55 protein-coding genes and 2 pseudogenes (1 of these 57 running past the window's edge) are annotated in these 56,534 nt (G+C 70.1%); 18 read left to right on the top strand and 39 right to left on the bottom strand.

Features of this window, described 5'->3' with window-relative positions:
• On the bottom strand, positions 1-408 hold the beginning of the coding sequence (locus FG385_RS25100) for a 2-hydroxy-3-oxopropionate reductase (protein WP_139099253.1). 456 nt of this gene lie to the left of the window's left edge; only the first 408 of its 864 coding nucleotides appear in the window; its start codon is at positions 406-408; the stop codon falls past the left edge of the window.
• Entirely contained in the window at positions 405-1,190 is a 786-nt protein-coding gene (locus FG385_RS25095) for a hydroxypyruvate isomerase family protein (RefSeq protein WP_139099252.1), read from the bottom strand. Before FG385_RS25095 ends, FG385_RS25100 begins: the two co-directional genes overlap by 4 nt.
• 89 nt (positions 1,191-1,279) lie before the next feature.
• Here FG385_RS25095 and FG385_RS25090 point away from each other — a divergent pair, with 89 nt between their 5' ends.
• The 4 genes from FG385_RS25090 to pucL are packed head-to-tail and all read left to right on the top strand — an operon-like array spanning position 1,280 to position 3,441.
• Complete coding sequence (locus tag FG385_RS25090; protein WP_139099251.1) at positions 1,280-1,747, top strand: helix-turn-helix domain-containing protein; 468 nt, start codon at positions 1,280-1,282, stop codon at positions 1,745-1,747.
• 31 nt (positions 1,748-1,778) lie between these two features.
• Positions 1,779-2,246, top strand: coding sequence for a 2-oxo-4-hydroxy-4-carboxy-5-ureidoimidazoline decarboxylase (locus FG385_RS25085; protein WP_235022782.1), 468 nt, complete (start codon positions 1,779-1,781; stop codon positions 2,244-2,246).
• A complete protein-coding gene (uraH, locus tag FG385_RS25080) occupies positions 2,243-2,557 on the top strand; it encodes a hydroxyisourate hydrolase (protein WP_139099249.1) in 315 nt (104 codons plus the stop codon). The genes FG385_RS25085 and uraH overlap by 4 nt, the downstream gene beginning before the upstream one ends.
• Before the next feature lie 5 nt (positions 2,558-2,562).
• On the top strand, positions 2,563-3,441 hold the full coding sequence (gene pucL, locus FG385_RS25075; RefSeq protein WP_139099248.1) for a factor-independent urate hydroxylase: 879 nt from the start codon (positions 2,563-2,565) through the stop codon (positions 3,439-3,441).
• 141 nt (positions 3,442-3,582) lie between these two features.
• Here the strand turns inward: pucL and FG385_RS25070 are convergent, their stop codons facing one another.
• A complete protein-coding gene (locus tag FG385_RS25070; RefSeq protein WP_139099247.1) occupies positions 3,583-4,413 on the bottom strand; it encodes an alpha/beta fold hydrolase in 831 nt (276 codons plus the stop codon).
• Between the two features lie 58 nt (positions 4,414-4,471).
• Between FG385_RS25070 and FG385_RS25065 the strand changes: the two genes are divergently transcribed.
• A complete protein-coding gene (locus tag FG385_RS25065) occupies positions 4,472-5,056 on the top strand; it encodes a TetR/AcrR family transcriptional regulator (RefSeq protein WP_456061882.1) in 585 nt (194 codons plus the stop codon).
• On the opposite strand, the gene FG385_RS25060 is transcribed toward FG385_RS25065, so the two are convergent.
• From FG385_RS25060 to FG385_RS25035, 6 genes are all read right to left on the bottom strand, one after another.
• The gene (locus FG385_RS25060) at positions 5,026-6,441 is read right to left on the bottom strand and encodes an NCS2 family permease (protein ID WP_139099246.1); all 1,416 of its coding nucleotides are present in this window, start codon (positions 6,439-6,441) and stop codon (positions 5,026-5,028) included. The two genes, FG385_RS25065 and FG385_RS25060, sit on opposite strands and share 31 nt — an antisense overlap.
• A gap of 139 nt (positions 6,442-6,580) precedes the next feature.
• Positions 6,581-8,779 (bottom strand): molybdopterin cofactor-binding domain-containing protein, encoded by a 2,199-nt coding sequence (locus FG385_RS25055; RefSeq protein WP_139099245.1) that lies wholly within the window; start codon positions 8,777-8,779, stop codon positions 6,581-6,583.
• Positions 8,776-10,107, bottom strand: coding sequence for an 8-oxoguanine deaminase (locus tag FG385_RS25050; protein WP_139099244.1), 1,332 nt, complete (start codon positions 10,105-10,107; stop codon positions 8,776-8,778). The genes FG385_RS25055 and FG385_RS25050 overlap by 4 nt, the downstream gene beginning before the upstream one ends.
• Complete coding sequence (locus tag FG385_RS25045) at positions 10,104-10,562, bottom strand: (2Fe-2S)-binding protein (protein WP_139099243.1); 459 nt, start codon at positions 10,560-10,562, stop codon at positions 10,104-10,106. Before FG385_RS25045 ends, FG385_RS25050 begins: the two co-directional genes overlap by 4 nt.
• A complete protein-coding gene (locus tag FG385_RS25040) occupies positions 10,553-11,410 on the bottom strand; it encodes an FAD binding domain-containing protein (protein WP_139099242.1) in 858 nt (285 codons plus the stop codon). Before FG385_RS25040 ends, FG385_RS25045 begins: the two co-directional genes overlap by 10 nt.
• 126 nt (positions 11,411-11,536) lie before the next feature.
• Positions 11,537-11,902, bottom strand: coding sequence for an ArsR/SmtB family transcription factor (locus FG385_RS25035; protein WP_139099241.1), 366 nt, complete (start codon positions 11,900-11,902; stop codon positions 11,537-11,539).
• A 68-nt stretch (positions 11,903-11,970) separates the two neighbouring features.
• Between FG385_RS25035 and FG385_RS25030 the strand changes: the two genes are divergently transcribed.
• Positions 11,971-13,410 (top strand): PucR family transcriptional regulator, encoded by a 1,440-nt coding sequence (locus FG385_RS25030; RefSeq protein ID WP_139099240.1) that lies wholly within the window; start codon positions 11,971-11,973, stop codon positions 13,408-13,410.
• 3 nt (positions 13,411-13,413) lie between these two features.
• Here the strand turns inward: FG385_RS25030 and FG385_RS25025 are convergent, their stop codons facing one another.
• On the bottom strand, positions 13,414-13,794 hold the full coding sequence (locus FG385_RS25025) for a hypothetical protein (protein ID WP_139099239.1): 381 nt from the start codon (positions 13,792-13,794) through the stop codon (positions 13,414-13,416).
• Positions 13,795-13,918: 124 nt separating this feature from the next.
• Between FG385_RS25025 and FG385_RS25020 the strand changes: the two genes are divergently transcribed.
• The 4 genes from FG385_RS25020 to FG385_RS25005 are packed head-to-tail and all read left to right on the top strand — an operon-like array spanning position 13,919 to position 16,849.
• Entirely contained in the window at positions 13,919-14,836 is a 918-nt protein-coding gene (locus tag FG385_RS25020) for an FAD:protein FMN transferase (RefSeq protein WP_235022781.1), read from the top strand.
• A complete protein-coding gene (locus tag FG385_RS25015) occupies positions 14,833-15,396 on the top strand; it encodes a ferric reductase-like transmembrane domain-containing protein (protein ID WP_139099238.1) in 564 nt (187 codons plus the stop codon). The genes FG385_RS25020 and FG385_RS25015 overlap by 4 nt, the downstream gene beginning before the upstream one ends.
• Positions 15,393-16,634, top strand: a complete 1,242-nt coding sequence (locus tag FG385_RS25010) for an NADH-ubiquinone oxidoreductase-F iron-sulfur binding region domain-containing protein (protein ID WP_139099237.1) — start codon at positions 15,393-15,395, stop codon at positions 16,632-16,634. Before FG385_RS25015 ends, FG385_RS25010 begins: the two co-directional genes overlap by 4 nt.
• A complete protein-coding gene (locus tag FG385_RS25005; protein WP_139099236.1) occupies positions 16,631-16,849 on the top strand; it encodes a ferredoxin in 219 nt (72 codons plus the stop codon). The genes FG385_RS25010 and FG385_RS25005 overlap by 4 nt, the downstream gene beginning before the upstream one ends.
• Here the strand turns inward: FG385_RS25005 and FG385_RS25000 are convergent.
• Both FG385_RS25000 and aceB read right to left on the bottom strand, forming a co-directional pair.
• On the bottom strand, positions 16,831-18,021 hold the full coding sequence (locus tag FG385_RS25000) for a DUF6986 family protein (RefSeq protein WP_235022783.1): 1,191 nt from the start codon (positions 18,019-18,021) through the stop codon (positions 16,831-16,833). The two genes, FG385_RS25005 and FG385_RS25000, sit on opposite strands and share 19 nt — an antisense overlap.
• A 79-nt stretch (positions 18,022-18,100) precedes the next feature.
• Positions 18,101-19,675: a malate synthase A gene (aceB, locus tag FG385_RS24995; RefSeq protein WP_139099234.1), complete on the bottom strand. Its 1,575-nt coding sequence runs from the start codon at positions 19,673-19,675 to the stop codon at positions 18,101-18,103.
• Between the two features lie 88 nt (positions 19,676-19,763).
• On the opposite strand from aceB, the gene FG385_RS24990 reads away from it, so the two are divergent.
• Entirely contained in the window at positions 19,764-20,540 is a 777-nt protein-coding gene (locus FG385_RS24990; RefSeq protein ID WP_139099233.1) for an IclR family transcriptional regulator, read from the top strand.
• Positions 20,541-20,599: 59 nt separating this feature from the next.
• On the opposite strand, the pseudogene FG385_RS35700 reads toward FG385_RS24990, so the two are convergent.
• The 8 genes and pseudogenes from FG385_RS35700 to ftsY all read right to left on the bottom strand — a co-directional run.
• Positions 20,600-20,854 (bottom strand): annotated as a pseudogene (locus FG385_RS35700) (DUF4333 domain-containing protein); the annotation flags it as partial.
• Positions 20,851-21,582, bottom strand: a complete 732-nt coding sequence (locus FG385_RS24980; RefSeq protein ID WP_139099231.1) for a hypothetical protein — start codon at positions 21,580-21,582, stop codon at positions 20,851-20,853. The gene FG385_RS24980 and the pseudogene FG385_RS35700, both read right to left, overlap by 4 nt.
• On the bottom strand, positions 21,579-22,058 hold the full coding sequence (locus tag FG385_RS24975) for a YbaB/EbfC family nucleoid-associated protein (RefSeq protein WP_139099230.1): 480 nt from the start codon (positions 22,056-22,058) through the stop codon (positions 21,579-21,581). Before FG385_RS24975 ends, FG385_RS24980 begins: the two co-directional genes overlap by 4 nt.
• Positions 22,055-22,546 (bottom strand): DcrB/PsbP domain-containing protein, encoded by a 492-nt coding sequence (locus FG385_RS24970; RefSeq protein WP_139099229.1) that lies wholly within the window; start codon positions 22,544-22,546, stop codon positions 22,055-22,057. Before FG385_RS24970 ends, FG385_RS24975 begins: the two co-directional genes overlap by 4 nt.
• Positions 22,547-22,564: 18 nt before the next feature.
• On the bottom strand, positions 22,565-23,905 hold the full coding sequence (locus FG385_RS24965; RefSeq protein ID WP_139099228.1) for a putative T7SS-secreted protein: 1,341 nt from the start codon (positions 23,903-23,905) through the stop codon (positions 22,565-22,567).
• The gene (locus FG385_RS24960) at positions 23,905-24,375 is read right to left on the bottom strand and encodes a hypothetical protein (protein WP_139099227.1); all 471 of its coding nucleotides are present in this window, start codon (positions 24,373-24,375) and stop codon (positions 23,905-23,907) included. The genes FG385_RS24965 and FG385_RS24960 overlap by 1 nt, the downstream gene beginning before the upstream one ends.
• A gap of 127 nt (positions 24,376-24,502) precedes the next feature.
• Positions 24,503-25,645: a Fic family protein gene (locus FG385_RS24955; protein ID WP_139099226.1), complete on the bottom strand. Its 1,143-nt coding sequence runs from the start codon at positions 25,643-25,645 to the stop codon at positions 24,503-24,505.
• A 50-nt stretch (positions 25,646-25,695) separates the two neighbouring features.
• Entirely contained in the window at positions 25,696-27,006 is a 1,311-nt protein-coding gene (ftsY, locus tag FG385_RS24950) for a signal recognition particle-docking protein FtsY (protein WP_139099225.1), read from the bottom strand.
• Between the two features lie 118 nt (positions 27,007-27,124).
• On the opposite strand from ftsY, the gene FG385_RS24945 reads away from it, so the two are divergent.
• Both FG385_RS24945 and FG385_RS24940 read left to right on the top strand, forming a co-directional pair.
• Positions 27,125-28,291, top strand: a complete 1,167-nt coding sequence (locus FG385_RS24945; RefSeq protein WP_139099224.1) for an anhydro-N-acetylmuramic acid kinase — start codon at positions 27,125-27,127, stop codon at positions 28,289-28,291.
• Between the two features lie 9 nt (positions 28,292-28,300).
• On the top strand, positions 28,301-29,845 hold the full coding sequence (locus tag FG385_RS24940) for a sodium:solute symporter (RefSeq protein ID WP_139099223.1): 1,545 nt from the start codon (positions 28,301-28,303) through the stop codon (positions 29,843-29,845).
• Between the two features lies 1 nt (position 29,846).
• Here FG385_RS24940 and FG385_RS24935 read toward each other — a convergent pair whose 3' ends face one another.
• On the bottom strand, positions 29,847-30,869 hold the full coding sequence (locus FG385_RS24935) for a fatty acid desaturase family protein (protein WP_139099222.1): 1,023 nt from the start codon (positions 30,867-30,869) through the stop codon (positions 29,847-29,849).
• Positions 30,870-31,016: 147 nt separating this feature from the next.
• Between FG385_RS24935 and FG385_RS24930 the strand changes: the two genes are divergently transcribed.
• Positions 31,017-31,619, top strand: a complete 603-nt coding sequence (locus FG385_RS24930) for a maleylpyruvate isomerase N-terminal domain-containing protein (RefSeq protein ID WP_139099221.1) — start codon at positions 31,017-31,019, stop codon at positions 31,617-31,619.
• A gap of 149 nt (positions 31,620-31,768) precedes the next feature.
• Here FG385_RS24930 and smc read toward each other — a convergent pair whose 3' ends face one another.
• The 9 genes from smc to kdpF all read right to left on the bottom strand — a co-directional run bounded on the left by smc (position 31,769) and on the right by kdpF (position 44,274).
• Positions 31,769-35,383, bottom strand: coding sequence for a chromosome segregation protein SMC (smc, locus tag FG385_RS24925; RefSeq protein WP_139099220.1), 3,615 nt, complete (start codon positions 35,381-35,383; stop codon positions 31,769-31,771).
• Between the two features lie 134 nt (positions 35,384-35,517).
• On the bottom strand, positions 35,518-35,814 hold the full coding sequence (locus FG385_RS24920; RefSeq protein WP_139099219.1) for an acylphosphatase: 297 nt from the start codon (positions 35,812-35,814) through the stop codon (positions 35,518-35,520).
• A gap of 236 nt (positions 35,815-36,050) precedes the next feature.
• Entirely contained in the window at positions 36,051-36,611 is a 561-nt protein-coding gene (locus FG385_RS24915; protein ID WP_139099218.1) for a hypothetical protein, read from the bottom strand.
• Positions 36,612-36,640: 29 nt separating this feature from the next.
• Positions 36,641-37,330: a response regulator gene (locus FG385_RS24910; RefSeq protein WP_139099217.1), complete on the bottom strand. Its 690-nt coding sequence runs from the start codon at positions 37,328-37,330 to the stop codon at positions 36,641-36,643.
• Positions 37,327-39,882 carry a sensor histidine kinase gene (locus FG385_RS24905; protein ID WP_139099216.1) on the bottom strand — a complete coding sequence of 852 codons (2,556 nt, stop codon included), beginning with the start codon at positions 39,880-39,882 and terminating at the stop codon, positions 37,327-37,329. The genes FG385_RS24910 and FG385_RS24905 overlap by 4 nt, the downstream gene beginning before the upstream one ends.
• Positions 39,883-39,886: 4 nt before the next feature.
• Positions 39,887-40,462 (bottom strand): potassium-transporting ATPase subunit C, encoded by a 576-nt coding sequence (locus FG385_RS24900; protein WP_139099215.1) that lies wholly within the window; start codon positions 40,460-40,462, stop codon positions 39,887-39,889.
• Between the two features lie 6 nt (positions 40,463-40,468).
• Positions 40,469-42,514 (bottom strand): potassium-transporting ATPase subunit KdpB, encoded by a 2,046-nt coding sequence (kdpB, locus tag FG385_RS24895; RefSeq protein WP_139099214.1) that lies wholly within the window; start codon positions 42,512-42,514, stop codon positions 40,469-40,471.
• The gene (gene kdpA, locus FG385_RS24890) at positions 42,511-44,172 is read right to left on the bottom strand and encodes a potassium-transporting ATPase subunit KdpA (protein ID WP_139099213.1); all 1,662 of its coding nucleotides are present in this window, start codon (positions 44,170-44,172) and stop codon (positions 42,511-42,513) included. The genes kdpB and kdpA overlap by 4 nt, the downstream gene beginning before the upstream one ends.
• Positions 44,173-44,274, bottom strand: coding sequence for a K(+)-transporting ATPase subunit F (kdpF, locus tag FG385_RS24885; RefSeq protein WP_139099212.1), 102 nt, complete (start codon positions 44,272-44,274; stop codon positions 44,173-44,175).
• 347 nt (positions 44,275-44,621) lie between these two features.
• Here kdpF and asnB point away from each other — a divergent pair, with 347 nt between their 5' ends.
• Positions 44,622-46,460 (top strand): asparagine synthase (glutamine-hydrolyzing), encoded by a 1,839-nt coding sequence (gene asnB, locus FG385_RS24880; RefSeq protein ID WP_139099211.1) that lies wholly within the window; start codon positions 44,622-44,624, stop codon positions 46,458-46,460.
• 93 nt (positions 46,461-46,553) lie between these two features.
• Positions 46,554-47,078 (top strand): general stress protein, encoded by a 525-nt coding sequence (locus tag FG385_RS24875; RefSeq protein WP_139099210.1) that lies wholly within the window; start codon positions 46,554-46,556, stop codon positions 47,076-47,078.
• 101 nt (positions 47,079-47,179) lie between these two features.
• Here the strand turns inward: FG385_RS24875 and FG385_RS24870 are convergent, their stop codons facing one another.
• The 9 genes and pseudogenes from FG385_RS24870 to rsmD form a co-directional block, all read right to left on the bottom strand.
• Positions 47,180-48,163, bottom strand: a complete 984-nt coding sequence (locus tag FG385_RS24870) for an alpha/beta fold hydrolase (protein WP_235022780.1) — start codon at positions 48,161-48,163, stop codon at positions 47,180-47,182.
• Between the two features lie 51 nt (positions 48,164-48,214).
• Positions 48,215-49,066, bottom strand: coding sequence for a bifunctional DNA-formamidopyrimidine glycosylase/DNA-(apurinic or apyrimidinic site) lyase (gene mutM / locus FG385_RS24865; RefSeq protein ID WP_139099208.1), 852 nt, complete (start codon positions 49,064-49,066; stop codon positions 48,215-48,217).
• A 121-nt stretch (positions 49,067-49,187) separates the two neighbouring features.
• Positions 49,188-49,928 carry a ribonuclease III gene (gene rnc / locus FG385_RS24860; RefSeq protein ID WP_139099207.1) on the bottom strand — a complete coding sequence of 247 codons (741 nt, stop codon included), beginning with the start codon at positions 49,926-49,928 and terminating at the stop codon, positions 49,188-49,190.
• A gap of 11 nt (positions 49,929-49,939) precedes the next feature.
• On the bottom strand, positions 49,940-50,122 hold the full coding sequence (gene rpmF / locus FG385_RS24855; protein ID WP_139099206.1) for a 50S ribosomal protein L32: 183 nt from the start codon (positions 50,120-50,122) through the stop codon (positions 49,940-49,942).
• Positions 50,123-50,192: 70 nt separating this feature from the next.
• On the bottom strand, positions 50,193-50,780 hold the full coding sequence (locus FG385_RS24850) for a YceD family protein (RefSeq protein ID WP_139099205.1): 588 nt from the start codon (positions 50,778-50,780) through the stop codon (positions 50,193-50,195).
• A gap of 56 nt (positions 50,781-50,836) precedes the next feature.
• A complete protein-coding gene (locus FG385_RS24845; protein WP_139099204.1) occupies positions 50,837-51,556 on the bottom strand; it encodes an SPFH domain-containing protein in 720 nt (239 codons plus the stop codon).
• A 98-nt stretch (positions 51,557-51,654) separates the two neighbouring features.
• Positions 51,655-52,074, bottom strand: a pseudogene (locus FG385_RS24840) (ribonuclease domain-containing protein); the annotation flags it as partial.
• 55 nt (positions 52,075-52,129) lie between these two features.
• Positions 52,130-52,621, bottom strand: a complete 492-nt coding sequence (gene coaD / locus FG385_RS24835) for a pantetheine-phosphate adenylyltransferase (protein ID WP_139099202.1) — start codon at positions 52,619-52,621, stop codon at positions 52,130-52,132.
• A gap of 21 nt (positions 52,622-52,642) precedes the next feature.
• Positions 52,643-53,215 (bottom strand): 16S rRNA (guanine(966)-N(2))-methyltransferase RsmD, encoded by a 573-nt coding sequence (gene rsmD, locus FG385_RS24830; RefSeq protein ID WP_139099201.1) that lies wholly within the window; start codon positions 53,213-53,215, stop codon positions 52,643-52,645.
• 108 nt (positions 53,216-53,323) lie between these two features.
• Between rsmD and FG385_RS24825 the strand changes: the two genes are divergently transcribed.
• On the top strand, positions 53,324-55,432 hold the full coding sequence (locus FG385_RS24825) for a HelD family protein (protein WP_139099200.1): 2,109 nt from the start codon (positions 53,324-53,326) through the stop codon (positions 55,430-55,432).
• The gene (locus FG385_RS24820; RefSeq protein WP_139099199.1) at positions 55,423-56,454 is read left to right on the top strand and encodes an LLM class flavin-dependent oxidoreductase; all 1,032 of its coding nucleotides are present in this window, start codon (positions 55,423-55,425) and stop codon (positions 56,452-56,454) included. Before FG385_RS24825 ends, FG385_RS24820 begins: the two co-directional genes overlap by 10 nt.
• The last annotated feature ends 80 nt before the right edge of the window (positions 56,455-56,534 follow it).

Raw genomic sequence — 56,534 nt, 5'->3', positions numbered from 1 at the left:
GGCCTCGCCGCCGACCATGATCGACAGGCTGCCGTCGATCGCGCCCTGCTCCCCACCGGAAACCGGGGCGTCGAGCGCCCGGATGCGCCCGGAGATCTCGCGGGAAACGTCCGGGCGGATGGTGCTGCAGTCGATCAGCAGCGCGCCTTCCCTGGCGTGCGCCAGGACGCCGTCTTCGCCAAGGACGACAGCCTCGACGTCGGGCGAATCCGGCAGCATGGTGATCACGATGTCTGCTTCGCGCACCGCTTCGGCGATACTCACCGCACCTCGGCCACCCGCCTCGACCAGCTTGTCCACTTTGGACCTGCCGCGGTTGTACCCGGTGACCTCGAACCCGGCCTTGACCAGGTTCGCCGCCATCGGACCGCCCATGATGCCCAGCCCGATGAACCCGATCTTCGTCATCGCCTTCCCTCCAGCCAGTCGAAGGACTCTTCCGTGCGCCCGCTCGGTTTGTATTCGAGGCCGACGTACCCGTCGTAGCCCGCCGCCGCGAGTTTCGCCAGATAGCCGGTGATGTCCAGGTTCCCGGTGCCGGGCTCGTGCCGGCCGGGGACGTCGGCGACCTGCACATGCCCGATTCGCGCGATGTGCTTTTCGATGACCGCGTCGAGATCGTCCCCGTTGGCGCCGAGGTGGTACAGGTCGAACAACAGCAGCACGTTGTCCCGGCCCACCTTGTCGAGCACGGCGAACGCGTCGGCCGCGGTCTTGAGCGGGTAACGGTCCGCGCCGGACAGCGGTTCGAGCACCAGGCGCGCCCCGATCCGGCCCGCCGCGACGGCGGCGGTATCCAACGTGGACAGTGCGTGCTCGTCCTGCGCGGCGGGGTCCTGACCCTCGACCCGGTTGCCGTACAGGGCGTTGAAGGTGCGGCAGCCAAGCCGGCCGGCGATGCCGATGGCGATGTCGACGCTGTCGGTCAGTTCCTTCTCCCGGCCTAGCCAGGACACGATGCCACGGTCGCCGGCCGCCATGTCCCCGGCGAAGAAGTTCAACCCGGCCAGGCTGACCCCGGCGTCCTCGACCGAGCGGACGAACTCGTCGACCTCGCGGTCGCCGGGACTGGCCGTGTCGAACGGCCACCAGTACTCGACAGCGGTGAACCCGGCGGCGCGGGCGGCCTCAGCACGCCGCAACAGGGGAAGCTCGGTGAACAGGATCGACAGGTTGATGTCGTAACGCATGACCTCTTCTTCCGTATTGCGGAAGTTTATTTCCGTAAAACGAGAATAGCTTCGTAGCACCGCGAACGTCAACGGGATACGGTGCGGTCGTGGAGCTACGAGCCGAGTTCACCACCGAACCGTTCCGCGGCGAAGGCGAGCCGCCCGAGCACGCCGTCCGCGCCCGCGAAGCGGCGGCGAAAGCCGGGCTGGCCGTGGACTTCGGCCCACTCGGCACGACCGCGCAAGGCGATGCCGACGCGCTCGTCGACGCGCTGCCCGCGATCGCCCGCGCCGCCCTCGACGGCGGCGCGACCCGGTTCACCCTGCAGCTTTCCGTGGGCGATACCACGACGCCACCCGAGACTCCCCCGCACACCCTGGAACGGCTCATCGGCGAAGTCGAGGCTCAACTCGGCACACGCCTCGTCGACCTCGACCGCACCGGCAAGCAGCAAGCCGTACGGCTCCTGGAGGAGCGCGGGGCCTTCGCGATGCGCAAGGCCGTCGTCACGATCGCCGCCGCGCTCGGCGTCACCCGGTTCACCGTCTACAACTACCTGAACCGGGACCATTGACTTCAACAAAATGTTGAAGCAAGATCGGGGCGTGGCTTTCCACCTGACCGGGTTCAACACCGCGCCGCCCGCCCAGCTCCAGGCGGACCTCGCGGCATGTCTCGACGTGCCGCGCTGGGTCGAGATCGTGCTGGCCGGGCGGCCCTATCCCGACCTCGCCGCGCTGAAGTCCCGCGCGGAGTTCACGCTGGAACCTGGCGAGATCCGCCGCGCGATGGCCGCGCATCCCCGGATCGGCGAGCAGGCCACGGGTGCGTCGAAGGCCGAGCAGTCGGGTGTGGACAGTTCGGCCGCGCAAAAGTTCCGCGCCGCCAACGTCGAGTACGAGGAGCGGTTCGGGCACGTGTTCCTGGTGTGCGCGAGCGGCCGTGGCGGCGGGGAACTCCTGGCCGATCTCCGCGAGCGCATGGGCAACGACCCGGAGACCGAACTGGCCGTCGCCGGGCGGGAACTGGTGAAGATCGCCTTGCTACGCCTGGGAAAGCTGGTGACCACGTGAGCCTCGTGACGACGCACGTCCTCGACGCCGCGGCCGGGCGGCCCGCTGCCGGAATCCCGGTGCGCCTGGAAAGCGACGGAAGGCTCGTCGCCGAAGGGCGCACCGACTCCGATGGCCGCATCCGCGATCTCGGCCCGGAAAGGCTCGAACCCGGGGTGTACCGCCTGGTCTTCGACACGGCCGCGTACCTGGGTCCGGACGGGTTCTTCCCCGAGATCACGGTGTCCTTCCGCATCACCGACGGCGCGGCGCACCACCACGTGCCGATCCTGCTCAGCCCGTTCGCCTACTCCACCTATCGAGGGAGCTGATCGTCGTGGCCATCACCCTGGGCCCGAACCAGTACGGCAAGGCCGAAGTCCGGCTCGTGACGGTGAATCGCACCGGGCCGGTGCATTCGATCAAGGACCTGACGGTGTCGACCTCGCTGCGCGGCGACCTCACCGCGACGCATCTGACCGGCGACAACGCGGGCGTGGTGGCGACCGACACGCAGAAGAACACCGTCTACGCCTTCGCGAAACAGAGCCCGGTCGGCGAGATCGAGGACTTCGCGCTCCGGCTGGGCAGGCATTTCGTGCGTGACAACATCAAGGGCGCGCGCATCCTCATCGACGAGCACGGCTGGGATCGCATCGCGGTCGACGGCAAACCGCACGAGCATTCGTTCTCCCGCGCCGGCGACGAGAAGCGCACCACCGCGGTGACGATCGACGGCGATCGCGCGTGGGTCGTGTCGGGGCTACGCGATCTCGTGGTGCTCAAGTCGACCGGCTCGGAGTTCCACGGCTTCCCGCGTGACAGGTACACGACGCTGGCCGAGACCGGCGACCGCATCCTCGCCACAGCCGTGACCACCCGGTGGCGCTACCAGGGCTCGGAGATCGACTGGGCCAAGAGCTTCACCGAGATCCGGCGCCTCATGCTGCAGAAATTCGCCACCCTGCACAGCTATTCGCTGCAGCAGACCCTGTACGCGATGGGCGAGGCGGTGCTGGAGGCACGGCCGGAAGTCGCGGAGGTCCGGTTGTCGCTGCCCAACAAGCACCATTTCCTGGTCGACCTGACCCCGTTCGGACTCGAGAACGACAACGAGGTCTTCTACGCGGCCGACCGCCCCTACGGCCTCATCGAAGGCACCGTCCTCCGTGACGACGCCGAGGAGCCCGGACTCGCCTGGCCCACGTTCACCTGACCCCGCGTGTTCACCAGCCGCGTCACCGAGTTGGCCCTCCGCGACCGTGAGTTGGCCCGCTGCGGCGCCCAGCCGATGTGGGCGGCAAACTCGGCGACACGCGCGGCCAACTCACTGCTGGAGGCGGCAAACACGCCCGGGTCAGGCGGGCACGAACTCGCGTAGTTCCTTGATTAGGACGTCCGGGCGGTCCTCGGGGACGAGGGTGTAGCTGTCCTCGACCTCGACCAGCTTCGCGTCGGGGAACAGCGCGGCCAGGCGCGGGCCGTGCTCGCGGGGCATCAGCTTGTCCTCCTTCGCCCAGACGACGAGCACCGGCCGGTCGAAGGCCTTGAGCCGCTCCGACCACTCGAGCAGGGTTTCCCGCGGCGGTACGGAGAGCCCGTACTTCTTGATGTCGCGGCGGATCTCCGGCGAGGCGGCCGCCGGGCCGAACCAGCCGTCCATCACCTCACGCGGCACCGGCTGCTTGCTCATCCAGCCCCAGCCGCCAGGGGCACGCCGGACAGCCTGGAACCGCAACAGTTTCATGGTCGCCGCGAGCCCGCCCGGGGCGCGGGTGGCCGCCACGATGAGCTTGCCGGGCAGGCCGGGCGGGTAGTTGTCGAACGCCTCGCACGCGACGAGGACCAGCCGCGCGACGCGGTCCGCCTTGCCCTCGGAGATGAGGAACTGCGCGCCACCCCAATCGTTGAGCACCAGCGTCACGTCCCGCAGGTCCAGCTTCTCCAGGAACTCCCCCACCAGCAGCGCCATCCCGAGCATCGACAGGTCGGCGTCGGGGCGCATCGGCTTGCGGTGGGAGCCGAGCGGCAGCGTGGGCCTGACGCACCGGTATTCCCCCAGATCCGGCACGACCTTGCGCCACACCGAGCCGTCGATGGTCAGACCGTGCAGCAGGACGAGCACCGGGCCGTCGCCGCCGGTGTCGGAGTACTCGACCGGCCCCGCGGAAAGCTCTATCTCGGGCATGATGCCCTCCCCAAATTTGATAGATCGCTCTAGCGAGAGGCTAGCGTAGACTCGGCGGGTGAGCAATACGAAAGAGCGCATCATGCTCGCCAGCGCCGAACTGTTCCGCCGCAACGGCTATACCGGGACCGGGCTCAAACAGATCGTCACCGCGGCGGGCGCCCCGTTCGGCTCGCTCTACCACTTCTTTCCCGGCGGCAAGGAACAACTGGGCGCGGAGGTCATCCGCGAATCGGGGCTGCTCTACGGGGAACTGTTCGACATCTTCATCACGCCGGCGGCCGATCCGGTGAGCGGGATCGAAGACGCCTTCGCCGGCGCGGCGGTCACGCTGAAGGAGACCGACTACGCCGACGCCTGCCCGATCGCGACCGTCGCGCTGGAGGTCGCCAGCACGAGCGAGCCGCTGAGGAAGGCCACGGCCGAGGTGTTCAACGCCTGGATCGACAGAGGCACCAAGGCTTTCCAGCGCTTCGGTCTGTCCGAAAAGGATGCACGGAAGCTCACCATCGCGGTCGTCACGAGCCTGGAAGGCGCGTTCGTGCTGAGCCGTTCGCTGCGCGACGTGGAACCGGTGGCCGTCGCCGGCGAGGCTGCCGTCGCGACAGCGCGTCAGCTCATGAACGCGCCCGAGGCGAAGTAGGCCGCGAAGATCGCTGCCAGTACACCGAGCAGCCAGCCGACCTCGCGGATCCTGCCCTTCGCCAGCTTGATCAGCACGTACGCGATCAGGCCGGCGCCGATGCCGTTCGTGATCGAGTAGGTGAACGGGATGACGGCGGCGATCAGGAACACCGGGATCGCGATATCGATGTCCTGCCAGGGAATCCGGCGCGCCTGGGCCATCATCATCCCCCCGATGACGACGAGTGCGGGCGCGGCGGCCTGCGCGGGCACGATCGCGGCGATCGGCGTCAGGAACAGCGTCACGGTGAACAGCGCCCCGGTCACGATGCTCGCCAGCCCGGTTCGCGCGCCCTCCCCCACGCCCGCCGCGGACTCCAGGAACACCGTGTTCGGCGCCGAACCGCTCAGCCCGCCGGCCAGCGCGCCGAACCCGTCGACGAGCAGGATGCGGCCCATGCCCTCGACGCGGCCGTCCCGCACGAGCCCGGCCTCCTCGGAGACGCTCGTGATGGTGCCCATCGCGTCGAAGAATCCGGACAGCACGAGCGTGAACAGGAAGACGCACGCGGCGACCGGTCCCGCCGAGGCGAAGCCGCCGAACAGGTCGATATGCCCGAGGAGGCTGAAGTCGGGGGTCGCGACGACGTGCGTCGGCACGGCCGGTTTGACCAGACCCCAGCCGGAGGGGTGGAAGGCGGCGTTGACGGCGATCGCGAGCACCGTGGCGACGGCGATGCTGATCAGCACCGCGCCGGGCGTGCGCCGGGACATCAGCACGATCATCAGCAGCAGGCCGATGCAGAAGATCAGGATGGGCCAGCCGGTGAGATGCCCGCCGATGCCCATCCGGACGGGCACCGTCGAGTCCGCCGAGTCCGGGGTCCGGGTCACGAACCCGGCGCTGACCAGGCCGACGAGCGCGATGTAGAGCCCGATGCCGACGGTGATCGCGGTCTTGAGCGCCATCGGGATCGCGTTGATGATCCGCTCGCGGACACCCGAAACCGCCATCAGCACGATGCACACGCCTTCGAGCACGACGAGCCCGAATGCCTGCGACCAGGTCATCTCGGGGGCCATCTGGAACGCGACGACGCCGTTGATGCCCAGACCCGCGGCGAGCGCGAGCGGGGCGCGGCCGAACAGGCCCATCAGGATCGTGGTCACGCCCGCGGCGAGGGCGGTGGCCGTCGTGACCTGCTCGGTGGACAGGCGCGCGCCGGTGATGTCGGCGGAAGCCCCGAGGATCAGCGGGTTCAGCAGCACGATGTAGCACATCGCGACGAACGTGGTGATCCCGCCGCGGATCTCCCGGCCGACGCTGCTGCCGCGGCGGGAGATATGGAAGTAGGAGTCCACAACGGACTTACGGATGACGGGCCGGGTGCGCAGCTGGATCATTGCTCGCCTCCTTGCGTGGCGTGTTTGCCGACCCCGCGCGCGTGTTCGCCCCTCACGTCGCTGGGTTGGCCGCCCACGACGCAAACTCGCCGACCGGACAGGCAAACACGCCGACCGGAGGGGCAAACACGCGCGACACTCAGGGTGCGGTGATGTGGTCCGGGCGCACGGGGACGCGGGTGAGCGCCCGGCCGGTGGCCGCCCGGATGGCCGCGACGATCGCCGGGGTGGACGAGATCGTCGGCGGTTCGCCGACACCGCGCAGCCCGTACGGAGCGTGCGGATCGGCCAGTTCGAGCACGTCGATGGACATCGGCGGCATGTCGAGCACGGTCGGGATCAGGTAGTCGGTGAACGACGGGTTGCGGATCTTCCCGTCCTGCGTCTGGATCTCCTCCATCACGGCGAGGCCGAGCCCCTGCGCCGATCCGCCCTGGATCTGGCCCAGCACGGCCTGCGGGTTGAGCGCCTTGCCCACGTCCTGGGCGCAGTCGAGCGCGACCACCTTGACCAGGCCGAGTTCGACATCGACGTCGACGACCGCGCGGTGCGCGGCGAACCCGTACTGCACGTGGGCGTTCCCGGCACCGGTTTCCGGGTCGAGCGTCTCGGTGGGCCGGTGCCGCCACTCGACGGTCTCGTCGATCACCTTGTCGCCGAGGTCGTACGGCGAGAGCGGGCCGAGCGCCTCCCGCACCGCGAGGCACGCCGCTCGCACGGCTCCGCCGGTGACATACGTCTGCCGCGAGGCCGAGGTCGAACCGGCATTGCCGATCGTGGTGTCCATCGGCAGGATCGTCACCCGCTCGACGCCGAGTTCGGTGCGCACGATCTGCTGCAGCACCGTGACCAGCCCCTGGCCGACCTCGCACGCCGCCGTCTGCACGGTCGCGGCCGCCTCGCCGCCGACGACCTCGAGCCGCACTCGCGCGGTCGAGTAGTCGTCGAACCCTTCGGAGAAGCAGATGTTCTTGATCCCGACCGCGTAACCGACGCCACGCACCACGCCTTCGCCGTGCGTCGTGTTGGACACCCCGCCGGGCAGCGTGCGCAGGTCCCGTTCGACCAGCGGCGCGGGCGGCAACGGCTTGCTTTCCAGGCGCCGCAACAACTCCACGACCGGTGCGGCCGAGTCGACCACCTGACCGGTCGGCATGACCGAGCCCTCGCTCATCGCGTTGCGCACGCGGACCTCGACCGCGTCGAGCCCGCACGCCTCGGCGAGCCTGTCCATTTGCGACTCGTACGCGAAACCCGCTTGCACGGCACCGAAACCACGCATCGCCCCGCACGGCGGGTTGTTCGTGTACGCACCCCAGCAGTCGATCGAGACGTTCGGCACGTCGTACGGCCCGACGCCCAGCGTGGCCGCATTCGCCACCACCGCCGGCGTCGAGGACGCGTACGCGCCGCCGTCGAGGTACATTCGCGCCTTGACGTAGACCAGCTTGCCGTCGCGGTCGGCCCCGTGCTCGTAGTGCAGCGTCGCGGGATGCCGGTGCACGTGGCCGTAGAAGGATTCCTCGCGGTTGTAGACCATCTTCACCGGCTTGCCGGTGTGCAGCGCGAGCAAGCAGGCGTGGACCTGGATCGACAGGTCCTCGCGGCCGCCGAACGCGCCGCCGACCCCGCCGAGGGTCAGCCGCACCTTCTCCTCGGCCAACCCGAGCGCGGCGACGATCTGCCGCCGGTCCACGTGCAGCCACTGGGTCGCGACGAACAGGTCGACCCCGCCGTCCTCGCCCGGCACCGCGAGCCCCGACTCGGGCCCGAGGAACGCCTGGTCCTGCATGCCGACCTCGTACGAGCCTGTGACCACGACCTCGGCCTTCGCCCCCGGGTCCCCGCGCCGGATCGGCACATGCCGCACGATGTTCCCCTCAGGATGCAGCCGCGGCCCCTCCCCCGCGACCGCCTGCTCGGCGTTCGTGACGGGCTCGACGACCTCGTAGGCGACCTTGATCCGCTCCATCGCCCGGCGCGCGGTTTCCGGATGATCCGCCGCGACCAGCGCGACCGGCTCGCCCTGGTACCGCACGACGTTCTCGGCGAGCACCGGCTGATCGGGATGTTCGAGGCCGTAGCGGTTCACTCCCGGCAAATCCTCATGCGTCAGCACCGCGTACACCCCTTGCACTCGGGCCGCTTCGGTGATGTCGATGCTCTTGATCAGCGCATACGGGTGGGGGCTGCGCAGGGTCGCGCCCCACAGCATGTCCTCGTGCCACAGGTCGGAGGAGTAGGCGAATTCGCCGCGCACCTTGCCCGTACCGTCGGGGCGGCGCGGGCTCGTGCCGACGCCGTTCGCGGTGCCCGTCGCCTGCTCGGTTGTCGTCATCGCAGCCTCCTGCTCGCCGCCGTCAGTTCCTCGGCCAGCGCGGTCTCGTCGGCGGTGCGCAGTTCGCCGTCCGCCACCACGGTTTCGCCGCCCACCATGAGCAGTTTCAGCGGCGGGGTCGCGCCGAGGACCAGCGCCGCCACCGGGTCTTCGATGCCCGCGTAGAGCAGCCCGTTCAGGTTCCAGACCGCGAGGTCCGCGAGCTTGCCCGGCTCCAGCGAACCCAGTTCCCGTTCGCGGCCGAGGCAGCGGGCGCCACCCATCGTGCCCATCCGCAACGCGTCCCGGACCGTCAACGCCGTCGGCCCGCCGCGCTGCCGTGCCTGCAGCAAAGCCTGGTGCAGTTCCTCACCGAGACCACCCGACTCGTTCGACGCCGCCCCGTCCACCCCGAGGCCGACGGGCGCGCCCACGTCGAGCAGGTCCCGCACGGGCGCGATGCCGGCCCCGAGCCGCCCGTTCGACGTCGGGCAATGCGCCGCGCCGGTGCCCGTCGCGCCGTAGCGGCGAACCGCGTCGGGTGAGAGATGCACCGAATGCGCCATCCAGACGTCCGCGCCGAGCCAGCCGAGCTTGTCCGCATACTCGGCCGGTGTCGAGCCGAACTCGGCGAGGCACTGTTCTTCCTCGTCGAGCGTTTCGGCGAGATGCGTGTGGAGCCGGACTCCCTTGCGCCGGGCCAGTTCCGCGGCGCCGGTCATCAGTTTCTCGGTGACGGTGAACGGCGAGCACGGACCTACGGCGACGCGGATACGCGCGTACGGCGCGGGATCGTGGTACGCGTCGATGGCCTGCTCGGTGCCGAGCAACGCCGCTTCGGTGTCCTCGACGAGGTTGTCCGGCGGCAGTCCCCCGTCCGACTCACCGCGGTCCATGGAACCCCGCACGATATGGCTTCGCACACCGATCCGGTCGGTCGCGGACACGAGCGCATGCACCTGATCCCCGCCTTCGCGGGGGAAGACGTAGTGGTGGTCGGCGACCGTCGTGCAGCCGGTCAGGGCGAGCCGGGCCAGGCCGGCGCTCGCCGCGGCATACGTGATCTGCGCGTCGAGCCTGCCCCAGACCGGGTACAGCTCGACGAGCCACTGGAACAGCGTCGAGTCGGCCGCGAGACCACGGGTCGCCCACTGGTACAGATGGTGGTGCGTGTTCACCAGACCCGGTGTGATCAGGCATCCGGTCGCATCGATCCGCCGATCGCCTCGACCCGGCCCGGCGCCGACCGCGACGATCCGGCCGTCCTCCACGACCACATGCCCGCTCGGATACTCGGTGCCCTCGGCGTCGACGGTCGCGATCGCCGCGTTGTCCAGAACCGTCCTCATCGCGTGGCCGCCATCCGGACGGCGTCGAGGATCTTCTCGTATCCCGTGCAACGGCACAGGTTCCCGGCCAGCGCCTCGCGGATCTCCTCGTCGCTCGGATCCGGCACGCGATTCAGCAGATCGTGTGCCGCGACCACGAGCCCGGGCGTGCAGAACCCGCACTGCACCGCGGCCGCGTCCACAAAGGACCGCTGCACCCGGTCGAGCTGCTCGCCGTCGGCGAGGCCCTCGACCGTGCGTACCTCGCGGCCCTCGGCCTGCCCGGCCGCGACCAGGCAGGAGCACACCGGCACACCGTCGAGATACACCGTGCAGGACCCGCATTCCCCCTGCTCGCAAGCATTCTTCGAGCCGGGGAGGCCGAGCCGCTCGCGCAGCACGTACAGCAGGCTCTCGCCTTCCCAGACGTCGTCGGCCTGCTTGGCCTCGCCGTTCACGGTCACGTTCAGGCGCATGCGGAGTCCTTCCCGAGAATCTCCTGCCAGGCCCAGCCGAGCGTGCGCCGGGCGAGGACGGACAGGGCGTGCTTGCGGTAGGCGGCGCTGCCGCGGACGTCGTCGATCGGTTGCGCGGCCGCGGCGACGAGCTCACCGAACCGGCGCTTGAGGGAGTCCGGCAGCGGCGAACCCCAGGGCAGTTCGGCGGTCAGGAACTCCTCGGCTTCGGGCACCCGGCGCGGGGTCGGGGCCGCCGAGCCGATCGCCGCCCGCACCTGCCAGTTCTCGATCGCGAGCGCGAACGAGCACACCGCGATGACCATGGCGTTACGCGTGCCGACCTTCGAAAACTGCTGCGCTCCGGTGCTCACCGGCAGGTGCACGGCGGTGATCAGCTCGTCTTCGGCGAGCGCGTTCCGTTTGACACCGACGTAGAACTCCTCGGCGGGGATGAGCCGCGTGCCCCGCGTCGAGGCCGCCTCGATCCGGGCGCCGGTCACGAGCAGCACCGGATGCGTATCCCCCGCGGGCGAGGCCGCGCCGAGATTGCCCCCGACCGTGCCGCGGTTGCGGATCTGCGGCGAGCCGACGGTCCGCGACGCCAGCGCGAGGCCGGGCAGCCGGTCGCCCAGCTCGGCGATGACCCGGGTGTAGGGCACGCTCGCCCCGAGCCGCACGCCTGAGTCCGAAGTGGACCATTCGGCGAGCTCGCCGACGCGGTTGAGATCGAGCAGCGCGGCCGGGCGGCGGTGGTCGAAGTTCAGCTCGACCATCACGTCCGTCCCGCCGGCGATGGGCACCGCGTCCGGGTGCTCGGCCTTGAGGGCCAGCGCCTCGGCGAGGTTCTGGGGTCGCAGGAAGTCCACCCGGAAAGTAGACCGCCGTGGCGTGGGTCACGGCAACGGCACCGAAGTATGAACCGGCGCCCAGGTCAGGGCCCGCGTTCGTACTTTCCCACAAACCGGATGACGGTCAGGCTAACTACGCCGGGACTAAGACGGGGACCTGCGCCGCGTACGCACGCCGATGTCCGTCATTTCCTTCTGACGTTCTCGTTTACCGCGCGCCCGTTCGGAGCCGGGCCGCTGGTTCCAGAAGCCCCGGAACCGCTCCAGCCACGCGTCGGCCTCCTCCAGCGGCCCGCTGTCCAGGGCGTAAAGCCGGCGTGCGCCCTCGGCACGCACGGTGGCGAACCCGTTCTCCCGGAGTACCCGCAGGTGCTGGGACACCGCGGGCTGCGAGATACCGAACTCGTCCCGGATGGCCGCGCTGATCGCCCCCGAGGTCTGCTCACCCGGCGCCAGCAACTCGAGGATGCGGCGGCGGACGGGATCGCCGAGGACGTCGAACGCGTGCACGACCACATCTTCTCAGTGGCCGCTTATATAAGTCCATACTTAAATTAGTGCAGTACGATCGGCAGACCATGACGTCCGTGAAGACCCTGCTGGAGATCCCGGAGCTGCGGATGCGGCTGCGCACGGGTTCGGCGCTGCTCGGCCGCGAGATCAGCCGGATCTATGTGACCGAACTGCCCGATCCCAGCCGGTATGTCTCCACGGGCGAACTCGTGCTGAGCGGCCTGCTGTGGTGGCGCGAGCCCGGGGACGCCGAGGACTGGGTGTCCTCGCTCGCCCGCGCGGGGGTCGCGGCGCTCGCGGCCTCGGGCGCGGACACCGATGGCATCCCCGACGACGTCGTGCGGGCTTGCGCCCAGCACCGGATCCCGCTGCTCGAGGTGCCGGCGGACCTGTCGTTCGCGGTGATCACCGAACGCGTCGTGCTCGCGCTCGCGGCGGACCGGGGGCGCGAGCCCAGCGGCGCGCGCAAACGCTTGCTGTCCACAGCGGACGCTCCGCTGCCGGTGTTGTTGCGGCAGGGCGCGGAGGAACTCCGGGCGGCCTGCTGGGTGCTGTCCGGCACCGGGCGCGTCGTCGGCGGGACCACCCCGGAAGCGCCGCCGGTCGAGTGGTTCATGCCGGACCGCGAGCGCACGATCCGCGACGAGTACACGCTGCTCCCGGTCGGCGGGCGGTTCGCGATCCCGTGGATCCTCGCGGTCCGGACCCCGGAGACCGACGATCTGGCCGACGAACTGGCCGGGCTGGTCAGCCTCGCCCGTGCCCGCGCGGAGCAGGTCCGGCAGATGGCCGACCGCGCGGCCGCACCGCTGTTCGCGGCGCTGGCCGGTGGCGGGGGTGATCTCGCGGCGGCGCTCGCCTCGTCGGGCCGGACGGATCCGGTGCGCGTGGTGGTGGCCCGCACGCAGGACGGCGAACTCGCGCCGGAACTGCTGGCCGAACTTCTCGCGGAGACTTCGGCGTCGTTCGGAGCCGTCGGCGAGGACGCGTACGGGATCGTGGAGGTGGACGAGCACTGGCCGGCCCACTGGGCTTCGATCGCCCGCGAGCGCTTGTCCACTGTGGAGCGATTTGTCGACCTTTCCGGCGTGTCCGTGGGACTCAGCGGGCCCGTGATGGTCGACGGGCTACGCGGTGCGGCGCAGGAAGCGCTGTACGCCGTGGAAGTCGCGGCCCGGCGTGGCGAGCGCTCGGCCGTCGTCGCCGGTGAGGACGTCGCCGTGCACCGGCTGCTGATCGCCGGCGCGCCCGACGAGTTACGGCGTTCGATGCGGGAGCGCGTCCTCGGCGGGCTGCTCGCCTATGACGCCGCGCAGGGCACCGACCTCGTGCGGACCGTGCGCGTGTTCCTGGAGTGTTCGAGCTCTCCCACCGCCGCCGCGAAAGCGCTGCACGTCCACGTGAACACGTTGCGGTACCGGATCACACGCGCCTCGGAACTGCTGGGGCTGGATCTCAACGACTTCGCGACCCAGGTGGACGTATACCTCGCGTTGCGGTCGTGAATGTCAGGAAGCGCCGGAAGAGGCGTGACCGCCGCCGAGACCGAAGCTCGGCGAGTACTGCGGGGCTTGTTGCTGGGTGTACTGCGGGGCCTGCTGCTGCGAATACTGTGGCGCCTGCTGCTGGGAGTACTGCGGCGCCTGCTGTGGAGCCTGCTGTGGAGCCTGCAGGCCGCCCGAACCGTCGTCACTGGACGACGGCGTCCCGCTGTCGTGCTCGCTCACCGAACCGATCGCGTCCGCCAGCGCACCGGAGCCGAGCACGACTCCGAACACCCCGGCGAGCGCGACCCCGGCCGCGACCGACCAGCGGGTCGCCGCCGCGACCCGGCGCTTACCTTCTTCGCGGGCCGCGATCCGGGCCCGCCGCCACTGGCGCGCGTTCATCGTCACCACCTCTGGGCGCCGAGTCTCCGCGCGCATTCTGGGAGAAGTCTTGGAACCTCCCAGAATTCCCCAAGAGAGGCGGCTGAGACTGGTCAGAACGGCTCTTCGGAGTGAAGGAGCGTCCGTGAGCACCAGCCATGCCGTCCCGGTGGCCCGGTTTCCCGCTTTGGGCACCACCGCCGAAATCCTGGTCACCGAGCCTTCGCTGCTCGTGGTGGCCGAGCGTGCGGTCCACGCCGAGATCGCCGCGATCGACGAGGCCGCCAGCCGGTTCCGGGCCGACTCCGAGATCTCGCGGTTGCGGCCGGGTGCCGCATGCCCGGTGAGCCCGCTGCTCGCCGAGGCGCTGGCGGCGGCGCTGCGCGCGGCGCGGCTGACCGACGGGCTCGTCGACCCCACGGTGGGCCAGGCCGTGCGGGCCCTGGGCTACGACGACGACTTCGCCGCGGTGGCACCGGACGCACCGGACGCCGCACGCCCGGCCGGACCTGCGCCGGGCTGGTGGTGCGTACGACTGGACCTCGAGCGCGGGCAGGTCGTGGTGCCACGCGGGGTCCGGCTCGACCTCGGCGCGACGGCGAAGGCGCTCGCCGCGGACCGGGCGGCGCGGCGGGCCGCGGCGGCCACCGCCTGCGGGGTGCTCGTGGGGCTGGGCGGCGACATCGCGACCTCGGGCTCCGCGCCCGCGGGCGGCTGGCCCGTCGTCGTCGGTGACGACCACGCCCGCACCGATCCGGGGCGCGATCCGGTGGTGACCGTGGTCTCCGGCGGCCTGGCGACCTCCAGCGTCACGCGGCGGACGTGGCGGCGGGCGGGCAGGACCCTGCACCACATCGTCGACCCGCGTACGGGCGACGTGCCTCCGCCGGTCTGGCGGACGGTGAGCGTCGCCGCGGCGACCTGCGTGGACGCGAACACCGCGAGCACCGCCGCCATCGTGCTGGGCGAGCAGGCGCCGGACTGGCTCACCACGCGCGGTCTCCCCGCCCGCCTCGTCGCGATGGACGGCGAGGTCACCACAGTCGCGGGCTGGCCGGCATGACCGCGCTCTGGTACGTCAGCCGCGCCACCGGGCTGGCTTCCCTGGTGCTGTTCACCGCCGTCGTGGTGCTCGGCGCGCTGAACGCGGGACGGTTCTCCTCACGCGGCTGGCCCCGGTTCGTCGTCGCGGCGATCCATCGGAACCTTTCCCTTGTCACACTGGCGTTCCTCGGTGTGCACATCGCGACCGCGATCATCGACACGTACGCCGGGATCCAGTGGCTGGACGCGGTCGTGCCGTTCGTCTCGAGCTACCAGCCCGCGTGGCTGGGCTTCGGCGCCGTCGCGTTCGACCTGTTCCTCGCGCTGCTGGTGTCGAGCCTGCTCCGCCCGCACCTGAACGCGCGGACCTGGCGGGCGCTGCACTGGGCTGCCTACCTGTGCTGGCCGGCGGCGGTCGTGCACGGGTTCACCATCGGCGGCGCCGACTCGCGCCTGCTGTGGGTGCGCGGCCTCACCGTGCTGTGCGTCGTCGTGGTCGCGGGCGTGGTGCTGTGGCGGCTGGCGGCGACCCATCCCGACACCGAGGCCCGGCGCCACTTCTCGGGCGGTGGCCGGTGACCGGCACCTCCGCTCCCCTGCTGCCCTCGCCGACCGAACCTCGCCGCCTCCTCGGCGCGTGGGCACGGCGGCCCCCGCGGAGTCACCGTCACACCGGCGAAGCGCTCATCGGTGCGGTCGAGGCCGCCGGACTTCGCGGCCGCGGTGGCGCCGGGTTCCCGACCGCGCGCAAGCTGCGCACCGTCGCGGCCGGGCGCGACCCGGTCGTCGTCGCGAACGGCTGCGAAGGCGAGCGGCTCAGCGGCAAGGACCGGGTGCTGCTGTGCGCCGCGCCCCAGCTCGTGATCGAGGGCATCGAACTGGCGGCCGGGGCGGTCGGCGCGCGCGAGGCCGCCATCTGCGTCCACCCCGGCGGTCCGCAGGCGTCGAGCCTCGGCGCGGCACTGGCCGCGCGGCCGGCCGGCGGTGTCCGGATCGACCTCGTCGAGGTGCCCGCGCGGTATGTCGCGAGCGAGGAATCCGCGCTGGTGAACCTCATCAACACCGGCAAGGCCCTGCCCACGGCGAAACCGCCTCGCCCGTTCGAACGCGGGGTGCGAGGCCGGCCCACCCTGGTCGACAACGTCGAGACGCTCGCGCACATCGCGCTGATCGCGCGGTACGGCGCGGGCTGGTATCGCGGCTGCGGCACCGCCGAGTCTCCCGGCACCGCACTGGTGACACTCGGCGGCGCGCTCGCCCGGCCCGGGGTGTATGAGGTTCCGTTCGGCCTGACGCTGGGGCAGGTTTTCGATGCCGCCGGCGGGCCACGCGAACCCGTGCAGGCGATCTTGACCGGCGGTTACGCCGGCACCTGGCTGCCCGCGGCGACGGCGTTCGGCCTGCGTCTGGGATATCCCGAGTTCGCCGCCGCGAACGCCGCGCTCGGCGTCGGCACGCTGACCCCGCTGCCCGCACGCGGATGCGGGCTCACCGAAACGGCGCAGATCCTGCACTACCTGGCGACCGAGTCGGCCGGGCAGTGCGGGCCGTGCATGTTCGGCCTTCCCGCGATCGCGGAGGACTTCGGGGAACTGGTGGCAGGCGGCCCGCCCGCCCGCGCCGCCGCCAAGCGGCTGCGGAACCGGCTGCCGGTGATCAGCCGCCGTGGCGCCTGCGGGCATCCCGACGGTGCGGTGCGGCTCGCGAACAGCGCGCTGCGGGTGTTCGAAGCCGATCTGGCCGCGCATGTGGCCGGGCGGCCGTGCCGCGGCGCCGGGCGGCTGCTGCTCCCGGCCAGGGCGGAGGGAGTGCGATGAGCGAGGATCGCGTGTTCCGGCTCGATCCGATCGCCTGCCGGGCGCATGGGCTGTGCGCCGCGCTGTTGCCGGAGATGATCGACCTGGACGAGTGGGGCTATCCGATCATCAGCGGCGCGCCGGTGCCGTCGCGGCTGCTGGGCGAGGCACGCGAAGCCGTTTCCGCGTGCCCGACGCTCGCCCTGCGGTTGCGCGATCAGGCTCGGCGGGCGTAGGCGTCCAGGCGCGCGCGGGACATCGGCATCTCGGCTTCGTCCAGGGCGCCGCAGTCGAGGCCCCGGCAAAGGAAGGCGGCGAGGGCCTGCGCGGTGGCGGGCTCGTCGAGGACGCCGCTGTCCGCCTCATTCGCGTAGTCCCGCAACCGCGCGGCGGCCGACGGCAGCCCTTCGCGGAAGAAGGCGTAGGTCGCGGCGAACCGGGTCGGCAACTGGTGCGGGTGCAGGTCCCAGCCTTGGTAGAAGCCCCGTTCCAGCGAACGCCGCACGAGCCGCAGATGCTCGCGCCAGCCCTCCAGAACCGCGTCGCCGACCGGGAGCCGGTTCGTCGAACCGTCCGAGAGCCGCACTCCCGTCCCCGCGGCGCTGACCTGCATCAACTCCTTGGCGAAGTCTGCCGCCGGATGGTCCATGCGCTGGTACGCCGCCGCGATGCCGAGGCCCGCGCTGTAGTCGTACGTGCCGTAGTGCAGCCCGCTGCACCGCCCCTGCGCGGCCTGGATGATCCGCGCCACCGCGACCATACCGTCGGCGTCCACAATGGACTGCGAGGTCTCGATCTGGACCTCGAACCGCAGGGCCCGCTCGGCGAGCCCGTACGCCTTCTCCAGCGTGGCCAGGATTTCCGCGGCGACAGCGACCTGCTCGACGGCGGTGACCTTCGGCAGCGTCACCACGAATCCGGGCGGCAGGTCCCCGTTCTCCAGCAGCCCGCTCAGGAACGCATCCAGGGTGCGGATGCCGCGCCGCCTCGTCGCCGGTTCGAAGCTCTTGAACCGGATACCCGCGAACGGGGGCTTCCCGGCGCCCGCGAAGGTGCGGCCGCACTCGAACGCCATCGCGTCCTCCGCCTCGTCCCCGGGATGGCCGTAGCCGTCCTCGAAGTCGATCCGCAGGTCTTCGATCGGCTCAACCGCGAGCTTCCGCCGCACCCGTGAGGCGATCGCTTCGTCGAGCCCCAGCTCAGGCCCGCGCTCGGCGAAGATCGCGCCGGCCTGTGCACCCCAGTCCTCGAGCAGGCCGGGGCCGTACCGGTGCGCCGGCACGTACACCGTGTGCACCGGCTGGCGTCCGGCCGGCTCGCCGGGATACCTCGACGCGACCCGTGCGTCCGCTTCGGACAGCCGAGCGTCCGCCGCGGCGTAGGTGTCCTCGGTGAGCCGGCCCGCCACTCTATCTCGCGGGACACCCGCACCCGGTCGGCCCGCATGAACGGGGGCTTCGCCATTGTCGATCATGCGGGCCTCCAGGTCAGGAAATCCGCTCGTAGGCGGCCAGGGTCAGGAAGTCGACGTACTGCTCGGCGAGCGCGACCTCCTCGAACAGCTCGACGGCCGGGGCCAGCAGCTCGCCGGGGACCTGGCCGTCCAGCTCCTTGCGCACGTCGTCGAGCACCGACTTGACCAGGTCACGGGTGACCGTCTCGCCGTTGTCGAGCGTGACGGCGTTCTGCACCCACTGCCAGACCTGCGACCGGGAGATCTCCGCGGTCGCGGCGTCCTCCATCAGGTTGTGGATGCCGGCCGCGCCGTTGCCGCCCAGCCACGACGCGATGTACTGGACACCGACGTCGACCGCGCCGCGCAGACCGGCCGCGGTGGCCGAGCCTTCGGTGACGGCGATGTCGAGCAGCTGGTCGGCGGTCACCGACACCTCTTCGCGCTTGCGGTCGAGCTGGTTCGGCTTGTCCCCGAGGACCTTGTCGAACTCCTCACGGCAGATGCCGACCATGCCCGGGTGCGCGACCCACGAACCGTCGTACCCGGCGCCGGCCTCGCGCGCCTTGTCGTCGTGGACCTTGGCGAACGCCGTCTCGTTGACCGCCGGGTCCTTGCTCGGGATGAACGCGGCCATCCCGCCGATCGCGAACGCGCCGCGCTTGTGGCAGGTGCGCACGAGCAGTTCGGTGTAGGCGCGCATGAACGGCGCGGTCATCGTGACGCTGTTGCGGTCGGGCAGCACGAACTTCTCGCCCGCGTCACGGAAGTACTTGATGATGCTGAACAGGTAGTCCCACCGGCCCGCGTTGAGCCCGGAAGCGTGCTCACGCAGCTCGTAGAGGATCTCTTCCATCTCGAACGCGGCGGGGATGGTCTCGATGAGCACCGTGGCGCGGATGGTGCCGTGGGAGATGCCCAGCTCCTTCTCCGCGTAGGTGAACACGTCGTTCCACAGCCGCGCTTCGAGGTGGCTTTCCATCTTCGGCAGGTAGAAGTACGGGCCGGCGCCGTTCGACAGCAGCGCGCGCACGTTGTGGAAGAAGTACAGCCCGAAGTCGACCAGCGCGCCGACGCCCTTGCGGTCGCCGAAGCTCAGGTTGTGCTCGTCGAGGTGCCAGCCACGCGGGCGGACCACGATGGTGGCCAGCGGCGCGTCCTTCCGCAGCTCGTAGTGCTTGCCGTTACTGTCGAGCGTGATGTCGTCCCGGATCGCGTCGCGCAGGTTGACCTGGCCACCGACGACATTGCGCCAGTGCGGCGTGTTCGCGTCCTCGAAGTCGGCCAGCCACACCTTCGCGCCCGAGTTCAGCGCGTTGATCGTCATCTTGCGGTCCGTGGGGCCGGTGATCTCGACCCGGCGATCGCGCAGCGCGGCCGGCGCCTCGGCGACCTGCCAGTCCCCCTCGCGGATCTCCTTGGTCTCGGGCAGGAAGTCCAGCCGCCCGGTCCGCTTCGCCTCCTCGCGGCGCTTGCCCCGGGCTTCGAGCAGCTCGTCACGGCGGGCTGCGAAGTTGTCGTGCAAGCCGGCCAGGAACTCCAGCGCCTCGCGCGTCAGGATCTCGTCGCCTCGCTCGACCGACCCGCCGAGCACCTGAGCTTCAGACATGCGCCAACACTCCAAAAAAACAGACGTACGGTTTTTACATCTCGGACTATAGTTTCTGCATAGCGGAAGCTCAATGTGAGGAGAGCCCGTGGCCGAGGAGAAGACGAGCCGGGACGGCAGCGTCCAGTCGTTGCGCCGCGCCTTCGAGCTGCTGGAGCACCTGGCCGACACCGGGGGCGAAGCCAGCCTTTCGGAACTCGCGGCGACTTCGGGCCTGCCGATGCCCACCATCCACCGGCTGATCCGCACCCTCGTGGCACTCGGGTACGTCCGGCAGAACACCAACCGGCGCTACGCGCTCGGCGCGCGGCTGATCCGGCTGGGCGAGAACGCGAGCATGCAGTTCGGCACGTGGGCCCGGCCGCTGCTGGCCGAACTGGTCGACGAGGTCGGCGAGACGGCGAACCTGGCGGTGCTGGAGCGCGACGAGGTCGTGTACGTGGCGCAGGTGCCCTCGAAGCACTCGATGCGCATGTTCACCGAGGTCGGACGGCGCGTGCTGCCCCATGGCACGGGGGTCGGCAAGGCGATCCTGTCGCGGCTTCCCGCCGACGAGGTGCGCGCCCTGCTCGACCGCACCGGGATGCCCTCGTACACCGAACACACGGTGACCTCCCCGGACGAGCTGCTCCGGCATCTGGTGACAATCGCCACGCAGGGCTACGCGGTGGACGAAAGCGAGCAGGAGTTGGGCGTCCGGTGCGTGGCGGCGCCGCTGACCGGCACGCCCGCGCCAGCCGCCGTGTCGGTGTCCGGCCCGGAAGGACGCTTGACGAAGGAAGCGGTCTCGCGGATCGCGCCCGCGGTCCAGCGCGTGGCGGCGACGCTGTCGGCGCACCTGGCGAGTGATGATCTCAGCGCCTGACCGAGCGGCTTGTCGTCGACCTTGACGTGGTAGTTGGCCTTGCCGTTGTCGAGGCTGGTGATGACGGCCGTGAGCCCAGCGCGCGTGCCGCGGTCGGACAGCGTGCAGCGCACGGTCTCCCCCACCTTGGCGGGCACCGGCCCGGGGCAGGCGACCGTATCCGGCCGGCGGCCCACCGTCTGCTGCAGCGCGTCGGCGATCCCCCGCTCGAACTCGGCCTGGCTGATGGTCGGTTCCTTCTGTTCCACCTTCACGGTGCACCCGGTCAGCAGCAGCCCGGCGGCGCACAGCACGAGGAGAACCTTGCGGATCATCGGATCGCGTCCTGGCCCCACGCGGTCTCGGGGATCCGGTCGAGAATGTCGCAGCGCAGGTCCAGCGCGGCGACGAGCTCAGCGGGGTCACGGTGATCGCTGACCGAATCGAACACGTCGATATGGTCGGCGAAGAGGAGGAAGCCACTGAACTTCCGGGGGTCGCGCAGGAGGAGTTCGGCCAGCGCGGGGCTCAGCACGGCGGTGGCGAACCGCGGGTCTTCGGAGAGCACGTCGAACTTGTCGTCGAAGTCCGGATGACCGATGCGGACCTCGCCCCAGAGCGCGTTGTTGACCTTGCTCGCCAGCGGCACGGCCCGCCGCACGCTCAACGACGGGCGTGCCGCGGGGGTGCGGACCCCGATCCATTGCACCGAGGCACGTTCGCCGTTGTGGTAGGCATCGAGTCCGGCCGCGACGAACGGCCGTCCACGATGGACACCGGTGATCACGTTGCGCGCGGCCCTGGCCTTCGGCGGCCCGACGAAAGGCTGAACCGGGTTGCGGCCGCCATACTCCTTCTGCTGCCAGGTGTACAACTCCGCGACGGAGTCATCTCGTTCGGCGAACGTCCAGCCCCGCCGGGCGCTCTCCTCCCGCAGCCGCGGCAGCACGCCCTGCTCTTGCCGCTGGTAGGACCGGTTGAGCCAGATGCCCATCGAGGTGAACCCCGCGGCGAGGAGCACGGTGCCGCCGACGGCGATCGCGATGACGGCCCCGGTGCTCACCGCGCGGTCCCGCCGTCGAACACGTTGAAATCGTGGAAGAAGTCGTCCTCGTGGACCGGTTGCGGCCGCCGGGGCGGTGCGGCCGGGCCGGGGTCCACCGGGCGCTGGTCCCCGAACAGCCGCTGGTCCGAGTCGAGCACGCGGTCGAGCAGATCGGTGTCGCCGAGACCGCGCCGGACCACCTCCGCCTGCCGCCGGGTCGCGTTCGCCCGCGCCGCCGCGATCGTGTGCAGCACCGCTGTCGCCAGCGCGGCCGGTGCGACCGTGCGGGTCTGCTCGGTGAACGTGATGTCCTTGACCTCGCCACCAGGTCCGGCGACGACCGTCACCGCCCCGTCCGCGGAGCTCGCCCGGCCGGTCACGCCCTTCAGCTCACCGGCCATGTGCTGGTACGCCTCGGTGCGCCGCCTCGTGTCGGCCGCGGCCGTGTCGATCGCGTCGATACGCCGCAGCAGCCGGCTCGCGTACTCGCTCATCGTGCCTCTTCTGGTCGGATGGTCGACAGGAACTGCTGGAACTCGCCGACGACGCCGGGAAACTGCTCGGCCAGCGCGCTCAGCACGATCTCCACGACCGCGTACCGGCTGGGATCGCGGGTGTCCCGCATGCCCAGGAACACCTGCAGCTGCAGCAACTGCTCCGGCACGCCGTTCAGCCGGAGCGTCATCCGCACGGCCTGGGTGAGCCCCGGACCGCGTTCCGAACCCGACTCCTTGCGCTTGCCGAGCTCTGCGTCCGGCGCGCCACGCCTGAGGCGCTCCACTGCCTCGTCAGCGAGTTGCGTAAGCGGAATACCGGCGTCCTGCAGGTCGCCGCTGATCGTGATGTTGGGCGTGAACCCCTTCGACGCGGGGGGACGCAGCGCGACGAAAGCGGCGTCCGGGGCGTCAACCTGGTCCGGCGAAACCGATCGCCAGCCTTCGGGCAGTGAGAACTGGATCGGCACCGGGATGGTGGCTACCACGTTGTCTCCAATTCCTGGTCAGAAGCCGAGGAAATCGGCCACGGCGCCAGCCGCGTTCGCGACCCCGTGGCCCACGTCGGAAGCGAACTCACCGACGTCATCCGCGACGTCATCGACTGTATCGACGACCTCGGCGGGATCGATCGCGACGTCGAAGCCGACCGAACCACCGACGCCGAGCGTGACCCCGAGCGAAGCACTGAGATGGAACTTGCCGTCGTCCCCCATGCCGACCTGGCCGCCGGCCTCGGCGCCGATGCCGTAGCTGACTTCACCGTGCACACCGGCGCTCACGCCGGCGGCCTCGGCACTTGCCTGGCCCTCGAGCTTTCCTCCCGCGAAGGCCTCGGCGCTGCCCTGCGCCCCGGTCAACCCGATGTTGCCCCGGGCCGCGGCCTCCGCGCCGATCATGCTCTCGGCCGAGCCCGACACGCCCGCGTGCTCACCGAGTTTCACCTCGCCTTCGGCGCTGCCCTCGGCCAGGTAGGCCTCAGCACTCGCCCCGGCGCTCACGCCCAGCGCGCTGACCGTCGCGCCGGCACCCGCGTCGGCCCCGACTACCGAACCCTCGAGCTTGCCGGACCCCGACCATGGACCCGACTGGAACTGTCCTTCGAGACTGCCGTCGAGCAGGTCGACGCCGGCGGAGGCGGCGTAGGTGCGTTCGCCGATGTCGAAGCCGAGCGCCTTGAGGGTGTCGCCGACCAGGTCGTGGAACATCCCGTCGGACTGCTCGCCGCCCCAGTTGCCACCGTAGCTCTTGCCGCCACGACCCGTCTGCCAACCGTTTCGGTCGACCCATTGCTGCTTCCCGGGATCCCACTTCTTCTCTGGCGCCCGTTTGCCGACCCCGAACGCCTGGGCCACCGCCCCGCCGACAGCCGTGACCCGGTCACGAGCATTGGCCAGGACGTCCTGTGCCGCCTGCGCCGGCCCGGCACCCGGATCCTGGAAGGGCGCGAGCGTCTGGCCGGCGGCCGAAGCCTGGGTGGCCCGCACGTTGTACTGGTCGGCCGCGGCGCGGGACGCGGCGACGGCCTGCGTGTACATCTCGATGGCGCGCTGCGCCTCGGACTGACCCCAGGTGAGTACGTCGCCGAAGTCGGCGAGTGCCTGACCGCCCCGGCTCACCAGGTCCACGGCACTGAACCACTTCGGCGGCTCCTGACCGAACACGTCGCGGAAGACGTCGGCGCCCTGGCCGGTCCACTGCCCGGGGTCGACGCCCCGCAGACCGTCGCCGACGGTGCCGATCTTGGCGATGTTCGCGACCAGGTCACGCAGGTCGTTCGCGATCTGCTCGGGCTGGCCCGGGATGAGCTCGCGGGGATCGGTGGTCTGCCCCAGCTCCGCCGGCATCAGTAGTCCCGCCCGTCGTCATCGCCGAGCACGCCGGGATCGAGGCGGCTGCCGATGTCGTACCGCGGGAACAGCTCGCGGGAACGTTCGGGACTCATCACACCGGCGGGGCCACTGCCGACGTCCCCCGGTTTCGGCTCCCGCGGCTTCATGAACCCGGCTTCGCCGCCAGTCTCGGCTATCGCGTTGCCGATGGCGGCCAGTGAATGGCCCACGCCGCTGTCGGCCTCGACGTACTCGATCGCGGCCTTCTCCAGGCTCACACCATGCTCGCCGGCCGCCGACTGGAGCTTGGCGACCTGGTCTCGCATGTCGTCGATGAACCGCGCCCAGCCGCTCTGCACACCGGCATGCCCGTAGTCGCCGGATGGGCCACGCCACGCCAACCCGGCGACGCCACCCACCACCTCGCCGATCGCGCTCGCCGCCTTGCGCAGATCGTCGGGTACCGCACCGAACGCCTCGGTCACGTCGGAACCCCCCCAGGATGTCTGATTCCGCGGCGTAATCCCCGCGGCACGGAACCAGACTGCCCAACCTCGTTGTCCGTCGTGGCGATTCGCGAACTTACTACCCGAACGAGCTACCGGTGGACTTCTAGTTCGCGAAGGGATCGGGGTCGTCCTCCGGAACGCGGCTCCTGACCACGTTCTCGTAGATCTCCCTGAGCTCAGGACGGGCGACGTAATGCCGTCCCCGCTTCTCGCCCGTGGGTTCGAGGAGATCCGCCGCGACCAGCGTCCGGAGATCCCGGCTCGCCGTCGCGTCCGTGATTTCCTCGGACGTGTCCTGGAAGTAGGCGCGGTAGGTGGCATTACGAACACGAAGCCCGACCATCGCGTCGAACAGCGCCATGATGCTTCGCTCCGGCAGCCGGCGTCTCTCGACCAGCAACTCCAATTCGGACCACATCCGGCTGCTCTCCCTGATCCGCCGGAGCATCGTTCTCGCCTGGCGCAGGTGCGCGGTCATGGTGAACCGGATCCAGGGCCTGGCATCACGTTCCGGCCGCCACGATCCTCCGCCGACCGTCGCGAGCACGTCGTAATAGGCCTGAGTATTACGACCCAGATACTCCTCGATGCTCATGAAAACCGGACTCAACACGCCGCTCCGTGCGAGCACCAGACTTTGCAGGCAGCGCGCCATCCGGCCGTTACCGTCCCGGAACGGATGCACCATCACCAGGTTCAGATGGGCCATCGCGCCGCGAACGACGTCGGGGCAAGCCCGCTCCTCGTTCAGCGCCGTCGCGAGTTCCCGCATCAGCGCAGGCACCTGGTCGATGTCGGCGCCCTCGTGGACGATGTCACCGGTCGCGTCGTTCCGCACGAAGATCGGCCCGGCCCGCCACCTGCCCGGCCTGTTCTTCAGCGTGTAGCTGGTCATCATGTAGTGCAGGCTCTTGAACAGCTGGTCGCTGAAGCTGAAGTCGTCGTCCTCGGCCACCTGCAGCACATACGTCATCGCCTCGCGATAGCCGCGCAACGCGAGGCGGGTCTCCTCGCCGGCGTCCAGAGGCTCTTCGCCGGCCGCGATGTCCATCGCGTCGTCGAGACCCGCGTCGTAGCCCTCGATGCTGTTCGACCCCTGGATCGCGCGCGCCAGCGAGACGCGACGCAACGACCCCAGCCACCGGCGCGGTTCGGCCAGCTGATGACGCAGGCTCGTCTTCAGCTCCTCGACCTGGTCGAGAACGTCCAGTTCCCGTAGGTCGAGATCAGGAGGTTCGAACAGCATGTCGGATATATTACCAACATCATGACTGTTTGTATTCCAATTACAGGCAGTCAGCCCAGCAGCGCGTCCACGAAGGCTCCAGCTTCGAAGGGGGCCAGGTCGTCCGGGCCTTCGCCGAGGCCGACGAGCTTCACCGGGACCCCGAGCTCCCGCTGCACCTGGAACACGATCCCGCCCTTGGCGGTGCCGTCGAGTTTGGTCAGCACGATCCCGGTCACGTCGACGACCTCGCGGAACACCCGCGCCTGCGCGAGGCCGTTCTGCCCGGTCGTGGCGTCCAGCACGAGCAGGACCTCGTCCACCTTCGCCTGCTTCTCCACGACTCGCTTGACCTTGCCCAACTCGTCCATCAGGCCGGTCTTGGTGTGCAGCCGCCCCGCCGTGTCGATCAGCACCGCGTCGACGCCCGCCTCGACCCCGCGCTTCACCGCGTCGAAGGCGACCGCCGCCGGGTCCGCGCCTTCCTTGCCCCGCACGACCTCCGCGCCCACGCGTTCGGCCCAGGTCTGCAACTGGTCGGCGGCCGCGGCGCGGAAGGTGTCCGCCGCGCCCAGTACCACCCGGCTGTCCTGCGCCACGAGCACCCGCGCGAGCTTGCCCGTCGTAGTCGTCTTGCCGGTGCCGTTGACCCCGGCGACCAGCACCACCGCCGGTTGCTTGTGCCCGTCGACGGTGTGCGGCAACGCCCGCACCGCCCGCGGCGCCTCCGTGTGCAGGGCGCCGGTGAGCACGTCGCGCAGCACCTGCCGGGCCTCTTCGGGCGACCGGACCGCCCGGCTGGTGATCTCCGACCGCAGCCGCTCGACGATCTCGGTCGTGGTGGCCGCGCCGAGGTCCGCGACGAGCAGCGTGTCTTCGATGTCCTGCCACGAGTCCTCGTCCAGATCCCCCGCGCCGAGCAGGCCCAGCAGGCTTTGCCCGAACATCGACCGCGACTTGGACAGCCGGCCGCGCAACCGTTCCAGCCGACCGGTGGCGGGTTCGATCTCCTCGGCCGGCGCGGCCTCGGGCTCCGGTTCGGGCGCGACCTCGGGCTCGGCTTCCACCGGCAGCTTCACGTCGACGATCCCGCGCCGCGGCGCGTCGCGCGGCACCGACGCGTCGTCGCCCACTCCGGGCTGGCCGTCGACCTCAGTGCGCTCACCCGCCGGATGCGGAGGCGCCTGCTCGCCACCAGGCGCGAGCGCTATCCCGCCGCCGGCCTGGTAGCCACCGCCTCTCGGGTTGGTCTCCCCCTCGGGCCGCTCGGACTCGCGCAGGCTGATCCGGCGCCGCCGCGCCACGGTGAAGCCGCTGACCAGCGTGATCGCCAGCAGTATGACGACGACCAGGATGACCCAGAACCAGAGGTTGCTCGACACGTCTCAATCCTCGCATCCACCGGGTGACCGGCGGGAACACCCCGGCCGAAGCTCGGTTCGGTCAAGAACTCACGGAATACCTTGCATCCTCGTCAGCAAAGGACTAGACCACTCCTTCATGGGCGAACGCGTCGCCGGCCTGATCTCCGGCACCTCGGTCGACGGGATCGACGTGGCCCTCGCCGGGCTTCGGATGGACGGCGAGGAGATCGTGCTGACCCCGCTCGGCGCGCTCGAGGTGCCCTACCGCGCCGGACTGCGCGCCGACCTGCTGGCCGTGCTGCAACCCGCCCGGACCACCGCCGAACAGCTGACGAAGCTCGACACCCGCGTCGGCCAGGCCTTCGCCGAAGCGGCGCAGCAGGGCATCGAGCGCTTCGGGCCGGCCGATTTCATCGCGTCGCTCGGCCAGACCGTGTTCCACTGGGTCGAAGACGGTCACGCCCGCGGCACGCTGCAACTCGGGCAACCCGCCTGGATCGCGGAACGGACCGGCCGGCCGGTGGTCGCCGATCTGAGGGCCCGCGACATCGCCGCCGGCGGGCACGGTGCCCCGCTGGCCAGCACGCTCGACCGGCTGTGGCTGCGCGGTCTCGCCGAATCCGCCGGCCGCCCAGCCGTCGCACTGAACATCGGCGGCATCGCGAACGTCACCGTCGTCCGGCCGGACGGCACGGCCATCGCCTACGACACGGGTCCCGGCAACGCCCTGCTCGACCTCGCCGCGCGGCGAGGCGGGCTGCGCTGCGATCTCGACGGACGCCTCGCCGCGCAGGGCAAGGTGGACCACCGGCTCCTATCGCGGCTGCTCGAGGAGCCGTACTACGCGACCGCGCCACCGAAATCCACCGGCAAGGAACTGTTCCACGCCGTCTACCTCGACGGCATCGACCTCGAACTGACGGATCTGCTCGCCACGCTCACCGAACTGACCGCGCGCACCGTCGCCGCCGCCTGCGAGAACGCCCACACCGTCGTCGGTTCCGGTGGCGGCGTGCGGAATCCGGCTCTCATGCGCGCCCTCGCCGCCAACCTGCCCGGCGCGCGCCTCGTCACGAGCGACGAACTCGGACTGCCCTCCGCCGCGAAGGAGGCGTACCTGACCGCGCTTCTCGGCTGGCTCACCTGGCATGGTGTGCCCGGGAACGTGCCGGACGCGACCGGCGCGCGCGGACCGCGGCTGCTGGGCAGCATCACGCCCGGCCGCTCCGGGCTTTCCCTTCCCCCACCACGCACGGCGACCGTCACCCGGCTGCGGGTAGCGGGCCCGATGCCGGAAGAGTAGGAGAGACGAATGCATCCCGTGGACCTGGCGATCATCGTCGTCTACCTCGCCGCCATGCCCGTCGTCGGCGTGCTGGCCGGGCGCAGGCAGCGATCGGCCGCGGACTACTTCATCGGCGAGCGCAGCCTGCCGTGGTGGGCCGTGTGTTTCTCGATCGTCGCCACCGAAACCTCCACGCTGACCGTCATCAGCACCCCGGGGCTGATCTGGGCGGCGTCGGGCAGCTACAACGGGCTCACCTACCTCCAGCTGCCGTTCGGCTACATCATCGGCCGGACCCTGGTGTCGTTCGTGCTGCTGCCGCGCTACTTCAAGGGCAAGCAGTCCACGGCGTACGCCTTCCTCGGCGAACGCTTCGGCTCGACCATGCAGGGCGTCTCCAGCGTCGCGTTCATCGTCACGCGACTGCTCGCCGAGGGTGTGCGGCTGTTCGCGGGCGCCATCCCGATCCAGCTCATCCTTTCGCACTACGGGCTGCACACGCAGTACTGGCACATCGTGGTGGTGCTGACCGCGCTCACCGTCATCTACGCGCTCGTCGGCGGGATCAAGGCGGTCGTGTGGGTGGACGTGATCCAGCTTTCGGTGTACGTCGGCGCGGCCATCGTCGCGGCGATCGTGCTGGCCACGAAGCTGCCGTCGGGCTGGGCTTCGCGGGCATCGGAGGCGGGCATCTTCCGGGTGTTCGACTTCAACTTCTCCGGGCTGCACCTGCTCACGAACCAGTACGCCTTCCTCACCGCGGTCGTCGGCGGCGCGATCTTCACGATGGCCTCGCACGGTTCCGACCAGCTGATCGTGCAGCGGTTCCTGTCCTGCCGCAGCATCGCGGACGGGCGCAAGGCGCTGATCGGCAGCGGGCTCGTGGTGACCGTCCAGTTCGCGCTGTTCCTGTTCATCGGCGCGATGCTGTGGGCGCACAACGGGTTCCGCACGCTGACGGAGCTCCACGCGAAGAGCAGCGACGACGTCTTCACGAACTTCATCACCAGCGAGCTGCCGGTCGGCGTCGCGGGCCTGCTGATCGCCGCGATCCTCGCCTCGACCATGGGTGCGCTGGCCTCGGCGCTCAACGCGCTGTCGAACTCGACCGTCGCGGACCTCTACCAGCGGTTCACCAAGCGCAAGCCCGAGGACTCGAAGGTGCTGCGGCACGGTCGCGTGTGGACACTCGTGTGGGCCGTCGTGTTCGCGGTGTTCGGATCGCTGTTCTCCAGCCGCAACAACCCGGTGATCGAGCAGGGCCTGTCGATCACCGGCTACACCTACGGCGCGATGCTCGGCGCGTTCTTCCTGGGCATGTGGGTCAAGAAGGCCCGGCAGCTCGACGCGATCATCGCGTTCGGGGTGACCGTCGCGGTGATGGCCGTGGTGGTCCTCGGCGTGAAGATCCCGCCAGCGCCCGGCGCGAAACCCGTCGTGCTGGCGTTCCCGTGGTACACGCTGCTCGGTGTGCTGATCACCCTCTTCGTCGGCGGCGCGCTCTCCTTGCGCCACCGCACGCGCGACCCGCGGGTCGAGCAGCCGGGAGAACTGGAGCGGACCGGCGCCTGACTCAGGTGGCGGCGCGCAGGGGTGCGCCGACCGCGTGGAGATGGCTCAGCACCTGCCCGTAGGAGCCGAACGCGGTGGTCTCGTGATAGGGCAGGCCGACGCGAAGGCAGAACTCGCGCACCAGAGGCTGGGCACGCCGCAGGTTCGCCCGCGGCATGCTCGGGAACAGGTGGTGCTCGATCTGGTAGTTCAGCCCGCCCAGCGCGTAGTCCACCAGTCGCCCGCCACGGACGTTCCGTGAGGTCAGGACCTGTTTGTGCAGGTGATCGAGCTTCTGCCCGGCGGTCAGCGTCGGCATCCCCTTGTGGTTGGGAGCGAACGAGCAGCCCATGTAGACGCCCCACAATCCCTGGTGCACCGCGATGAACACGACCGCCTGCAGCGGGGTGAGCACCAGGAACACCGCGGTCAGGTAGGCGATCACGTGCCCGAAGATCAGCACGGCCTCGAGCCGGTGGGACTTGACCTCGCGGCGGATGACGGCCCGGATCCCGGACTGGTGCAGGCTCAGGCCTTCGAGCAGGAGCAGCGGGAAGAACAGGAACGCCTGGTACTTCGCGAGCCAGCGCAGCAGACCGCGCTTGCCGGTGGCCTGCTCGACGGTGAACGCCAGCGCCGGGATGTCGAGGTCCGGGTCTTCGACCTCGTGGTTGGGGTTGGCGTGGTGCCGGTTGTGCTGGCCGACCCACTTCCCGTAGCTCATCCCGATCAGCGCACCGTGCAGATGGCCGACGAAGTCGTTGGCCCGCTTGCTGCGGAAGATCTGCTTGTGCCCGGCGTCGTGGCCGACGAACGCGAGCTGCGCGAACATCACCGCGAGGAACGCGCCGGTCAGCAGGTTCCACCAGGACGCCCCCACCACGACGAACGCGGTCCAGCCGCCGGCCAGCAGCAGCCCGTTGACGGTGAACCGGCGGGCGTAGTCGCCGGGACGGCGTTTGAGCAGGCCGTGCTGGTTGATCAGGCGGGACAGCCGCGTGAACTCGCTGCCCGGGCGGGCGGGCGCGCTGGACGTACTGGTCATTCCGTGCCACCAATGGCTTCGTCGTTCGAAACGGGGGGCCGAGGGCTCCGCGGAACGTGCTGGCGACACGACACGCAAAACAAGCGACTTGCCCTCACAACGGCCGGGCGGCCGGGTTGGTTCCCGGCCCCTGCTAGCGTTCCGGCGATGGACGCGAACGTCTTGCTCAGCACCGCCGAGGTATGCGCCGAGTTCCTCTCCGGGCATCTCGACGGCGACTGGACCGCCCCGGCGCCGGACCTCGAGATGACGGTGGCCCAGGTCGTGGCCCATATCGGTGACTGCCTGCACTGGTACGCCTACGATCTGGCCGCGGGCCCGACCGAGCTGTCCACAATGGATGCGCGGGTGCGACCGGAGTCCCCGCCGGCCGAGCTGCTCGTGACGCTCGGCACGACGGCCAAGGTGCTGGCCGCGGTCGTGGCGACGAGCGCGCCGGAGGCGCGCGGCTGGCATCCGGCCGGGCTTGCCGACGCGGCCGGGTTCGCCGCCATGGCTTGTGACGAGCTACTGGTGCACACCTACGACGCGGCGGGCGGCCTCGGCACGAGCTTCACCCCGCCGGCCCGGCTCGCCGCCGCGGCCCTGTACCGGCTCTTCCCGTGGGCCCCGACCGACAGCGACCCGTGGCAGACCCTGCTGTGGGCCAACGGCCGCGCCCCCTTGGGCGACGACCTCCCGCGCCTCACCAAATGGACCTGGCACGCCGCCCCGGTCGCCGAATGGGACGGCACCCTCCCCATCGCCTAACCGGCGTGTTTGTCGACCGCGTCGGCGTGTTTGCTGCCTGCGGCAGTGAATTGGCCGTTCGTGACCGGTCCGCCTCTCGCAAGGGCCAACTCGCCGTCGCGAAGGGCAAAGCCACCGACCTGGCGGGCCAACACGCGCCGTGAACGCCCTCAGCTGGCGGCTTTGACCGGCGAGCCGACCTCGACCTTCTCCTCACGCAGCCGCTGCGAGATGACCTTCGTGATCCCATCGCCCTGCATGCTCACGCCGTACAGCGCGTCCGCGATCTCCATCGTCGGCTTCTGGTGCGTGATGATGATCAGCTGCGACGAGTCACGCAGCTGCTCCAGCAGGCCGATCAACCGCCGCATGTTCGTGTCGTCCAGCGCGGCCTCGACCTCGTCCATCACGTAGAACGGCGACGGCCGGGCGCGGAAGATCGCGACCAGCATCCCTACCGCGACCAGCGACTTCTCCCCACCGGACAGCAACGACAGCCGCTTGACCTTCTTGCCCGGCGGCCGCGCCTCGACGTCCACGCCGGTGGCGAGCATGTCGTCCGGCTCGGTCAGCACCATGCGGCCTTCCCCACCGGGGAACAGCACCGAGAACACGGTCTCGAACTCGCGCGCGACGTCGTGGTAGGCGGACGTGAAGACCTCCAGGATCTTGTCGTCCACCTCCTTGATCACCGTCAACAGGTCCTTGCGCGTCGCCTTGAGGTCCTCCAGTTGCGTGGACAGGAACTTGTAGCGTTCCTCCAGCGCTGCGAACTCCTCCAGCGCGAGCGGGTTGACCTTGCCGAGCATCGACAGGTCCTTCTCCGCCCGCTTCGCGCGGCGCTCCTGCGTCGGCCGGTCGTACGGGATCGGCGGCGGCGCCGTCACCGACTCGCCGCGCTCGCGCGCCTCCTCGTACTCGGCCATCTCGCCGGCCCCGGGCGGCACCGGCACATCCGGGCCGTACTCGGTGACCAGGTCCGCCAAACCGATGCCGAAGTCCTCGGAGATCTTGGTCTCCAGCTGTTCCAACCGCAGCCGCTGCTCGGCCCGCAGCACCTCGTCGCGGTGCACGGCATCGGTCAGCTTCTCCAGCTCCCCGGCCATCTCACGCACTCGGCTGCGCACCTGCGCCAGCGCCGTCTCCCGGCCCTGCCGCGCCGCCTGCACCTCGTCGCGCTCGACCGCCGCGCGCTGCACCGACTGCTCGATGCGCTCCAGCGCGAGTTCGCCCGCGTCGACGACGGCGGCCGCGATCGCGGCGCCTTTCGCCCGTGCCGCACGGGATTTCTCCGCACGCTCCCGCGCCTGCTGCTCGGCGTGCGCGGCCCGGCGCAGCGACTCCGCGCGCCCCGCGATACCGCGCGCCCGCTCCTCGGCGGTCCGCAGCGAGAGGCGGGCCTCGACCTCTTCCTGCCGGACGAGCGCGAGCTCCTCGGCCATCTGGTCGCGCTCGCTGGTGTCGGGATCTTCGTCGACCGACTCCTCGGCGACCAGCGTCAGCCGCTCCTCGAGCTCGGCGAGCTTCCGCACGGCCTCCTCGCGGCCTGCCTCGACCTGCGCGCGCTGCTGATGCAGGCGGCTGACCTCGGCCTCGGCCGAACGCGCCGCCTGCTGCAGGCGGTTCAGCCGTTCCGAAGAACGGGCCTTGCGGACCTTGGCCTCCCCGAGCGCTTCCTTCGCCTGCGCGACCTCGTCGCCGCGGGCCTGCTGCTCGGCGCGGGCTCCTTCCAGCTCGGCAGCGGTCCGCTCCAGCAACCGTTCCGCGGCCAGCAGCCGGTCCCGCGCCTCGTCGACCGCCGCCTGCACCTCGATCACGCTCTCGCTGCGCGAAGAACCGCCGACCGCCCAATGTGTACCGAACACATCGCCTTCGGTGGTCACCGTGCTCACACCGGGATGCACGGCCACCAGCCGCCGTGCACCGTCCAAATCAGACACCACGGCGACACACTCCAGCGCGCGTTCCACGGCCGGTCGCAGACCTTCGGGCGCGGTGACGACCTCGCGCGCCCAGCGAGCACCCTCGGGCAGCGACGGCCACGATGAAGTGTCCACTGTGTACTCCTGGCCGCCGAGCAGCACGCCCGCACGGCCGGAGTCGTTGTCCTTCAAGTACTTCAGCGCGGCGAGCGCGTCTTCGCCGCCCCGGACCGCGACCGCGTCCGCGACCGGACCGAGCGCGGCGGCGAGCGCGACCTCGAAACCCGGCTCGACGGTCAGCAGCGCCGCGACCGAGCCCAGCAAGCCCGGCAGCTTGTCCGACGCGGAAAGCAGCGCGCCCGCACCGTCCTTGCGGCGCAAGCCCATGGACAGGGCGTCCACGCGCGCCTTCTCCGAGGCGATCTCGCGCTCGGTCGACCGCTCGGCCTTGACCAGCTCGTCGACGCGTTCCCTCGCGGTCTTGTTCGCCTCGACCGCGCGATCGTGCCGGGCCAGCAGGTCCGCGTCGCCGGACTCCTCGGCGCCGCCCTCGGCCTTGGCCTCCTCCAACTCCTCGACGGCGATCTCCGCGCGCGCGGCGGCCTCGTCGATCGACGCGGTGAGCCGGTCGATCTCGTCGGAGGTGGCGCCGTTTTTGCTGCGCAACGCCTCGACCTGACCGGTCAACTTCGCCAGCCCCTCACGCCGGTCGGCGATCGCGCGGACGGCGGCCATATGCGCCTTCTCGGCGGCCTGCACCGCGTGTTCGAGCTGTTCGCGCCGCTGCACGGTTTCCGACAGCATCGCGCGGGCCCGCGCTACGGCCTCGTTGAGCTCTTCCTCGCGCTCCGCGACCTGCTCGGCCTCGGCCAGCAACTCCTCCGGGTCACGCCCGGCCTGCTGCGTCTCGACCTCGGCGGACAGGTGCCGCTGCCGCTCCACTGCGAGCCGCACGGTGCCGCGCAGGCGTTCCGCCAGCGCCGACAGCTTGTACCAGGTGTCCTGTGTCGCGGCCAGGCGTGGCGCGTCCTCGGCCAGCAACGCTTCGAGTTGCTGTTCTTCGGCGCTGACCATTTCCAGCGCCTGCTCGACCTCCGCGCGGCGGGCGCGCGCGGTGGCCTCGTCGGCCTCTTCCTTCGCGATCGCCTCGCGCTGGGTGACCAGGTCGTCGGCGAACAGGCGCAGCCGGGCGTCGCGCAGTTCCGCCTGCACGGCCTGGGCCTTGCGCGCGATCTCGGCCTGTTTGCCCAGCGGTTTGAGCTGGCGGCGCAGTTCCGCGGTCAGATCGCCGAGGCGGTCGAGGTTGCCCTGCATCGCGGTGAGCTTGCGCAGGGCCTTTTCCTTGCGCTTGCGGTGTTTCAGCACGCCCGCGGCCTCTTCGATGAACGCGCGGCGCTCCTCGGGCTTGGACTCGAGGATCTGCGAGAGCTGCCCCTGGCCGACGATGACGTGCATCTCGCGGCCGATACCGGAGTCCGACAGCAGTTCCTGGATGTCGAGCAGGCGGCACGAGCTGCCGTTGATCTCGTACTCACTCGCGCCGTCACGGAACATGCGGCGGGTGATCGAGACCTCGGAGTACTCGATCGGGAGCGCCCCGTCGGCGTTGTCGATGGTCAGCGTGACCTCGGCGCGGCCAAGCGGGGCACGGCCGGAGGTGCCGGCGAAGATGACGTCCTCCATCTTGCCGCCCCGCAGGTCCTTCGCGCCCTGCGTGCCCATCACCCAGCGCAACGCGTCCAGCACGTTGGACTTGCCCGAGCCGTTCGGCCCCACGACGCAGGTGATGCCCGGCTCGAACCGCAAGGTGGTAGCCGAGGCGAAGGACTTGAAGCCCTTCAGCGTCAGTGTTTTCAGGTGCACGTGGCGGGGACCCCTCCGGTGCTGCGATCACTGCCAGATCTCGTCGAGTCTACCGAGGCACTCCCGGCGAGCCCGGCAAGCACTCCCTGGCTCGGCGCGCCGCCACCTCAGCCGTCACACGAGACCCAAGAACCTCACTTCTCGACGAAGCCCGTGAACCCGCCCTCGGCGGCCGACCACCGTTCCACGACTCGATCCACACTTCCGGGTGATGAGGACGAACGTAAAAGAGACAGGAACTGCTCACAGTGATCTTTCCGGCCTTCCGCGGTGACCTCGACGCGACCGTCGGGCAGATTCTCCGCACTGCCAACCAGTCCCAGCTCGAGCGCACGGCATCGTGACCACCAGCGGAAACCGACACCCTGCACCCGGCCGCTGATCCAGGCGGTGAGCCGGACCGCATTCTGTTCGAGGTTCACGGCCCCCATCGTGCCCCACCGCGATGACTGCGGACAGTGAACGGTGCGCACCGCGCCGCTCGCACACCGTTAACCGACGGTGCTAACCTGCGCGGCGGGTCCACCCGCCTGGGCTACTTCGCTCGGGCAAACCAGGCCGAATTCCCTCATCAAGGAGCCACCATGGCCCATTCAGGGTCACGTTCGGGTCAGCGAACCGAGGTCGCACCGCCCCGCGATCCGGTGTCGCGGATGAAGCGCAGCGGCTACGTGCTGCTCGCCGCCAGCGGCGTCGTGCTCGCGACGGCGTTCGGCGGTATCGCCGAACTGGCGACCCCGTCGACGACTTCCGCCGGCGATCTCAAGGGAGGGAACGCGAACTCCTCGTCCGGCCCGCAGGTCATCCAGGGGAGCGCGGTTCCAGGGACGGTGACGGTGAGCGGTGTCGCGCAGTCGGACCCGGCCACGTCGCCGACCGCCGTGGTGTCCGTCGGGCCCAACGGCACACCAGTGGTGACGATCGTGCCGCCGCCTGGTTCGGACCAGGCGCCCGTGGTGCTGCCGCCGGGGGCACCGATCCCGCCCGGCACGTACATCCCGCCGGGTACGACGATCCCGTCGACCAACCCGACGAGCCCGCCCCGCACCGACACCACGACCCCGCCGCCGTCGAGCACGACCAGGCCGCCGACGTCGTCCACGAGTTCGACCCCGTCTTCGAGCTCGTCCTCGTCCAGCTCGACCCCCTCGTCGAGCAGCGACAGCAGCACCCCGTCGGCCAGCTCCTCGTCCTCGGGCAGCGGCAGCGGGAGTCCCACCTCCAGCACGCCGTAGGCCGCGAACGTCGAACTCGGCGTCAGAGGTCGAAGCGGTAGCCCATGCCCGGTTCTGTCAGGAGGTGGCGGGGGCGGGACGGTTCCTGTTCCAGCTTGCGGCGCAGCTGGGCCAGATAGACCCGGAGGTAATGGGTCTCGTTCTCGTAGCTCGGGCCCCAGACGTCGCGCAGCAGCTGTCTCTGCGAGACCAGCCGACCCTGGTTGCGCACCAGCAGTTCCAGCACGCCCCATTCGGTCTTGGTCAGGTGCACCTCGGTCCCGTCGCGCTCGACCTTCTTCGCCGCCAGGTCGATCGTGAACGCGTCGGTCCGGACCACCGCTTCGCCATCGTCCGAAGTGGACACGGTCGAGCGGCGCACCGCGGCGCGGAGGCGGGCCAGCAGCTCGTCCATCCCGAACGGCTTGGTGACGTAGTCGTCGGCGCCCGCGTCGAGCGCGTGCACCTTGTCCGGTGAGTCGCTGCGCGCGGACAGCACGATGATCGGCACCGTCGTCCAGCCACGCAGGCCCGCGATGACCTCGTTGCCGTCCATGTCGGGCAGCCCCAGATCCAGCACCACCACGTCGGGCTTCGTGTCGGCCACCGCGCGCAGCGCCGCCGCCCCGTCGTGCGCGGTGATCACCTTGTAGCCCCGGGCGGCCAGGTTGATCCGCAGTGCTCGCACGATCTGCGGCTCGTCGTCCACCACCAGGACCGTCGCGGCCGTCATCGCACCCGCTCCTCGAGTTCCACCATCGGCACTACCTGGGGCGCGGCGTAGGCCCGCAGCGAGAGCACCACGGTGAGCCCGCCGCCGGGTGTGTCCTCCGCCCTGATCGTGCCGCCCATCGCCTCCGTGAACCCCTTCGCCACGGACAGGCCGAGCCCGATCCCGGGCGTGCTGTCGCGGTCCCCGAGCCGCTGGAACGGCGCGAAAGCCGAATCCGCCTTGCCCTTCTTCAGCCCGCGGCCGTGGTCGACGATCCGCAGCTCGACGTACTCCGCGTGGGTACTCCCCCGCACCGACACCGCCTCGGTCCCTCGCCCGTACCGCAGCGCGTTGTCGATCACGTTCGCCACGACCCGTTCGAGCAGCCCGGGATCGGCCAGCACCGCGGGCAGCCGGTCGTCCACCGCGACCACCACCGAATCCGATTTCTCCACATTGGACAGTGCGTGCGCGACCACCTCGTCGTACCCGATGGGCCGCAGCTGCGCGCGTACCGCACCGGTCGCCAGGCGCGAGGAGTCGAGCAGGTTGTCCACCAGCCCCGCCAGCCGGTCGGTGGATTCGTCCGCCGTGGCGAGAAGTTCTTCGGTGTCCTCGGGCGACAGTTCGATGTCCTGCGCCCGCAGGCTGCCGATGGACGCCTTGATCGACGTGAGCGGCGTCCGCAGATCGTGCCCCAGCGCGGACAGCAACGCGGTCCGCAACTCGGTGGCCTCGGCCTTGCGCTCGGCCCGCGCGGTCGCCGCCGCCATCCGCTGCTGGCGCAGGGCCAGCAGCGCCTGCCCCGCCGCGGCCTCCAGCACCCGCCTGTCCTCCGCCGGCAACGCCCGGCCGCGCAGGGTCAGGTGCACGTCGGCGGTCACCGGGATGTCCGCGTCGGCGTCGTCGGGCTCACCACACGGGTCCGGCCCGCATTCCTCGACCCGGTGCCACACCCCGTCCTGCTTCTCGACCAGGCTCACCGCTTCCAGACCGAAGTTCTCCCGGACCTTCTCCAGCAACCGCGGCAGCGGGGCGGTGTTCGTCAGCACCGTGCGGGCATACGACGCCAGCAGCGACGCTTCGGTGCGAGCCTGCGCGGCCTGGGTCGTCAGCCGTGCGGCGGTGTCGACCACGAGCGCGACGAGCACGCCCACCACGACCATCGCCACCAGCGTGATGACGTTGCTCTGGGCATGCACGGTCAGTGTGTAGAGGGGCTCGGTGAAGAAGAAGTTCAGCAACCCGGCCGAGAGCGCCGCCGCGACCAGCGCCGGGCCGAGCCCGCCGACGAGCGCCACCAGGACCGTCACCAGGAAGTAGTCGACGACGTCGGTGGAAAAGTCGAGCTGCCCGCGCAGGCTCACCCCCACCGCGGTCGCGAGCGCGGGCAGCAGCAACGACAGCGCCCAGCCCCACGCCCGCCGGGACGCCACGATCGAGGTGCGGCGGCCGAACAGCCTGCGCAGGCGCCCGCCGGCCTCCTCGTGGGTGACCATGTGCACGTCGATCGGGCCCGAATTCTGCACCACCGTGGCGCCGATGCCCTCGTCGAACAACCTCGCCAGGCGCGAGCGCCGCGAGGTGCCGAGGACCAGCTGCGTCGCGTTCACCCCGCGCGCGAAGTCCAGCAGCGCACTGGGCACGTCGTCCCCGACCACGGTATGGAAGGTCGCACCCAGCTTGTCGGCGAGCTTGCGGTAGCGGCCGATCTCGGCGGGCCCGAGCCCGGCCAGCCCGTCACCGCGCATCACGTGCAGCACCAGCAGTTCCGCCCCGGCACGCGCGGCGATGCGGCTGGCGCGGCGGATCAGCGTCTCGCTTTCCGGCCCGCCGGTGATCGAGACGACGACCCGCTCGCGGGCTTCCCACGTGTCGGTGATCTTCTGCTGCTGCCGGTACCGCTGCAGCGCGACGTCGACCTGGTCTGCCACCCACAGCAGCGCCAGCTCCCGCAGCGCCGTGAGGTTGCCGGGCCGGAAGTAGTTGCCCAGCGCGGCGTCGATCCGTTCGGCCGGGTAGACGTTGCCGTGCGCGAGCCGGCGCCGCAGCGCCTCCGGCGTGATGTCCACGAGCTCGACCTGTTCGGCCTTGCGCACGACCTCGTCCGGCACGGTCTCCTGCTGCGGCACGCCGGTGATCTTCTCGACCACGTCGTTGAGGCTCTCCAGATGCTGCACGTTCACCGTGGACAGCACGTCGATCCCGGCCGCCAGCAGCTCCATCACGTCCTGCCAGCGCTTTTCGTTGCGGGAGCCCGGAATGTTCGTATGCGCCAGCTCGTCGACGACGGCCACCTCGGGCCGCCGGGCGAGGATCGCGTCCACGTCCATCTCGGCGAACTCGTGCCCGCGGTACTCGCCCAGCCGGCGCGGCACGAGCTCGAGCCCTTCGAGCAGATCCGCCGTCTTCTTCCGGCGATGCGTCTCCACGAGCCCGGCGACCACGTCGGTGCCGCGTTCCTTGCGCCGCCAGGCCTCGCCGAGCATGGCGTACGTCTTTCCCACGCCGGGAGCCGCGCCGAGGTAGATGCGAAGCTCACCCCGGCGCGGCCTGTCCTGCTGTTCGTCCACGGTCTCAGTGTGCCTTGGCGGCCGCGACCGCGAGATTCAGCTTCAGCACGTTCACACCCGGGATACCGATGCCGTCACCGGTCGTGTTGTCCTGGACCAGTTGCTTGACCGTCGCCTCGGGCACCCCGGTGTTCCGCGCCACGCGGGCGATCTGGAGGTCGGCGTAGGCGACGCTGATGTCCGGATCGACCCCGGAGGCCGACGCCGTCACCGCGTCGGCGGGCACCGCGTCCGGCGAGACGCCTTCGCGCTTGGCGATGGCGTCCTTGCGCTCCTGGACCTGGGCGAGGAGCTTCTCGCTGAACCCGCCCAGGTTCGACCCACCGGTGCTGGCCGGGTCACCGCTCGCGGACGGGCGGGTGTGGAAGTACGGATCGTGCGCCGGGTCCGGCGCGACCGGGTCGATCCCGATCAGCGAGGACCCCACGGCCTGCCCGTGCACGGTGACCACCGAGCCTTCGGCGTTCGACTGCAGGCCGGGGATCCGGGACACCACCCAGATCCCGAGCGGGTACAGGACGCCGAGCAGCACGGTGAACACGAGGAGCACCCGGAGTCCGGCCATTGTTTGCTTGAGCATCGCAGTTCACATTCCCGGGATGAGGCGGACCAGGAGATCCACCAGCCAGATGCCGACGAACGGGGTGATGATCCCGCCGACCCCGTAGATCAGCAGGTTCCGCCGCAACAGCGCGGACGCCGAGGACGGCTTGTAACGCACACCGCGCAGCGCCAGCGGGATCAGCGCCACGATGATCAGCGCGTTGAAGATCACCGCGGACAGGATCGCCGACTGCGGCGAGTGCAGGTGCATGATGTTGAGCCCGCCCAGTTGCGGGTAGATCGACACGAACATCGCGGGCAGGATGGCGAAGTACTTCGCGAGGTCGTTCGCCACGCTGAACGTGGTGAGCGCGCCGCGCGTGATCAGCAACTGCTTGCCGATCTCGACGATCTCGATCAGCTTCGTCGGGTTCGAGTCGAGGTCGACCATGTTGCCGGCTTCCTTGGCCGCCGACGTGCCGGTGTTCATCGCCACCCCGACGTCCGACGCGGCGAGCGCGGGCGCGTCGTTGGTGCCGTCACCGGTCATCGCGACGAGCCGCCCGCCCTCCTGCTCCTTGTGGATCAGGGCCATCTTGTCCTCGGGCTTGGCTTCGGCGAGGAAGTCGTCGACACCGGCGTCGGCGGCGATCGCCTTCGCGGTGAGCGGGTTGTCACCGGTGATCATCACCGTCCGGATGCCCATCTTGCGCAGCTCGTGGAACCGCTCCCGCATCCCCGGTTTGACCACGTCGGACAGCCGGATCACGCCGCGGACGAAGGCCTTGCCGCCGACCAGTTCGGCCACCGCGAGCGGGGTGCCGCCCTGCTGCCCGATCTCGTCGGCGACGCGTTCGGTCTCGGCCGGGAACTCCCCGCCGTGCTCGCGGACCCAGTCCCGCACCGCACCGGTCGCGCCCTTGCGGATCCGCCGGTCGCCCAAGTCGATCCCGCTCATCCGGGTCTGCGCGGTGAACGGCACGAACTCGCCGCCGTGCGCCCCGTTCGCCGGGCCGGTCAGCTCGACGATGCTGCGACCCTCGGGAGTGCCGTCGGCGAGGCTGGACAGCCTGGCCGCGTCGGTGAGCTCGTCCAGAGTGGACGATCCGACCGGGATCAGCTCGGTCGCCTTGCGGTTGCCGAAGGTGATCGTGCCGGTCTTGTCCAGCAACAGGGTCGACACGTCGCCGGCCGCCTCGACCGCGCGGCCGCTCGTGGCGAGCACGTTGCGCTGCACGAGCCGGTCCATACCCGCGATGCCGATCGCCGAGAGCAGCGCGCCGATCGTCGTCGGGATGAGGCACACCAGCAGGGCGGTCAGCACGATCACCGACTGCTCGCTGCCGGAGTACTTCGCCATCGGCTGCAGTGCGACGACCGCGAGCAGGAAGATGATCGTCAGCGTGGACAGCAGGATGGTCAGCGCGATCTCGTTCGGCGTCTTCTGCCGGGACGCGCCTTCCACCAGCGCGATCATCCGGTCCACAAAGGACTCGCCGGGTTTGGTGGTGATCTTCACGATGATCCGGTCGGACAGCACGGTGGTGCCGCCGGTGACCGCCGACCGGTCGCCGCCGGACTCGCGGATCACCGGGGCCGACTCGCCCGTGATGGCGGACTCGTCGACGGTCGCGATGCCGTCGACGACGTCACCGTCGCCGGGGATCACCTCGCCCGCCTCGACCACCACGCGATCGCCGACCCGCAGCTCCACCCCGGGCACCTCTTCTTCGCCGGTCTTCGTCAGCCGGCGGGCGACGGTCTCCTTCTTGGTGCGGCGCAACGATTCCGCCTGCGCCTTGCCCCGCCCCTCGGCGACCGCCTCGGCCAGGTTCGCGAACAGCACGGTGAACCACAGCCACAGCGCGATGCCGATGGTGAACACACCCGGATTGCCGATGGCGAACACCGTGGTGAGCGCGGAGCCGGCCCACACCACGAACATGACCGGGTTCTTCAGCTGGTACTTCGGGTTGAACTTGCGCAGCGCCTCCGGCACCGACGTCAGCAGCTGGCGCGGGCTGAACGCGCCCGCACCGACCTTGTGGTGGTCCTCCGAGGTCACCGGTTTCTCTTGGGTGACGGTCATGACAGTGCCTCCGCGAAGGGGCCGAGCGCGAGCGCCGGAATGAACGTGAGCGCCGCGACGAGAACGATGGTGCCGCCCAGCAACGAGGCGAACAGCGGTCCGGTGGTGGGCAGGGTGCCCGCGGTCTCGGGCACTTTCTTCTGCTGCGCGAGCGAACCGGCGAGGCAGAGCGTGGCCAGGATCGGGACGAACCGGCCGAGCGCCATGGCCACCGCCAGCGTCGACTCGAACCAGTTGCTCGTCACCGTGAGGCCGGCGAACGCGCTGCCGTTGTTGTTGCCAGCCGAGGCGTAGGCGTAGAGCACCTCGGACAGCCCGTGCGGGCCGCCGTTGTTCAGCGCCGACGCGGTGCCCGGCAGCAGGAGCGCCGCACCCGTACCGAGCAGGACCACCGTCGGCATCGCGAGGATCGAGATCGCGGCCGCGGTCACCTCACGCCTGCCGAGCTTCTTGCCCAGATACTCGGGCGTGCGCCCGACCATCAGGCCGGCGAGGAACATCGCGATGATCGCCACCACGAGGATCCCGTACAGCCCCGTGCCGACGCCGCCCGGGGTCACTTCGCCGAGCAGGATGTTCAGCAACGGCCCACCGCCGCCGAGCCCGGTGAAGCTGTCGTGCATCGAGTTCACCGCGCCGGTCGAAGTGCCGGTGGTGCTGGTCGCGAACAGCGAGGACGCGGACAGGCCGAATCGTTGTTCCTTACCCTCCAGGTTCGCCCCGGCCAGCAGCGCGGCCGGGCCGTTCGGATGCGTTTCGGCGAGCCAGACCCACGTCAGCACGGCGGCCCAGATCGTGCCCATGACGGTCACCAGGACGTAGCCCTGCTTGCGGTTGCCCACCATCGTGCCGAAGGTCCGGGTGAGCGACACCGGGATGCACAGCAGCAGGAAGATCTCGATCAGATCGCTCCACACGTTCGGGTTCTCGAACGGGTGCGAGGAGTTGGCGTTGAAGATCCCGCCGCCGTTGGTGCCGAGTTCCTTGATGCTCTCCTGGCTCGCCGTCGGCGCGAGCGGGATCGTGCTCTGGTGGCCGCCCGGGCTCGTCACATTCACCCCGGACTTGAGGCTCTGCGTCACGCCGAGCGCGATCAGCACGATCGCGAACAGCGCTGCGATCGGCAGCAGGATCCGGACGGCGCCACGGGTCAGATCGACCCAGAAGTTGCCGAGCCGGTCGGTCTGCCGCCGCACGAACCCGCGCACGAGCGCGATCGCCACCGCGAGCCCGACCGCGGCGGACAGGAAGTTCTGCACGGTCAGCCCGGCCATCTGGACGGTGTCGCCCAGCGTCTGCTCCGGGGAGTAGGACTGCCAGTTCGTGTTGGTCACGAAGCTGACCGCCGTGTTGAAGGCGATACCGGGACTCACCGCCCCTCGACCGAAGCTCAGCGGCAGCACGGCCTGCAGACGCTGCAGCAGGTACAGCAGCACGATCGAGACGAACGAGAAGCCCAGCACGCCCATGGCGTAGGTGGGCCAGCGCTGTTCGGCGTCCGGGTCGACCCGGAACAGCTTGTACAGCCCCCGTTCCAGCGCCAGGTGCTTTCCGCTGGTGAACACCCTGGCCATGTAGTCGCCGAGCGGCTTGTAGACGACCGCGAGCGCGACGAGGAGGATGCCGACCTGGATCAGGCCGGCGGCGAGGTCACTCATCTAGAACTTCTCCGGCCTGATCAACGCGAGGAACAGGTAGACGATCAACCCCAGTGCCAGCACGCCGCCCACGACGTTGGCCACCAGACCCGTGCCGTTCACAGCTTCTCCAACCCCCGCAGCGTGAGCACGAGCACCGCGAACACGGCGATCAGCAGCACGGCGTACAGCAAGTCCGCCACTTCGCACCTTTCCTTGCGGGTCACCCGTTTGATGACCCCTCCGGCAACACTCTGCGGCCACGGATCACCCGGACGACCGGCGCTGACGGCGTCTTGACGCGTGCTTCCAGCGCATTTACGCGTTCTTGACGGACCGGTGGGGGTGGCCACACTCACCGTAATCGGGCCCGGCAGAACCGGCATTTCGCACAGACAGCGAGCGCGGAGTTGTGTTACCACTGCGTTACGCATAGTTGTAGTCACTAAACAACTGGGAGGCAGTGGCAGATGTGCGGAATCACCGGCTGGGTTTCCTTCGAGGCCGACCTGACACGTGAGCGCGAGACCCTCGACGCGATGACCGCGACCATGTCCTGCCGCGGCCCGGACGACGAGGGCACCTGGGTCGCGCCGCACGCCGCGCTGGGGCACCGGCGGCTGGCGATCATCGACCTGCCGGGCGGCCGCCAGCCGATGTCACTGCGGACACCGTCGGGTGACATCGCCATGGTCTACAGCGGCGAGGCCTACAACTTCACCGAGTTGCGCAAGCAGCTGACTGGTCTGGGCCACGGGTTCGAGACCGACAGCGACACCGAGGTCGTGCTGCACGGCTACCTCGAGTGGGGCGAGGCCGTCGCCGATCACCTCAACGGGATGTACGCCTTCGCGATCTGGGACGCCCGCGACGAGAAGCTGGTCATGATCCGCGACCGCATGGGCATCAAGCCGTTCTACTACCACCCCACCCGCGACGGGGTGCTGTTCGGCTCCGAGCCCAAGGCGATCCTGGCGAATCCCCTGGCACGCAAGGTGGTCGGCGCCGACGGGCTGCGTGAGCTGTTCGCGTTCGTCAAGACCCCGGGCTGGTCGCTGTGGAAGGACATGCACGAGGTCGAGCCCGGCACGATCGTCCGGGTCGACGCGTCGGGCATCCAGACCCGGACGTACTGGAAGCTCGACGCCGTCCCGCATACGGACGACCAGGAGACCACGGTCGCCCGCGTGCGCGAACTGATGACCGACATCGTGCACCGGCAACTCGTCGCCGACGTGCCGCGCTGCGTGCTGCTCTCCGGCGGTCTCGACTCCAGCGCCGTCACCGGCCTCGCCGCCGCCCGCCTCGCCGAGCAGGGTGAGCAACTGCGCACGTTCTCCGTCGACTTCTTCGGGCAGGAGGAGAACTTCCAGCCGGACGAGATGCGCGACACCCCGGACTCACCGTTCATCCGCGACGTGGCGAAGCTGGTCGGCTCGGCGCACAAGGACGTCATGCTCGACCCGGGCGCGCTCAGCGATCCCGACGTGCGCCGCGCCGTCATCGGTGCCCGCGACATCCCCGCCGGGCTCGGGGACATGGACACCTCGCTGTACCTGCTGTTCAAGGCCATCCGTGGCGAGTCGACGGTCGCGCTCTCGGGCGAGTCGGCCGACGAGGTGTTCGGCGGCTACCGCTGGTTCCACGACGAAACCGCCCGTAACGCGGACACGTTCCCGTGGCTGGCGATGCAGACCGGGCTGCACGAGCGCACCAACATGCTCCGCGCGGACGTCCGGGACAAGCTCTCGGTGGACGGGTACGTCGCCGACCAGTACCGGACCGCGGTCGCGCGCGTCGAGCACCTCGACGGGGAGAGCGAGTTGGAGCGGCGCATGCGGACGATCTGCCACCTGCACCTGACCCGGTTCGTGCGCATGCTGCTCGACCGCAAGGACCGCACGTCGATGGCGGTCGGCCTCGAAGTGCGCGTGCCGTTCTGCGACCACCGGCTCGTCGAGTACGTCTACAACACCCCGTGGTCCCTGAAGACCTTCGACGGCCGCGAAAAGAGCCTGCTGCGGCACGCGACCAAGCATGTGCTGCCGCAGTCGGTCGCGGACCGGGTGAAGAGCCCGTATCCGTCCACTCAGGACGTCGGTTACGTGGCTGCCCTCCAGCTGCAGGCGAAGGAGGTGCTCGCCGAACACGACAACCCGATGTTCACGCTGGTGGACCGGACCTGGCTGACCGGGGCGGTCGAGACCGATCCGGGCTCGGTGACCTCGCTGGAGCGGCACGGCATCGACCGGATGCTCGACCTCTACCACTGGCTCGACCTGTACCGGCCCGAGCTCGACCTTTCGTGACGGGGCACACACCTGAAAATTCGCTGTGAAATCCCGGCATAAGGCACAACGGGCAGCGGGTATCCGTTGAATACGGCAAGAGAGGTGAGAGAGATGACCACAGCTTTCACGCAGACCGCGTTCAGCAACGCACCCGCGAACCCCAAGCTGCCGACGCTACCGACCGGCTGGCCCATCGGGTCGTACGCCTCGTACGAAGAGGCCCAGCGGGCGGTGGACCACCTTGCCGACTCCGACTTCCCGGTGGCCGACGTGACGATCGTCGGCGTCGAGCCGATGCTCGTCGAACGTGTCGCCGGCAAGCTCAGCTGGGGCAGGGTGCTGGGGAACGCCGCGATGTCCGGGGCGTGGTTCGGGTTGTTCGTCGGCCTGCTGCTGAGCTGGTTCAGCGCCGGGGCCGGGTTGCTGGCGATCCTGATCGGACTGGTCGCCGGTGTCGCGTTCAGCATGGTGTTCGCCGCCGTGGGTTACGGAGCGAGCCGCGGCCGCCGGGACTTCATCTCGCACAGCCAGCTGGTGGCCCGCCGGTACGACGTGCTGAGCCAGCCGCGTAACGCCGAGCGAGGCCGGGAGCTGCTGGCCAACCTGGCGGCTCGCGCGAACCTCGCCACCAGCTGATCCGGAGCGCCCGGAGGCCCCGCTCGTCCGAGCGGGGCCTCCGCCGTGTCACCCGCCGGCGATCAGCTTCGCGGCGGCCTCCGGCTGCTGGTGCGATGACTTCAACTCCCGCTGGAGATGCCGATGGGCGCCGGGGTGCCGGCGGGTGTCCGGCCGGTGCGCAGCAGCCGGCGCCAGCGGCGGACGTTGTGCTGAGCCGGGCGGGTATGGGTGAGGAAATCGCGTAGCACGGCCAGGAATCGCTGCGGTGACGTATGGTGCGGGAAGTGCCCGGCGCCTTCGAAGATCTCCAGCCGGCTGCCGGGCATCGACTCGTGCGCGATCGACGCGTGGGCGCTCGGCACGACGTGGTCGCGGGTCCCCCAGACCAGCATCGTCGGGATTCCCTTGGTCAGGTAGCTGCGGTCGAGCATGTTCACGACCTGCCCGCGCCAGTCCACCACCGCGCGCAGCGTGCGCAGGAACGCTTGCCTGCTGGGGGATTCCGCGAGCCGCACGTACTTGCTCACCACGTAGTCGAGGTCCTCACCGAGGCCGAACCCGCCGGTCGCGCGCAGCAGGCTGCTCAAGTGCCGCAAGGCTTCCCGCACCGGCGGGGTGCCCAGCAGCGGCAGCATCAGGTCGGTGCCGGGCGCCGCGGCGAGCCGCAGCAGCGGGTGGACGCCGGGCCCGACTCCGCCGCTGCTCACCAGGACGAGACGCTCGCAGCGTTCCGGGAACTGGTAGGCGAACTGCATCGCGACCCCGCCACCGAGCGAGTGCCCGACCACGGTGACCCTGTCGATGTCCAAAGTGGCCAGCAGGTCCCGCATCCCGCACGCGTAGGCGGCGACGGAGTAGTCGGCGCGCGGCTTGTCCGAACCACCGTGGCCGAGCAGGTCGGGGGCGATGACGGTGTACTCGCCGGTCAGCGAGGCGAGCACGTCGAGCCAGGTGGACGAGTCGTCGCCGATCCCGTGGATGAACAGCAGCGCCGGACCGCGGCCCGCCATCCGGTACGCGCGGCGGTAGCCGTGGATCACGCGGTGGCGCAGGTCGAACGTGTCCGGGTCGATACCGGTCAGCGCCGTCTCCTGAGATCGCACCCAGCCAGCCCAGCACCGGCCGGTTACCAGCATGTTTCGGCACGGAAAGGGTTACGTTCGCCCCCGCCGCTGGCAGCGCGGGCAGAAGTAGGACGAGCGGTTCATGAACGGCTCGCGGCGGATGGCCGTGCCGCAGCGACCGCAGGGCCGGTCCTGTCGGCCGTACACGTTGAGCGACCGGTCGAAGTAGCCGGACTGGCCGTTCACGTTGACATACAAGGCATCGAAGGACGTGCCGCCTGCCTTGAGCGCCTCGGCCATCACCTCGGTCGCGGCCTCGAGGACCGCTCTCCCCTGCGCGTTCGTGAGCTTCTCCGTGGGGCGCGACCAGTGCAGCTTCGCGCGCCAGAGCGCTTCGTCCGCATAGATGTTGCCGACCCCGGAGACCAAGGTCTGGTCCAGTAGCGCGCGCTTGAGTTCGGTGCGCCGCGACCGCAGGGCGCGGACCGCGGCCGCCGGGTCGAACGCGGGATCCATCGGGTCGCGGCCGATATGCGCTATCGGTGCCGGAAGGAGGTCCTCGCCGGTCAGATCCGCCAGCGCGAGCCCGCCGAACGTGCGCTGATCGACGAACCGCAGCTCGGGGCCGCCGTCGGCGAACCGGACGCGCACGCGGAGGTGCTTCTCGTCGGGCGCGCCTTCGGGCTGGACGAGCATCTGCCCGCTCATCCCGAGATGCGCGAGGACGGCTTCCTTGTCGGACAGCTCGAGCCAGAGGTACTTGCCCCGACGACGGGCCGCCTCGACACGCGCCCCGGCGAGGCGCGCGGTGAAGTCCTCAGGTCCGAGCGCATGCCGCCGGATCGCCCTGGGATGCAACACCTCGACACGCGCTATGACGCGACCGGCCACATGCGCCTGCAATCCGGCGCGGACCACCTCGACCTCGGGAAGCTCCGGCACAGCTCCAGGTTACTGTTCGCGATGCCTTTGGCAGGAAGAGGATGTGGACGCCGTGCGCGCCTGTGCGCGTGGCCCGGTTCCGGTGTGCCTGCTGATCGACGGCCACGCACCGCCGAGCGGTTCAGTCCGGATCCTGGGGCTTGAGCTCGTCGTTCAGCGCGCGCCAAGCCGTCTCCGCGGCCTTCTGCTCCGCTTCCTTCTTCGTGGTGCCGTCGCCGGTGCCCAGTGCCCGGCCGCCGACGAGGACCGTCGCGCTGAACTCCTTGCGATGGTCGGGCCCGGTGTCCTCTACCTTGTACTCCGGCACCCCGAGCCCCGCCGATGCGGTGAGCTCCTGCAGGCTGGTCTTCCAGTCGAGCCCGGCGCCCCGCAGCGGCGCCTCCGCCAGCAGCGGGTCGAACAGCCGGTGCACGAGACCGCGCCCGGCTTCGATCCCGTGCGCGAGGTACACCGCGCCGATCATCGCTTCGAGGCCGTCGGCGAGGATGCTCGCCTTGTCCCGCCCGCCCGTGAGCTCCTCGCCCTTGCCCAGCAGCAGATGCGCGCCGAGCCCGCCCTCGCCGAGACCGCGCGCGACGCCGGCCAGCGCGTGCATGTTGACGACGCTCGCCCGCAGTTTCGCGAGCTGCCCTTCGGGAAGGTCGGGATGGGTGTTGTACAGATGATCGGTGACGACCAGGCCGAGCACGGCGTCACCGAGGAACTCCAGCCGCTCGTTCGGCGGCAGGCCGCCGTTCTCGTAGGCGTACGAACGGTGGGTCAAGGCGAGACGAAGCAGCTCGGCGTCCAAGGTGACGCCGAGCGCTTCGAGTAAAGGCGCTGGGTCGGCAGCCGGCCCTCCCGGCTTCGACTTACCCCCCATCTCGGTCAGCCTCAGGCAGGCTCGACGACCTGCCGACCGTCGTACTGGCCGCAGGTCGGGCAGGCCATATGCTGCGGCTTCGGCTGCCGGCAGGCACGGTTGGAGCAGGGCACCAGCTGCACCGGGGCCGCTTTCCACGACGACCGGCGGGTGCGCGTGTTGGCTCGCGACATCTTCCGCTTCGGGACGGCCACGACTACATCTCCTCGTCAAGGTTCGCTCGCTGCCGCGAGCCTTCTTCCATGCTGAGCGAGCTGATGCTCGTCAAGCTTCCTGGTCCGGGCCGCCCGCCGGAGCATCACCGAAACGCTCGACCAGCGCGGCCCACCGAGGATCTATGGTCTCATGCCCGTGTCCGGGCTCGAGATCGGCCCACTTCACCCCGCAACCGGGGCACAACCCGGCACAGTCCTCGCTGCACAACGGCGCCTGCGGCAGGGCGAGCACGAGCGCGTCGCGGACGACGGGCTCGAGGTCGATCTTGTCGTCGACGAGACGACCCGCCTCGTCCTCTTCGGTGGTGGCCTCGGTCGTCGAATCGGGGTACGCGAACAACTCCGTGAGGTGGATCTCGACGTCGTCCTCGATCGGGTCGAGGCAGCGCGAGCATTCACCGGCGGCGTGCGCGGACGCGGTGCCGGTAACCAGCACGCCCTCCACGACGGACTCCAGGAGCAGGTCGAGCGCGATCTCGGAGCCTTCGGTTATGACGATCACCCCTGGCACGCCCAGCGCGGCCGCCACCGGGACCTCGCGCCACAGGTCACGGCTCTGGCCAGGGCGGCGCCCCAGCTCGCGCGTGTCGATCACCCAGGGGTTGCGGATGTCGAGGGAACTGCGTTCGTCAGACATTTTCGGTGCACTCGGAATCATCGGTGAGGCGGGCAACCTCACCAGCGTACTCGCGGCTACGGCTGGAAGTCGTAGAGCGGGGTGCGAGACCCGGCGCCCGGCGGCGTGCGCAGGTGGTTGCGGCCGGAATCGACGGTGCGCAGGGTCGTCGACAGGAGTTCGGAGAACTCCGCGAGCTTGCCGTCCACGTACGCGTCGCAGTCGACGCGCTGACGGTCGGCCTCGGCGTGCGCCTCGTCGACGATGCGCGCCGACTCGGCGTGCGCCGCCTGCACGACCTCGGTCTGCGAGACCAGCCTCGACTGCTCGTGCCTGCCCTCCTCGACGGCCCGCTCGTAGGCGGCGCGGCCCGCTTCGATCATCCGCTCGGACTCGGCTCGCGAACGTTCCACGAGGTTCTGGTACTCCGCCTGACCGGCGGCGACCATGCGCTCGGCCTCGGCATGCGCGTCGGCCATGATCTGCTCGGCACGCGCCCGCGCGTCCTCGAGCATCCGCTGGGCCTCTTCGTTCGCCTCGGTGACGGCGGAGTCCGCCTCGGCGCGGGCGCCGTTGACCATCGCGTCCGACTCGGCGCGAGCCTTGTCGATCAGCTCGTCGCGCTTGTCGAGCACGTCCTGGGCGTCGTCGACCTCACGGGGCAGGGCGTCCCGGACGTCGTCGAGAAGCTCGAGCATGTCCCCGCGCGGCACCACGCAACTGGACGTCATCGGCACTCCGCGTGCCTCTTCCACAATCGTGACGAGCTCGTCGAGAGCCTCGAACACCCGGTACACGGCAACTCCCTAGCTGGCCCTTCCCCGCTGGCTGAGTCCAGTTTGCCGGGTCGGCGGGGAAAGGGTGCGGAGGTCAGGGCCCGGGCGTGTCAAGAGGAGACGTCGATCAGCTCGAAGCTCGAGTAGTGGTCGCCTGTGTAGAAGTACTCGCCGCCCTCGCCGCTGATGATGCGGCGGGCACCGCGGGTGCTGCTGCCGGGAGTCTCCACTGTGTACTCGTGGTAGTAGCCGCTCGAGCAGTCCGGCAGCAGGCCTTCGCGGTTCTGGAAGACGGTTCCGTCCTCGGGGTACGGGTAGGGCCCGCCCTTTTGGATCAGGTCGTAGGTGTCGGTGGCCTCGGGCGGGAGCGAGCTGAGCGCGGCGACCGTGAAGCCGGAGGTGTCGCCGCATGAGGCCTGCGCCGCGGCGACGGGCGACGCGACGGCCGCCTGTGCCGGGGTGACCAGGCCGAATCCGGCGAACAGCGTGACCAGCAGCGCGAAGAAGCCGGCGAGCAAGCGGGAACGTTTGTTGGTCATTTTCGGACCGTAGCCCGATCAGATGACAACCGGGGAAAACTCCCGACGAACGAAGTCAGCCGTTCAGGTTACGTTCGGCGAGTTTCGCGGTGAGGCGCTCGAACACCACGCCCGGCACGAGGTTCTTCACGTCCCCGCCGTAGGTCGCGACCTCCTTGACCAGTGAACTGGAGACGAACCCGTACTGCGGGTTGTTCGACATCAGCAACGTCTCCACCCCGGACAGTTCGCGGTTCATCTGCGCCATCTGCAACTCGTAGTCGAAGTCGCTGACCGAGCGCAGCCCCTTGGCGATCGCCGCGATCCCGTGGTGCCGGCAGTAGTCGACGAGCAGCCCGTGCCACGAATCGACCCGGACATTGGGCAGCCCCCGGGTGATCTCCGTGAGCATCTCGAGGCGCTCGTCGATCGTGAACATGCCTCTCTTGTTCTTGTTGATCAAGACGGCGACCACGACCTCGTCGAAGAGCTTCGCCGCTCGTTCGATGATGTCCAGATGGCCGTTGGTCACGGGATCGTAGGAACCGGGACAGACCGCTCGCACCATGGCGCGGACGTTACCCGGTGCTCATCCCGCATCGCGCGGTGAAGTGACGTACTCCGCCCAGTACAGCGCGGTGTCGCCGTGCCGCATCGTCCGCAACGGGGCGAAACCGCCCGGCCAGTCCGGTTCGCCGTCGCGCTGGGCGCGTTCGAGGATCACGAGCCCGCCCTCGGCGATCCAGCCGCCGGCGGCGAGCGCGGTCAACATCACACCGAGCCTGGCCGCGTCCATGGCATACGGCGGATCGGCCAGCACCAGGTCGAACGGCTTTTCGGCCGGCTGGGCCAGCACCGCCTCCACCTGCCCGGCCCGCACCCGGCCGCCGAGCGCGAGCTCCGTCACATTGCCGCGCAGCACCCGCACCGCCCGGCGGTCCGATTCGACGAACAGCACGTCCTCCGCGCCCCGGGACAGCGCCTCCAGCCCCAGCGCACCCGAGCCGGCGTAGAGGTCCAGCACGCGCGCCCCGCGCAGCTCGCCGGCCGATTCCAGCGCGTTGAACAGCGACTCGCGGGCCCGTTCCGAGGTCGGCCGCGTGCCCTGCGGCGGCACCTTCAGCCGCCGTCCTCCCGCCCGCCCGGCGACGATCCTGGTCACCGGACCATCTTCGCAGGCACGTTTTCGACCGGGACTTGGTGAACCGTTCGGACGGCACGCGTAGAGTCGTTCTTCCTGTTGCCGGCGAGTGAGCTGTAGGAGCGCTGCGTGTCGGAACCCCGGGTCAGGCGGGCCGAGGTCGCTATCGAGCAAGAGCACGTCGATCGCGTCTACCGTCGTCTCGCCGAGCTGCGCGAGCAGGCCGAGGCCATGCGGGCGAAGGGATACGAGATCGGGCACGGCGCACAGCGCGAAGCCGTCTTCGAGCAGGCGTCCATGCTGTTCGAACGCGACATGATGGTGTTCCACGCGAACCAGACGCTGCAGACGCTCGACGCCGAGTACGAGGGGCTGGTGTTCGGCCGCCTCGACCAGACCGGCGCCGAGAAGATCTACGTCGGGCGCCTCGGCATCCGCGACGCCGAGTTCGACAACCTCGTCACCGACTGGCGCGCGCCGGCGGCCGCGGCGTTCTACCAGGCGACCGCCGAAGAGCCGATGGACGTCGTGCGGCGCCGCGTGATCCGCTGTTCCGGGCCGAACGTGCTCGACGTGGACGACGACGTGCTGATCCCCGACGCCGTTCCCGACGACATGCTGGTGGTCGGCGAGGGCGCGCTGATGGCCGCGCTCGGCCGCGCGCGCGGCGAGAAGATGCGCGACATCGTCGCGACGATCCAGCGCGAGCAGGACGAGGTCATCCGGGCGCCGTGGCGGGGCGTCACCGAGATCACCGGCGGTCCCGGCACCGGCAAGACGGCCGTCGCCCTGCACCGCGCGGCGTACCTGCTCTACCGGCACCGCCGCCAGCTCGGCGGGGCCGGGGTCTTCGTGCTCGGCCCGTCCGGGGTGTTCACGAACTACATCTCCCGCGTGCTGCCGTCGATGGGCGAGACGAACGTCGAGCTGCGGGCGCTCGGTGAAGTGCTCGACGGGGTCGTGGCGACGCGGCAGGACCCGGCGCCGATCGCCGCGATCAAGGGTTCGCTGCGCATGCGCAAGGTGCTCACCAGGGCCATGCGCGACACCCCGCCGGAGGTGCCCGACGAGATGCGCATCGTCTACCGGGGCGAGGTGCTCAAGCTGCGCGGCAAGGAGCTGGAGAAGGTGCGCCGCAAGGTGCACGGCCACGGCGGGCCGCCCAACCGGTCGCGGGTGCGCGCGGCGGAGACGCTGCTGGAAGCGCTGGCGGACAAGGCCGTGGAGAACGCGCACGCGGACGGCGGGCAGGTCGACCGCGCGGAGCTGATCACCGAACTGGGCGAGCGGATCGACTTTCACCGGTTCCTCGTCGTGTGGTGGCCGGTGCTGTATCCGGGCGAGATCCTGCGCTGGCTCGGCGACCCGGCGCGACTGGCCCGCGCGAGCAAGGGCACGCTCTCGCGCGAGGAGGTCGGGCTGCTCGCGCCCTCGTTCGCGGACTCCGGCGCCGGCTGGACGGTCGCGGATGTCGCGCTGCTCGACGAGCTGCGCGTGCTGGCGGGTCAGCCGCCGAAGCGGCGCCGGCGGAAGCAGCGGATCGAGCTGGACCCGGCCCCCGCCGAGCACCACGGCACGCACCGGCCCGAGCACTACGACGAGTACTCGCACATCGTGGTCGACGAATCGCAGGACCTTTCGCCGATGCAGTGGCGGATGGTCGGCCGGCGCGGGAAGTACGCGAGCTGGACGGTCGTGGGCGACCCGGTACAGAGCTCGTGGCCGGCGCCCGGGGAAGCGGCGCAGGCACGGGACCAGGCCTTCGGGCTCCGGACGCCGCGGCGGCGGTACACGCTGCGCACCAACTACCGGAACTCGGCGGAGATCTTCGACCTCGCCGCCCGCGTCGTCGCCGGGCATGCCGAGGCCGATGAGCTGCCGCAGGCGGTCCGCACCACGGGACTCGAGCCGGACGTGCGGATGGTCGAGCGGGCCGACGTCGAGGAAAGCACGCAGGCCGCGGCGAAGGAACTGCTCGACGCGGTCGACGGCACCGTCGGCGTGATCTGTGCGATGGACCGGGTGGCCGAGGTGTGCGGCTGGTTGTCCGGAGCGGACGAGCGGCTCAAGGTCGTCGGGAGCCTCGACTCCAAGGGCCTGGAGTACGACGCCGTCGTGCTGGTCGAGCCGACCGGGCTGATCAGCGAGTCGACCACGGGGCGCCGGGTGCTGTACGTGGCGCTGACCCGCGCGACGCAGCAGCTGACCGTGATCGCTTCGGACCAGGAATGGCTTTAGCCGCCTCGGCGTTTCCCCCGGACGTGAGTTCTGTGCGCGAGGTGCGGCTGTCCGTGCTCGACCTGTCACCGATCCCGAGCGACGGCGACGCCGGTACCGCGCTGCGGAACACGATCGACCTGGCTCGGCGGGCGGAACGGCTCGGGTACCACCGGTACTGGGTGGCCGAGCACCACAACATGCCGGGCGTGGCGAGTTCGGCGACGGCCGTGCTGATCGGGCATATCGCGCAGGCGACCGAACGGATCCGCGTCGGCTCGGGCGGGATCATGCTGCCGAACCACGCGCCGCTGATCGTGGCCGAGCAGTTCGGGATGCTGGAGGCGTTCCACCCGGGACGGATCGACCTGGGCCTCGGCCGCGCACCCGGTACGGACCGGCGCACGGCGCTCGCCGTCCGCGGTTCGGATGCGACGCTCGGCGCGGAGAACTTCCCGGAACAGCTGAGCGAGCTGATGGCCTACTTCGAGCCGGACGAGTCGCGGGCGGTCAACGCGGTGCCCGGGGTCGGGTACCGGCCGCCGTTCTGGCTGCTCGGTTCGAGCGGGTTCAGCGCGCAACTGGCCGGGAAGCTGGGCTTGCCGTTCGCGTTCGCGCACCACATCGGCGCGCGGAACACCCTGCCCGCGGTGCGCTTGTACCGCGAGTCCTTCCGGCCTTCCGCGGTGCTTTCGGAACCGTACCTGACGCTGGCGACCGCGGTGATCGCGGCCGAGACCGACGAGCGGGCGCAGTGGCTGGCGGGGTCGAATCGCCTGCGCTTCCTGAGCCGGCGCCGCGGTCGTCCGATCGCGTTACCGCCGCCCGAGGAAGCGGCGGCGTACCCGTTCACCGATGACGACCGCCGGGCTCTCGACGAGCGCTTCGGGAGCAACGTCGTCGGCTCGCCGGAGACGGTCCGGAAGGGCCTGGAGACGCTGATCGCGGACACCGGAGCCGACGAGATCATGATCACGACGATGGTGCCAGTCCACGCGGACCGCGTCCGCTCCTACGAACTGGTCGCCGCCCTCCCCCACTAACCGCAATGCCGCGTAGTTAGGGCTTGCGAGTTGATGTCAAGTGGGTCTGTGTGGCGCCTGCGTGTCTGACAATGAGACAG

It is taken from the genome of Amycolatopsis alkalitolerans (assembly GCF_006152065.1).
Lineage (GTDB): Bacteria > Actinomycetota > Actinomycetes > Mycobacteriales > Pseudonocardiaceae > Amycolatopsis_E > Amycolatopsis_E alkalitolerans.
Note: the sequence above shows the minus strand (reverse complement) of the source record. Positions and strands in the feature narration are given on the sequence as shown.

Coding starts and splice junctions, on each gene's coding strand:
- asnB (WP_139099211.1), top strand. CDS start 44,622: ATGTGCGGAATCACCGGCTGGGTTTCCTTCGAGGCCGACCTGACACGT.
- FG385_RS24935 (WP_139099222.1), bottom strand. CDS start 30,869: ATGACCAGTACGTCCAGCGCGCCCGCCCGCCCGGGCAGCGAGTTCACG.
- FG385_RS24900 (WP_139099215.1), bottom strand. CDS start 40,462: ATGCTCAAGCAAACAATGGCCGGACTCCGGGTGCTCCTCGTGTTCACC.
- FG385_RS24930 (WP_139099221.1), top strand. CDS start 31,017: ATGGACGCGAACGTCTTGCTCAGCACCGCCGAGGTATGCGCCGAGTTC.
- FG385_RS24910 (WP_139099217.1), bottom strand. CDS start 37,330: ATGACGGCCGCGACGGTCCTGGTGGTGGACGACGAGCCGCAGATCGTG.
- coaD (WP_139099202.1), bottom strand. CDS start 52,621: ATGGTGCGAGCGGTCTGTCCCGGTTCCTACGATCCCGTGACCAACGGC.
- FG385_RS24975 (WP_139099230.1), bottom strand. CDS start 22,058: ATGAGCGAGTACGCGAGCCGGCTGCTGCGGCGTATCGACGCGATCGAC.
- FG385_RS25055 (WP_139099245.1), bottom strand. CDS start 8,779: ATGACGACAACCGAGCAGGCGACGGGCACCGCGAACGGCGTCGGCACG.
- FG385_RS25045 (WP_139099243.1), bottom strand. CDS start 10,562: ATGCGCCTGAACGTGACCGTGAACGGCGAGGCCAAGCAGGCCGACGAC.
- kdpB (WP_139099214.1), bottom strand. CDS start 42,514: ATGACCGTCACCCAAGAGAAACCGGTGACCTCGGAGGACCACCACAAG.
- FG385_RS25050 (WP_139099244.1), bottom strand. CDS start 10,107: ATGAGGACGGTTCTGGACAACGCGGCGATCGCGACCGTCGACGCCGAG.
- aceB (WP_139099234.1), bottom strand. CDS start 19,675: ATGTCTGAAGCTCAGGTGCTCGGCGGGTCGGTCGAGCGAGGCGACGAG.
- FG385_RS24850 (WP_139099205.1), bottom strand. CDS start 50,780: ATGTCTGACGAACGCAGTTCCCTCGACATCCGCAACCCCTGGGTGATC.
- FG385_RS25025 (WP_139099239.1), bottom strand. CDS start 13,794: ATGAACGCGCGCCAGTGGCGGCGGGCCCGGATCGCGGCCCGCGAAGAA.
- kdpA (WP_139099213.1), bottom strand. CDS start 44,172: ATGAGTGACCTCGCCGCCGGCCTGATCCAGGTCGGCATCCTCCTCGTC.
- FG385_RS25015 (WP_139099238.1), top strand. CDS start 14,833: ATGACCGCGCTCTGGTACGTCAGCCGCGCCACCGGGCTGGCTTCCCTG.
- FG385_RS25030 (WP_139099240.1), top strand. CDS start 11,971: ATGACGTCCGTGAAGACCCTGCTGGAGATCCCGGAGCTGCGGATGCGG.
- FG385_RS25060 (WP_139099246.1), bottom strand. CDS start 6,441: ATGATCCAGCTGCGCACCCGGCCCGTCATCCGTAAGTCCGTTGTGGAC.
- FG385_RS24955 (WP_139099226.1), bottom strand. CDS start 25,645: ATGCTGTTCGAACCTCCTGATCTCGACCTACGGGAACTGGACGTTCTC.
- rnc (WP_139099207.1), bottom strand. CDS start 49,928: ATGGGGGGTAAGTCGAAGCCGGGAGGGCCGGCTGCCGACCCAGCGCCT.
- FG385_RS25070 (WP_139099247.1), bottom strand. CDS start 4,413: ATGCCCGAGATAGAGCTTTCCGCGGGGCCGGTCGAGTACTCCGACACC.
- FG385_RS24940 (WP_139099223.1), top strand. CDS start 28,301: ATGCATCCCGTGGACCTGGCGATCATCGTCGTCTACCTCGCCGCCATG.
- FG385_RS24920 (WP_139099219.1), bottom strand. CDS start 35,814: ATGGGGGCCGTGAACCTCGAACAGAATGCGGTCCGGCTCACCGCCTGG.
- FG385_RS24875 (WP_139099210.1), top strand. CDS start 46,554: ATGACCACAGCTTTCACGCAGACCGCGTTCAGCAACGCACCCGCGAAC.
- FG385_RS24945 (WP_139099224.1), top strand. CDS start 27,125: ATGGGCGAACGCGTCGCCGGCCTGATCTCCGGCACCTCGGTCGACGGG.
- FG385_RS25005 (WP_139099236.1), top strand. CDS start 16,631: ATGAGCGAGGATCGCGTGTTCCGGCTCGATCCGATCGCCTGCCGGGCG.
- FG385_RS25095 (WP_139099252.1), bottom strand. CDS start 1,190: ATGCGTTACGACATCAACCTGTCGATCCTGTTCACCGAGCTTCCCCTG.
- FG385_RS24820 (WP_139099199.1), top strand. CDS start 55,423: ATGGCTTTAGCCGCCTCGGCGTTTCCCCCGGACGTGAGTTCTGTGCGC.
- FG385_RS24965 (WP_139099228.1), bottom strand. CDS start 23,905: ATGCCGGCGGAGCTGGGGCAGACCACCGATCCCCGCGAGCTCATCCCG.